Source organism: Nitratireductor luteus, assembly GCF_026162365.1.
Classification (GTDB): domain Bacteria; phylum Pseudomonadota; class Alphaproteobacteria; order Rhizobiales; family Rhizobiaceae; genus Chelativorans; species Chelativorans luteus.
Genome location: NZ_JAOANW010000001.1, coordinates 110644 through 166501, shown reverse-complemented (window position 1 = coordinate 166501; position 55858 = coordinate 110644). Strand labels below are relative to the sequence as shown.

Annotated in this window: 58 protein-coding genes and 3 pseudogenes (1 of these 61 cut by a window edge); 28 read left to right on the top strand and 33 right to left on the bottom strand. The window is 62.6% G+C overall.

Annotation, left to right across the window (positions count from 1 at the left end):
* Positions 1-379, bottom strand: partial view of a mechanosensitive ion channel family protein gene (locus N1058_RS00880; RefSeq protein WP_265515595.1) — the start only. Its footprint begins 509 nt before the window's first position; only the first 379 of its 888 coding nucleotides appear in the window; its start codon is at positions 377-379; its stop codon lies off the left edge, out of view.
* 212 nt (positions 380-591) lie between these two features.
* Here N1058_RS00880 and N1058_RS00875 point away from each other — a divergent pair, with 212 nt between their 5' ends.
* Both N1058_RS00875 and N1058_RS00870 read left to right on the top strand, forming a co-directional pair.
* Positions 592-1698: a GNAT family N-acetyltransferase/peptidase C39 family protein gene (locus N1058_RS00875; protein WP_265515594.1), complete on the top strand. Its 1107-nt coding sequence runs from the start codon at positions 592-594 to the stop codon at positions 1696-1698.
* On the top strand, positions 1695-3158 hold the full coding sequence (locus tag N1058_RS00870) for a RimK family protein (protein WP_265515593.1): 1464 nt from the start codon (positions 1695-1697) through the stop codon (positions 3156-3158). The genes N1058_RS00875 and N1058_RS00870 overlap by 4 nt, the downstream gene beginning before the upstream one ends.
* Here N1058_RS00870 and N1058_RS00865 read toward each other — a convergent pair.
* The 6 genes from N1058_RS00865 to N1058_RS00840 form a co-directional block, all read right to left on the bottom strand.
* Positions 3152-3790 carry an HD family hydrolase gene (locus tag N1058_RS00865; protein WP_265515592.1) on the bottom strand — a complete coding sequence of 213 codons (639 nt, stop codon included), beginning with the start codon at positions 3788-3790 and terminating at the stop codon, positions 3152-3154. The two genes, N1058_RS00870 and N1058_RS00865, sit on opposite strands and share 7 nt — an antisense overlap.
* A complete protein-coding gene (gene ygfZ / locus N1058_RS00860; protein ID WP_265515591.1) occupies positions 3790-4626 on the bottom strand; it encodes a CAF17-like 4Fe-4S cluster assembly/insertion protein YgfZ in 837 nt (278 codons plus the stop codon). Before ygfZ ends, N1058_RS00865 begins: the two co-directional genes overlap by 1 nt.
* A gap of 9 nt (positions 4627-4635) precedes the next feature.
* Positions 4636-5334, bottom strand: a complete 699-nt coding sequence (locus tag N1058_RS00855) for a cytoplasmic protein (protein WP_265515590.1) — start codon at positions 5332-5334, stop codon at positions 4636-4638.
* A 124-nt stretch (positions 5335-5458) separates the two neighbouring features.
* Positions 5459-5710 (bottom strand): hypothetical protein, encoded by a 252-nt coding sequence (locus N1058_RS00850; protein ID WP_338040602.1) that lies wholly within the window; start codon positions 5708-5710, stop codon positions 5459-5461.
* Between the two features lie 164 nt (positions 5711-5874).
* A complete protein-coding gene (locus N1058_RS00845; RefSeq protein WP_265515588.1) occupies positions 5875-6255 on the bottom strand; it encodes a TIGR02301 family protein in 381 nt (126 codons plus the stop codon).
* 63 nt (positions 6256-6318) lie between these two features.
* Positions 6319-6771, bottom strand: coding sequence for an NUDIX hydrolase (locus N1058_RS00840; RefSeq protein WP_265515587.1), 453 nt, complete (start codon positions 6769-6771; stop codon positions 6319-6321).
* Positions 6772-6803: 32 nt separating this feature from the next.
* Between N1058_RS00840 and N1058_RS00835 the strand changes: the two genes are divergently transcribed.
* Positions 6804-7553 (top strand): SOS response-associated peptidase, encoded by a 750-nt coding sequence (locus N1058_RS00835; RefSeq protein WP_265515586.1) that lies wholly within the window; start codon positions 6804-6806, stop codon positions 7551-7553.
* Between the two features lie 66 nt (positions 7554-7619).
* Positions 7620-8240: a LysE/ArgO family amino acid transporter gene (locus N1058_RS00830; protein ID WP_420847920.1), complete on the top strand. Its 621-nt coding sequence runs from the start codon at positions 7620-7622 to the stop codon at positions 8238-8240.
* Here N1058_RS00830 and N1058_RS00825 read toward each other — a convergent pair.
* Positions 8220-8378, bottom strand: a complete 159-nt coding sequence (locus tag N1058_RS00825; protein WP_265515585.1) for a hypothetical protein — start codon at positions 8376-8378, stop codon at positions 8220-8222. The two genes, N1058_RS00830 and N1058_RS00825, sit on opposite strands and share 21 nt — an antisense overlap.
* Positions 8379-8739: 361 nt before the next feature.
* On the opposite strand from N1058_RS00825, the gene cysS reads away from it, so the two are divergent.
* From cysS to N1058_RS00790, 7 genes are all read left to right on the top strand, one after another.
* Positions 8740-10215 carry a cysteine--tRNA ligase gene (gene cysS / locus N1058_RS00820; protein WP_265515584.1) on the top strand — a complete coding sequence of 492 codons (1476 nt, stop codon included), beginning with the start codon at positions 8740-8742 and terminating at the stop codon, positions 10213-10215.
* A 40-nt stretch (positions 10216-10255) separates the two neighbouring features.
* Entirely contained in the window at positions 10256-10645 is a 390-nt protein-coding gene (locus N1058_RS00815; protein ID WP_265515583.1) for a VOC family protein, read from the top strand.
* Between the two features lie 2 nt (positions 10646-10647).
* Entirely contained in the window at positions 10648-11151 is a 504-nt protein-coding gene (locus N1058_RS00810) for a GFA family protein (protein WP_265515582.1), read from the top strand.
* Complete coding sequence (locus tag N1058_RS00805) at positions 11148-11621, top strand: GFA family protein (RefSeq protein WP_265515581.1); 474 nt, start codon at positions 11148-11150, stop codon at positions 11619-11621. The genes N1058_RS00810 and N1058_RS00805 overlap by 4 nt, the downstream gene beginning before the upstream one ends.
* Complete coding sequence (gene cimA / locus N1058_RS00800; protein ID WP_265515580.1) at positions 11618-13231, top strand: citramalate synthase; 1614 nt, start codon at positions 11618-11620, stop codon at positions 13229-13231. Before N1058_RS00805 ends, cimA begins: the two co-directional genes overlap by 4 nt.
* Positions 13232-13234: 3 nt before the next feature.
* Positions 13235-14176 (top strand): EamA family transporter RarD, encoded by a 942-nt coding sequence (gene rarD / locus N1058_RS00795; protein ID WP_265515579.1) that lies wholly within the window; start codon positions 13235-13237, stop codon positions 14174-14176.
* A gap of 71 nt (positions 14177-14247) precedes the next feature.
* Positions 14248-14640, top strand: coding sequence for a DUF4354 family protein (locus tag N1058_RS00790; protein WP_265515578.1), 393 nt, complete (start codon positions 14248-14250; stop codon positions 14638-14640).
* 71 nt (positions 14641-14711) lie between these two features.
* Here the strand turns inward: N1058_RS00790 and N1058_RS00785 are convergent, their stop codons facing one another.
* Complete coding sequence (locus N1058_RS00785) at positions 14712-15938, bottom strand: glycerophosphodiester phosphodiesterase family protein (protein ID WP_420847919.1); 1227 nt, start codon at positions 15936-15938, stop codon at positions 14712-14714.
* Between the two features lie 133 nt (positions 15939-16071).
* A complete protein-coding gene (locus N1058_RS00780; protein WP_265515577.1) occupies positions 16072-16680 on the bottom strand; it encodes an LOG family protein in 609 nt (202 codons plus the stop codon).
* Between the two features lie 245 nt (positions 16681-16925).
* Between N1058_RS00780 and N1058_RS00775 the strand changes: the two genes are divergently transcribed.
* The 5 genes from N1058_RS00775 (at position 16926) to pssA (ending at position 22658) form a co-directional block, all read left to right on the top strand.
* A complete protein-coding gene (locus N1058_RS00775; RefSeq protein ID WP_265515576.1) occupies positions 16926-18683 on the top strand; it encodes a LysM peptidoglycan-binding domain-containing protein in 1758 nt (585 codons plus the stop codon).
* Positions 18684-18803: 120 nt separating this feature from the next.
* Complete coding sequence (locus tag N1058_RS00770; protein ID WP_265515575.1) at positions 18804-19151, top strand: ArsR/SmtB family transcription factor; 348 nt, start codon at positions 18804-18806, stop codon at positions 19149-19151.
* 16 nt (positions 19152-19167) lie between these two features.
* The gene (locus N1058_RS00765; RefSeq protein WP_265515574.1) at positions 19168-21048 is read left to right on the top strand and encodes an ABCB family ABC transporter ATP-binding protein/permease; all 1881 of its coding nucleotides are present in this window, start codon (positions 19168-19170) and stop codon (positions 21046-21048) included.
* Between the two features lie 80 nt (positions 21049-21128).
* Entirely contained in the window at positions 21129-21827 is a 699-nt protein-coding gene (locus N1058_RS00760) for a phosphatidylserine decarboxylase (RefSeq protein WP_265515573.1), read from the top strand.
* Positions 21828-21830: 3 nt separating this feature from the next.
* Positions 21831-22658, top strand: a complete 828-nt coding sequence (gene pssA / locus N1058_RS00755; protein ID WP_265515572.1) for a CDP-diacylglycerol--serine O-phosphatidyltransferase — start codon at positions 21831-21833, stop codon at positions 22656-22658.
* A 66-nt stretch (positions 22659-22724) separates the two neighbouring features.
* On the opposite strand, the gene bla is transcribed toward pssA, so the two are convergent.
* The gene (gene bla, locus N1058_RS00750; protein WP_265515571.1) at positions 22725-23588 is read right to left on the bottom strand and encodes a subclass B3 metallo-beta-lactamase; all 864 of its coding nucleotides are present in this window, start codon (positions 23586-23588) and stop codon (positions 22725-22727) included.
* A 127-nt stretch (positions 23589-23715) separates the two neighbouring features.
* Between bla and N1058_RS00745 the strand changes: the two are divergent.
* Positions 23716-24582 (top strand): annotated as a pseudogene (locus tag N1058_RS00745) (LysR family transcriptional regulator); the annotation flags it as partial.
* Between the two features lie 16 nt (positions 24583-24598).
* Here N1058_RS00745 and N1058_RS00740 read toward each other — a convergent pair.
* From N1058_RS00740 to N1058_RS00675, 14 genes are all read right to left on the bottom strand, one after another.
* Positions 24599-25321: a 2-acyl-glycerophospho-ethanolamine acyltransferase gene (locus tag N1058_RS00740; protein WP_265515570.1), complete on the bottom strand. Its 723-nt coding sequence runs from the start codon at positions 25319-25321 to the stop codon at positions 24599-24601.
* Positions 25322-25481: 160 nt separating this feature from the next.
* Positions 25482-26228 carry an SDR family NAD(P)-dependent oxidoreductase gene (locus tag N1058_RS00735; protein WP_265515569.1) on the bottom strand — a complete coding sequence of 249 codons (747 nt, stop codon included), beginning with the start codon at positions 26226-26228 and terminating at the stop codon, positions 25482-25484.
* A 41-nt stretch (positions 26229-26269) separates the two neighbouring features.
* The gene (purF, locus tag N1058_RS00730) at positions 26270-27742 is read right to left on the bottom strand and encodes an amidophosphoribosyltransferase (protein ID WP_265515568.1); all 1473 of its coding nucleotides are present in this window, start codon (positions 27740-27742) and stop codon (positions 26270-26272) included.
* Between the two features lie 147 nt (positions 27743-27889).
* Positions 27890-28429, bottom strand: a complete 540-nt coding sequence (locus N1058_RS00725; RefSeq protein WP_265515567.1) for a CvpA family protein — start codon at positions 28427-28429, stop codon at positions 27890-27892.
* Between the two features lie 42 nt (positions 28430-28471).
* Positions 28472-29878, bottom strand: a complete 1407-nt coding sequence (radA, locus tag N1058_RS00720; RefSeq protein WP_265515566.1) for a DNA repair protein RadA — start codon at positions 29876-29878, stop codon at positions 28472-28474.
* 43 nt (positions 29879-29921) lie between these two features.
* Positions 29922-31088, bottom strand: a complete 1167-nt coding sequence (gene alr / locus N1058_RS00715) for an alanine racemase (RefSeq protein ID WP_265515565.1) — start codon at positions 31086-31088, stop codon at positions 29922-29924.
* Positions 31089-31090: 2 nt separating this feature from the next.
* Entirely contained in the window at positions 31091-32581 is a 1491-nt protein-coding gene (locus tag N1058_RS00710; RefSeq protein WP_265515564.1) for a replicative DNA helicase, read from the bottom strand.
* A gap of 213 nt (positions 32582-32794) precedes the next feature.
* On the bottom strand, positions 32795-34048 hold the full coding sequence (locus N1058_RS00705; protein WP_265515563.1) for an SAM-dependent methyltransferase: 1254 nt from the start codon (positions 34046-34048) through the stop codon (positions 32795-32797).
* A 295-nt stretch (positions 34049-34343) separates the two neighbouring features.
* Positions 34344-34970: a 50S ribosomal protein L9 gene (gene rplI / locus N1058_RS00700; RefSeq protein WP_265515562.1), complete on the bottom strand. Its 627-nt coding sequence runs from the start codon at positions 34968-34970 to the stop codon at positions 34344-34346.
* 272 nt (positions 34971-35242) lie between these two features.
* Entirely contained in the window at positions 35243-35491 is a 249-nt protein-coding gene (rpsR, locus tag N1058_RS00695) for a 30S ribosomal protein S18 (protein WP_002963610.1), read from the bottom strand.
* Positions 35491-35964, bottom strand: coding sequence for a 30S ribosomal protein S6 (rpsF, locus tag N1058_RS00690; protein ID WP_265515561.1), 474 nt, complete (start codon positions 35962-35964; stop codon positions 35491-35493). The genes rpsR and rpsF overlap by 1 nt, the downstream gene beginning before the upstream one ends.
* 296 nt (positions 35965-36260) lie before the next feature.
* The gene (locus N1058_RS00685) at positions 36261-37022 is read right to left on the bottom strand and encodes an ABC transporter permease (protein ID WP_265515560.1); all 762 of its coding nucleotides are present in this window, start codon (positions 37020-37022) and stop codon (positions 36261-36263) included.
* Positions 37019-37945, bottom strand: coding sequence for an ABC transporter ATP-binding protein (locus tag N1058_RS00680; protein WP_265515559.1), 927 nt, complete (start codon positions 37943-37945; stop codon positions 37019-37021). Before N1058_RS00680 ends, N1058_RS00685 begins: the two co-directional genes overlap by 4 nt.
* A gap of 161 nt (positions 37946-38106) precedes the next feature.
* The gene (locus N1058_RS00675) at positions 38107-38388 is read right to left on the bottom strand and encodes a hypothetical protein (protein ID WP_265515558.1); all 282 of its coding nucleotides are present in this window, start codon (positions 38386-38388) and stop codon (positions 38107-38109) included.
* Positions 38389-38572: 184 nt separating this feature from the next.
* On the opposite strand from N1058_RS00675, the gene fabD reads away from it, so the two are divergent.
* The 7 genes from fabD to gmk all read left to right on the top strand — a co-directional run bounded on the left by fabD (position 38573) and on the right by gmk (position 44994).
* Positions 38573-39514 (top strand): ACP S-malonyltransferase, encoded by a 942-nt coding sequence (gene fabD, locus N1058_RS00670; RefSeq protein ID WP_265515557.1) that lies wholly within the window; start codon positions 38573-38575, stop codon positions 39512-39514.
* A gap of 36 nt (positions 39515-39550) precedes the next feature.
* Entirely contained in the window at positions 39551-40288 is a 738-nt protein-coding gene (fabG, locus tag N1058_RS00665) for a 3-oxoacyl-[acyl-carrier-protein] reductase (RefSeq protein WP_265515556.1), read from the top strand.
* Between the two features lie 235 nt (positions 40289-40523).
* A complete protein-coding gene (locus N1058_RS00660) occupies positions 40524-40760 on the top strand; it encodes an acyl carrier protein (RefSeq protein ID WP_265515555.1) in 237 nt (78 codons plus the stop codon).
* Positions 40761-40808: 48 nt separating this feature from the next.
* Positions 40809-42065, top strand: coding sequence for a beta-ketoacyl-ACP synthase II (gene fabF, locus N1058_RS00655; RefSeq protein ID WP_265515554.1), 1257 nt, complete (start codon positions 40809-40811; stop codon positions 42063-42065).
* A 152-nt stretch (positions 42066-42217) separates the two neighbouring features.
* Positions 42218-43408 carry an endolytic transglycosylase MltG gene (gene mltG, locus N1058_RS00650; RefSeq protein ID WP_265515553.1) on the top strand — a complete coding sequence of 397 codons (1191 nt, stop codon included), beginning with the start codon at positions 42218-42220 and terminating at the stop codon, positions 43406-43408.
* A 38-nt stretch (positions 43409-43446) separates the two neighbouring features.
* Positions 43447-44334 carry a YicC/YloC family endoribonuclease gene (locus N1058_RS00645; RefSeq protein WP_265515552.1) on the top strand — a complete coding sequence of 296 codons (888 nt, stop codon included), beginning with the start codon at positions 43447-43449 and terminating at the stop codon, positions 44332-44334.
* A 3-nt stretch (positions 44335-44337) separates the two neighbouring features.
* Positions 44338-44994 carry a guanylate kinase gene (gmk, locus tag N1058_RS00640; RefSeq protein WP_265515551.1) on the top strand — a complete coding sequence of 219 codons (657 nt, stop codon included), beginning with the start codon at positions 44338-44340 and terminating at the stop codon, positions 44992-44994.
* A gap of 1 nt (position 44995) precedes the next feature.
* On the opposite strand, the gene rsmA is transcribed toward gmk, so the two are convergent.
* The 7 genes from rsmA to lptF all read right to left on the bottom strand — a co-directional run bounded on the left by rsmA (position 44996) and on the right by lptF (position 52679).
* Positions 44996-45823: a 16S rRNA (adenine(1518)-N(6)/adenine(1519)-N(6))-dimethyltransferase RsmA gene (rsmA, locus tag N1058_RS00635; RefSeq protein ID WP_265515550.1), complete on the bottom strand. Its 828-nt coding sequence runs from the start codon at positions 45821-45823 to the stop codon at positions 44996-44998.
* Entirely contained in the window at positions 45820-46848 is a 1029-nt protein-coding gene (pdxA, locus tag N1058_RS00630) for a 4-hydroxythreonine-4-phosphate dehydrogenase PdxA (RefSeq protein ID WP_265515549.1), read from the bottom strand. Before pdxA ends, rsmA begins: the two co-directional genes overlap by 4 nt.
* An 11-nt stretch (positions 46849-46859) precedes the next feature.
* Entirely contained in the window at positions 46860-46991 is a 132-nt protein-coding gene (locus N1058_RS00625; RefSeq protein WP_265515548.1) for a hypothetical protein, read from the bottom strand.
* Between the two features lie 12 nt (positions 46992-47003).
* Positions 47004-47954 carry a peptidylprolyl isomerase gene (locus N1058_RS00620; protein ID WP_420847925.1) on the bottom strand — a complete coding sequence of 317 codons (951 nt, stop codon included), beginning with the start codon at positions 47952-47954 and terminating at the stop codon, positions 47004-47006.
* 77 nt (positions 47955-48031) lie between these two features.
* Positions 48032-50395, bottom strand: a complete 2364-nt coding sequence (locus N1058_RS00615; protein WP_420847918.1) for an LPS-assembly protein LptD — start codon at positions 50393-50395, stop codon at positions 48032-48034.
* Positions 50395-51480, bottom strand: a complete 1086-nt coding sequence (gene lptG / locus N1058_RS00610) for an LPS export ABC transporter permease LptG (RefSeq protein ID WP_265515546.1) — start codon at positions 51478-51480, stop codon at positions 50395-50397. Before lptG ends, N1058_RS00615 begins: the two co-directional genes overlap by 1 nt.
* Positions 51477-52679 (bottom strand): LPS export ABC transporter permease LptF, encoded by a 1203-nt coding sequence (gene lptF / locus N1058_RS00605; RefSeq protein ID WP_265515545.1) that lies wholly within the window; start codon positions 52677-52679, stop codon positions 51477-51479. The genes lptG and lptF overlap by 4 nt, the downstream gene beginning before the upstream one ends.
* A 282-nt stretch (positions 52680-52961) precedes the next feature.
* Here lptF and N1058_RS00600 point away from each other — a divergent pair, with 282 nt between their 5' ends.
* The 4 genes and pseudogenes from N1058_RS00600 (at position 52962) to N1058_RS00585 (ending at position 55424) form a co-directional block, all read left to right on the top strand.
* Positions 52962-54452: a leucyl aminopeptidase gene (locus tag N1058_RS00600; protein ID WP_265515544.1), complete on the top strand. Its 1491-nt coding sequence runs from the start codon at positions 52962-52964 to the stop codon at positions 54450-54452.
* Position 54453: 1 nt separating this feature from the next.
* The gene (locus N1058_RS00595) at positions 54454-54900 is read left to right on the top strand and encodes a DNA polymerase III subunit chi (RefSeq protein ID WP_265515543.1); all 447 of its coding nucleotides are present in this window, start codon (positions 54454-54456) and stop codon (positions 54898-54900) included.
* Positions 54899-54985, top strand: a pseudogene (locus N1058_RS00590) (recombinase family protein); the annotation flags it as partial. The gene N1058_RS00595 and the pseudogene N1058_RS00590, both read left to right, overlap by 2 nt.
* 4 nt (positions 54986-54989) lie before the next feature.
* Positions 54990-55424: a hypothetical protein gene (locus tag N1058_RS00585; protein ID WP_265515542.1), complete on the top strand. Its 435-nt coding sequence runs from the start codon at positions 54990-54992 to the stop codon at positions 55422-55424.
* A gap of 86 nt (positions 55425-55510) precedes the next feature.
* Here the strand turns inward: N1058_RS00585 and N1058_RS00580 are convergent.
* A pseudogene (locus N1058_RS00580) lies at positions 55511-55758 on the bottom strand (integrase core domain-containing protein); the annotation flags it as partial.
* Positions 55759-55858 lie beyond the last annotated feature (100 nt).

Below are 55858 nucleotides of genomic sequence, written 5' to 3'. Positions count from 1 at the left end.
GGACGAGCAGCATGATGCCGGCGGCAACGTTCTGCAACGTGCCCTGGAGGGCAAGTCCGATAGCCAGACCGGCCGCGCCCAGCGCGGCGAGTATGCTGGCGGTCTGGACGCCGAACTGGGCCAGCACCGTGACGCCGACCATAATGAGGACGGCATATCGAACAACTTTCGAGAGAAAGCGGCAAAGGGTCTGGTCGAAGGCGTGCGTCCGCGAGAGGGCACGGCCTATCGTCCGCTCCAGATAGCCGGCGACGATGAAGCCGGCGATGATGAGAATAATGGCGCCTAAGACCGAGAAGGCATAGTCGACCGCGAAAGCGCTGGCTTGCGCCAGCGCGGCCTCACCTGCGGTCAGCATGGCAGCGGTATCGATTTCCATGGATATAAATCTCCGTTCAACCTTGTGGGTTAGGCCAGTCGTCGTCCGCCCCGCCTGAGGCTGAAATCGTCGATGCAATTCAGCCTCGACGGGGTTTTACGCTAAAGTGGCAAAGAAAACATTGCCACGACCTCCGCCCGCGAAATTCTCTGTTCTCCGCCGGCGGCGGCAATGCTAAGAGAGGGCAAATCTGTGGGGCCAATCGCCAGCAAATGAGTGCCGACATTCGTCCGGCCCGCGCGTCCGACATCGATGCGCTTCTCGCCATCGAAAACACCGTTTTCGATACGGACCGCATTTCGCGGCGTTCCTTCCGTCAGCATGTCGAGAGCGATACGGTGACACTTCTGGTGGGCGAGGAGAATGCGTCGCTGGCCGGCTACTGCCTGGTGCTCTACCGCAAGGGCAGCGGGGTCGCTCGCCTTTATTCCATCGCCGTCTCGCCGCAAAGCGCGGGCTCGGGCGTCGGACGCATGCTGCTGAAGGCTGCCGAAGATGCCGCCTATGCGCATGAGCGTCTGGTCCTGCGGCTGGAGGTGCGCGAAGACAACAGCCGCGCCATCGGCCTCTACGAGAGAACCGGCTACCGCCGGATAGGCAGGGAAGAAGACTATTACGAGGACGGCGCGGCGGCGCTGCGCTACGAAAAGCTGCTGCGCGGCGAGGTTTCGCCACATGCCGGCGTGCCCTATTACGAGCAGACGGCGGATTTCACCTGCGGCCCCGCCTGCCTGATGATGGCCAAGGCGCGGTTCGACCCCGCGTTCAAGCCGAGCCCTATCCTCGAAGTGAGGCTGTGGCGGCAGGCCACGACGGTTTTCATGATGTCGGGTCCGGGCGGCTGCGAACCTTTCGGCCTTGCCGTCGCGGCGGTCGATATCGGCCTTGCTGCCCAGATCATGGTATCGCACAAGGGGCCTTTGTTCCTGGATTCGGTGCGCGACGAAGAAAAGCGCCGGGTGATGCGGCTGGCGCAACTCGACTTCCGCAACCGGGCCCGCGCGCTCGCCATACCGGTTTCGGACCGCGCGTTCACGCTGGACGACATCCGCGACGCGCTGCAGCGCGGGGCGCTCGTGGCGGTGCTGATCAGCGGCTACCTGATGTTCGGCAAGAAAGTGCCGCACTGGGTCCTGGCAATCGGCGATGACGGCGGCCATATTTTCGTGCACGATCCCTGGGTGGAGGACGAGCGCGGCGAGACCGCCGCCGACGCCGCGAACATTCCCATCCCCCACGCTTCTTTCATGCGCATGGCGCAGTTCGGACGGCGCGGCCTGCGCGCGGCCGTCGTATTGGGAGACATGAAGACACGATGACCTGGGTCATACTTACCGGCCGTCCCGGCGACCTCGACCAGGTGGCCACGCCCCACAAGATCATCACGACCAGGGACTATCTGGCCCACCCGTCGCTGTTTCGCGGCCAGCGCCCGAAAGTCATCAATCTTTCCAACAGCTATGCCTATCAGAGCCGCGGCTACTATGCCTCGCTGCTGGCCAGCTCGCGCGGACACAAGATCATTCCGTCCGTGGAAACGCTGATCGACCTGTCGGCGCGCAAACTCTACGAGAATTCGCTGCCTGAGCTGGAACAGGCCCTCAACAGATGCCGGCGCGATGTTGGCGGGACATTTCCTTCATCTGTCTCGATCTTCTTCGGCATCGGCCCCTCGCGCGCCTGGGACCGATTTGCCCGGCTTCTGTTCGACTGGTTTCGGGCCCCGGCGCTGGAAGTTGCCATCGAGGACGGCGAGTGGGCGACCATCCGCAAAATCAGCTTTCTGCCGCTGGCGCGCATGAAAGCGGATGAAAAGGCGCGTTTCCTGGCCAATCTGGAAACCTATACCAGCAGGCAATGGCGCGATACCAGGACGCGGACACCGGCGCGGTACAGCTTTGCCACGCTGATCGACCCTCAGGAGGCCCTGCCGCCTTCCTCGGTCAATTCGCTCAAATACTGGTCGCGCATCGCCGGGAAGATGGGCGTCGAGGTCGAGCCGATTACCCGCAAGGACCTGCCGCGCCTGGCCAATTACGATGCGCTGTTCATCCGCGAGACCACGTCTATCTCCAGCCACACCTATCGCTTTGCCCGCCGTGCCCAGCAGGAAGGCATGCCCGTCATCGACGATCCCATGTCGATGATCCGCTGCACCAACAAGGTCTACCTCAACGAACTGATGATCACGCACCGCGTCCCGGTGCCGCCGACCATGATGATTTCCGGTCCCGCCGACCTGCAGGCGGCAGCCGACACGCTGGGTTTTCCCATTGTGCTGAAGATCCCCGATGGGGCGTTTTCGCGGGGCGTGAAGAAGGCGGCGAACATGGAGGAGCTGAAGCGCCTTGCGACCACCTGGTTAGAGGATTCCGATCTTCTGATCGCCCAGAAATTCCTGCCGACCGAGTTCGATTGGCGCATCGGCGTTCTGGGCGGTGAGCCATTGTTCTCGGTGCAGTACCTGATGGCCAAGAAACATTGGCAGATCGTCAACCACGAAAGGCGCGGCAAGCCGGACGAGGGCGGCTTCCGCAGCTTCACCATCAAGGAAACGCCGCCCGAGGTGATCGACATAGCGGTGCGCGCCGCCCGCTGCATCGGCAACGGCCTTTACGGCGTAGATCTGAAGGAGACGACCGAGGGCGTCTATGTAATCGAGGTCAACGACAATCCGAATCTCGACCATGGCTGTGAGGATGCGGGCGAAAAGGACGCGGTGTGGGTCAAGCTGACCCAGTGGTTCATCGACCGCCTGGACCGGCAGGGGCGTCAATAACGCTTCACCGGCGTCTGCGATCCCTTCTCCCGCAGTTTCTCGATCAGTGTGAACCGCGCCAGAAACGCTTTCTGCGCGCGCCGCGCCGGCTGCGGTTTCAATTCGAAATTGTCGGCGGAAAAGCCGCGCGGGCGGCCGAAGAAGCGCGCTGCCTCCGCTTCGGCAAACTCCGCCAGCCGCGTGGCCTCGAAGAAGGCCGCGATGCGATCGGCACGCTTGATTTCCTTGGCCAGCTTGGCTGGCATGTCGAGCGGCAGCGTAAAGCGGAGATGGATAGCGCACTGAAGCCGCTTCTCGACGGATTTGTAGTCGTCTCCCAGGGTCGCCTTGAACGGCGATATCATGTCGCCGATCACATATTCCGGCGCGTCGTGCAGAAGCGCCGCCAATGCCCAATTGGCCGAGGCTGATGGGTTGTTGATGCGGAAAATCTCTTCCACCAGCAGCGAATGCTGGGCAACGGAAAAGGCGTGGTCTCCTCTCGTCTGCCCGTTCCAGCGGGCCACCCGAGCCAGGCCGTGAGCAATGTCGGCCACCTCGATATCGAGCGGCGAGGGGTCGAGCAGGTCCAGCCGCCGGCCGGAGAGCATACGCTGCCAGGCGCGTGGATTTTCCCCGTCGCGTGCCGCCATCAGGCGGTCTCGCCGTTGAGGGAGAAGCTCGCATAGGCCGGCACGCTGAGCGAGACGGGGATACCGCCGGCGGTGATGGGCGCTCCCCGCGCGTTGGCTTCGGCCACCCGGTCGATGCGTACGATGGCAAGCCCGTCCTGCCCCTCCACGGTCCCTAGTGAACCCAGGGCCCGCCCATCGGCCGAAAGTTCGCAGCCGGGCGGGGGCAGGGGTGCTTCGGCGCGAACGATCACCAGCCGGCGCCTTGCCGTGCCACGGTGCTGCATGCGCGAGACGACCTCCTGGCCGACATAGCAGCCCTTCTTCAGACCGACGCCAGCATTCTGGTCGAACAGGACGTCGTGGGGGAAAGCGTCGCCCAAGGTGTAGTCGGCGCCGCTTTCGGCCACGCCATGAACGATCCGCAATTGCTCCCAAAGGTTTCGCTCGCCGGCCGCGGCGGGCTGTGTTCCGTAGATCCGCTTAACATCGATGCTCTCTGGAAAACGCTCGTCGGCAACCCCTTCACCTCCCGAATCATTTTCCCAGGAAACCGTCACGTGCTCCTGATCCATAACGGAAATCTCCGCCTTGGCTCTCATCCGGTAGAGCATGAGGCGTTTGACCAGGTCGTCCGTCAGGTCCTTGCGGCAATCGATCCGGAAGGCGCCTTCGCCGGCGCGCGCAACGACGAAGTCGAAAAGGATTTTCCCTTGCGGCGTCAGCAGCGCGCCGGGACGCGCCTTGCCCGGCGTCAGCGACGACAGGTCGGTGGTTATGACATTCTGCAGGAAGCTTTCGGCTTCCGGCCCCGTCACGGAAATGACGGCGCGATCTGAAAGATGAATCGTTGGCATTACAGACTCTCAATCTCCGGCAACGAAGAACCGCCACTGCCCGTCCGGCGTGATCGCGGAGCGGTAGAAAATATATGCCCCGAAATTCTTCATGTCTTCGTAGTCGCCGGCCGTCACCAGGGTGAAAAGTTCCACCCGTTGTTTATCTGTCAGTTCCTCGATCGGAATGGCGAAGAAATAGGGCCAGACATAGAGCTCCTCATCGGTGCCGGGGTTGAGGTGCACGAAGCCAGCCTCCATGACCTCCAGCAGGATGGCGAGGATTTCATGGCCGGGCTCGTCTCCTGAAACATCGCGCAGATAGGCGACCGGATCGTCCACCGGGCCGCCGAAGGAAAGCTGGGTGGCTTGGGCTCCCGAGCCGAGCAGGGGGCGCAATCGTTCTACGTCGCCGCTGCGGCAGGCCTCGATGATCAACTGGCGCATGCGCCGCACCGGCTCCGGCAGCCTGTCCAAATCGTAGATGACTTCGGGAAGTTCCTTGCCGAGACTTGTGTCAGGCCGGGTGACGTTGCCGGAAGGTTCCTGCTCGTCGACTGGCTGCGTATCGCCGTCGGGGAGGGTCATGGGATCCGGCAGCGGAATGCGCGGAACGGAAGGCTCTTCTTCCGAACCGGTTTCATATCGCGAAAGCGCATCGCTCAGAGCGAGGGCCGGGGCCGCGCCGCCGAGCAGAAGAACCGCCGCCACGGCGGCGTGGATGCTCAACCGATGCCACGGGGCTTGCCGATGCGTTCCCCCGGTAGCGGATGGAGCACGAAACCCGTTGCGCATTGTCGCCGCCCTTCGAACTGGTGAACCGGCCCCGTGATACCCAAAGCCGGCGGCGATCTCAATGGCAGGTTCGGTCGGTGTAGAAATCGCCCTTGAGCACCCGGTCACGCATGTGCTCCAGCAACAGAACCAGGGAATCCTCGCCGCCATTCCGCGCAAGTTCGCTGAGGGCGGTCTGCATGGCGGCTTCGGCGATAATCTCCGGCTCGATGCCCGCCCACAGGCCCTCGGCCCAGGCAGCGCTGTGGCTGGCGGCGCAGGTCGTGCGTTTTTCTTCCTCGATCTTGGCTTCGATGTCTTGAATCGTCATATGCATAGGCACTCCACCCGTGGCCCTAGCGCGGCAATGTCCCGTTGCCGCCGGGGCGTCCCGAATTGTCCCCCGGCCAAAGAGATAACACGGCTGATGGGCAGACGCGGCGATACGCGCCGGATATGGTAAACACAGGGTAAATTCCCGCGCGTCGGTTCGATTTAATTGCCGTAGCGCAACACGATGTCGTTGGCCAGTTTCTCGCCTTCCGCCATATAGCGCTCGATGGCGGCGACGGCCTGGTCGGTGCACTGCGTATAGATGTTGGCGTAGGAACGATAGCCGTGGTTGAAGCTGGCGACGAATTGGGCGCGCCGCTCGTCGGTCGGCGCTTCCGCCTCAAGCAGCGCCTCCATCTGCTCGCGCCAGGTCCCGCTTTCCTCGCCGCAAAGGCGGCGCAGGAAGTGGACGGAGCCCAGCACCTCGGCCAGGCGCATCAGCTGCTTGTCATACGGCGCTTCCGTCGCGGCCGCAGGCGGTGGCACAAGCAACAGGATCAAGGCAGCGCAAAAGGCGGCAAATGTTCGGGTGAAACAATTCATTGGAAGCATAATTGCCGCGAAGACAGGCCAATGCAACGCTATTGCGGCTCATAGGCGTGCGATTCAGCGCCTTCGCTCCGCAAGCAGCGTCTCGGCAAGCATGAGAGTCGATTGGGTGACGGGCATCCGCCGCATGTCCTCAATGGCGTACCAGCCGGCGTCCGCCGCATCGTCCCCGGCCTTCGGCTCGCCGCTGCAATACTCCGCACTATGGGCATGCAGGATGAAGCGGGGGCCGCTGCCCTCGGGCTCTATGACGAACTTCCGCAGATAGCGGACTTCGCCCGCCTCCAGCCCGGTCTCCTCCAGCAATTCGCGGCGAACGGCGTCTTCCTGCGTCTCGCCTTCTTTCATGCGGCCGCCGGGAAAGGCAAACAGGTCCTTGGCGGGTGCTCGCCCGCGCAGGACCAGGAGGAAGCAGCCTTCCTTGCGCATGACCGCCGAGACGGCGTGAATGTCGTGAATGACCATCCTCAGTGTCTTGCCCGCGCCGCCTTCAGCCGTCAACATCGCCATCGAGATGAGCAGGTGGACGGAGCGTTAGCGACATGTGCGGACGATTTCAGCTTGCCGCTACGCGGGCGCAGGTGGAGGACGCGATCGAGGTGTTCGACCTCGACGATTCCCCGTTCCGCTACAACATCGCGCCGACCCAGCCCGTTCAGATGGTCATCGCCGCCGGGCCGCGCGCGCCGGGATCGAATCTTCCCGACCGGCGAGGAATGCTTGTGCGGTGGGGCTTCATTCCCGGCTGGGCGAAAGACGTCAAGGAATTCCCGCTGCTCATCAACGCCCGGTCGGAAACCGCTGCCGAGAAGAACACCTTCCGCGCCGCCATGCGTCACCGCCGGACCCTGGTGCCTGCTACCGGGTTCTACGAATGGAGGCGGGACGGTGCGAAGCGCTCGCAAGCCTTCTGGTTGCGCCCGCGCGATGGCGGTGTCATCGCCTTCGGCGGCCTGATGGAGACCTATAGCGAGCCCGGCGGCAGCGAAATCGATACCGGCGCCATCCTCACCACCACTGCCAGCCAGGACATTGCGCATATTCACCATCGCATGCCCGTGGTCGTCAGGAAGGAGCATTTCACACGGTGGCTCGACTGCATCAGCAATGAGCCGCGCGATGTGGCCGACCTGTTGCGGCCTGTGGAGCCCGGCTTCTTCGAGGCCGTTCCCATCTCCGACAAGGTCAACAAGGTCGCCAATGTCGGCGCCGATATTCTGGAGCGCGTCGAGGAGAGGCCTTCGGAAGAGGCGACGCTACGGAAACCCGACGACCAGCTCACGCTTTTCTGATCTGTCCCTGCGGCTGAGCTCCACTGTCAGTTGCAAAGCCGCGGGCATTCGGCCAAAGACAATTGCATGACGCCAGCCCTGATTCCTCCCTTCATATCGGGTCTGCTCCTTGGTGGATCCCTCATCATCGCCATCGGCGCGCAGAATGCCTTCATTCTGCGGCAGGGCCTCCTGCGCCGGCACGTCTTCCTGCTCTGCCTGATCTGCGCGCTGTCCGATGCGCTGCTGATCGCCGCCGGGGTGGCGGGGCTGGGCACCCTCGTCGCCCGCTCGCCCGTGCTGATCACGGGAGTAACGATCGGCGGCGCGGCCTTTCTGTTCGGCTACGCGGCGCTGGCGTTTCGCCGCGCGATGCATCCGGATGCGCTGAAGGCCGCGCGCCAAGGGGAGACAAGCCTCAGGGCGGCGGTGGCCACCTGCCTTGCCTTCACCTTCCTCAACCCGCATGTCTATCTCGATACCGTGGTCCTGGTCGGCTCGCTCTCCGGCGCCTATGAAGGCAGCGCGCGGACGAGCTTCGCCGTCGGCGCAATCGCGGCATCGTTCCTGTGGTTCTACGCGCTTGGATATGGCGCCAGGCTGCTTCAGCCACTATTCGCGAAGCCGCAGGCCTGGCGTGTGCTCGACATCCTGATCGGCGTCGTGATGGCGGCGCTGGCGCTCAGCCTACTGGCGCGGCTTATCTGAGCGCGCCTTCTGGGGCTTGAGCTTCGAGCAGCACTGTAGCGCTGCATTGATGGCCGCAGGGCCGACCTTGCGGTACTCATCGATCAAGTGGGCCTGATCGGCGCGCTTGTCTTCGGATTTGGTCGTTTGCTGTGCCATTATGATTGCCTGGCGTTCGCGTTACATTAGATTGCGCAGATGCTGCGCGATTCCGACGAAATCATGTCTACAACGATCAGCGCCGGCTTAGGTTCATAAAATTGCGCCAACAAGCTTAACAGTCTCTTCACGCTGTGTGGCCGGCTGGTAACAGGCGCCGGAAAGAACGAGGCCAATACGCGCTTGACGGCGGGCGGTGTGAAGGCGATAAGTCGGGCTATGAAAACGCGGTTGGCCATTATCGGCATTTGCATTATCGGCTAGCGCCGCTCGCTGGTCCGGTCGTTTTCGCTCAATTTCCCCGCACGAAAAACGCCCCAGCCAGCGGCCGGCGCATGATTTCGACTGGGATTGGGAATTGATGAGCGAAGCATTCAAGGGACTGCGCATCACCAACACGCTGACGCGGGAGAAGGAGGATTTCATTCCTCTCGATCCGCTGAATGTGCGCATGTATGTGTGCGGGCCGACAGTCTACGACTACGCCCATATCGGCAATGCGCGGCCGGCCATCGTCTTCGATGTGCTGTTCCGTCTTCTTCGCCATCTTTATGGCGGGGAGCACGTGACCTATGTGCGCAACATCACCGATGTGGATGACAAGATAAATGCCCGCGCCCTGCGCGACTATCCCGGCCTGCCGCTCAACGAGGCCATTCGCAAGGTGACCGAAAAGACGGCGAACCAGTATCACGAGGATGTCGCCGCGCTTGGCTGCTTGAAACCGACCTACGAGCCTCGCGCCACCGAGTTCGTGCTGCCGCGCCCGGACGGCAAGGCCGACATGGCCAGCCTGATTCAAACTCTCATCGACCGCGGCCATGCCTATGCGGCAAAAGGCGAAATCCTTTTCGACACGCAGTCGATGCCGGGCTATGGCGGGCTTTCCAGACGCAAGCTGGAAGACCAGCAGGCGGGCGCGCGCGTGGCGGTCGAGGATCACAAGAAGAACCCGGCCGATTTCGTCCTGTGGAAGCAGTCCTCGCCCGAGGAGCCCGGCTGGGAGGCGCACTTCACCGTCGACGGCAAGCCGCTCGTCATCCGCGGTCGGCCCGGCTGGCACATCGAATGCTCGGCCATGTCGGCCGCCTTTCTGGGCGAGGTCTTCGATATCCATGGCGGCGGCCTCGACCTCATATTCCCCCACCATGAAAACGAGATCGCCCAGTCGCGGTGCGCCCATGGCACCGAAACCATGGCGCGCTACTGGATGCATAACGGCTTCCTGCAGGTCGAAGGCCGCAAGATGTCGAAGTCGGAGGGCAATTTCGTCACCATCAGCGAGCTCCTGCACACGGAGGCTTTCGGCGGGCGCAAATGGCCGGGCGAGGTGCTGCGGCTGGCGATGCTGATGACGCATTACCGCGAACCCATCGACTTTTCCGTGCGCAAGCTGGAGGAGGCGGAAGCCGTGCTCGACGGCTGGTATCGCGCCGTGGGGGATGTGCAGCCGGCCGGAATAGACTGCGCCGACACGGTTGGCGCCCTGCTCGACGACGTGAACACCACCACCGCCATCGCTGCGCTTCATGAACTGCGCGCGGAGGCCGCGAAGGGCAGCGACGGCGCCAAAAGGTGCCTCAAGACGAGCGCCGCGCTCATGGGCCTGCTCGAGCGAACCGAAAGCGACTGGAACGCCGAGCGCGCCGCCGAAGCGAAAATCGACGAAACCGCCCTGCAAGCTGCCGTCGAACGCCGCCTCGCCCTCCTGCGCGTGAAGAACTTCGCCGAGGCCGACATGATCCGTGACGATCTCTCCGCGCAAGGGGTCCAACTCATGGACTATAAGGATCCTGAAAGCGGCGAGCGGCGGACGAAGTGGGAGGTGAGGCGGTGACGATGCATCCTGTTGACACAGAAACAAGGGAGTTCCTTGCATGATCGATCACATCGGTATCCGCACGGCGGATTTCGAAGCCGCCAAGGCCTTTTACGACAAAGCGTTGGCGCCGCTGGGTGCGTCGCTGCTCATGGTGGTGCCGCCGGAATACACCGATGGTGTCAAGGTTGGCGGCTACGGGCGTGACCGGCCGGTCTATTGGCTGAGCGAAGGCGAGCCCGCGAGCGAGCCGAAGCACGTGGCCTTCACCGCCAACAGCCGTGCCGAGGTCGATGCCTTCCACGCGGCAGCGCTGGCCGCCGGCGGCAAGGACAACGGCGCGCCCGGCCTGCGGCCGCACTACCACCTGGACTATTACGGCGCATTCGTCATCGACCCTGACGGCAACAATGTCGAAGCCGTGTGCCACAGGCCGGAGGAGGCGTAGCTATGACGCTCGACAACCAGCCCGTGTTCACGGGCGGCTGCCAGTGCGGCGCGGTGCGCTTTCGCGTCGAGGGCGCCTTGCGGAACGCGTCCATCTGTCACTGCCGCATGTGCCAGAAGGCCTTCGGAAATTTCTACGCGCCGCTCGTTTCCGTCCGCGACGCCAAGCTCACCTGGACCCGCGGCGAGCCGAAACGCTATCAGTCGTCGAACCACGTCAAGCGCGGCTTTTGCGATGCGTGCGGGACGCCGCTGACGTTCGAGGCTCCGAACGAGAGCCATGACGGCGTGGCCCTGGCCATCGGCGCCTTCGACCATCCCGAAGAACTCGCGCCGCAGATACAGTGGGGTATCGAGGGAAAGTTGCCCTATGTGGACGAGCTTCACACGCTGCCCGGCCAGGAGACGATGGAGGATACGCAACTGGCGAGCTATCTCGACGACCTCGTCTCCTACCAGCACCCCGACCACGACACGGATCAATGGCCGCCCGAGGACGGACGGTGAGCGCGGAGCCGTTCACGGGCGGTTGCCAGTGCGGCGTGGTGCGTTTCAGCACCACACGCCTGGGACGGCCGTCCATCTGCCACTGCCGCATGTGCCAGAAGCAGTTCGGCAGCTTTTTCGGCGCTTTCGTCACCGCCTTCGAAGACGATCTTGCCTGGACGCGCGGCACGCCGGCCTTTTTCCGGTCCTCCCAGACGGTCGAGCGCGGTTTTTGCGCCCGCTGCGGCACTCCGCTCGCCTACAGGTATGATGGGGGTATCGAGCTTTCCATCGGTTCCTTCGATCATCCGGAAGCGCTGGAACCCAAGGTCCAGGTGAATTTCAGCAAGCGCCTGCCGTGGATCGAGCGTCTGTTTGAAACGCCACTGAACGACAGTGCGGCGATGGCGGAGTTCCACGCTTCGGTCGTCTCGTACCAGCATCCCGACCACGACACCGATCAATGGCCTCCGGAGCCGTCCGCATCATGAACCGCGAACGCATCTATCTTTTCGACACCACCTTGCGGGATGGCCAGCAGACGCCGGGCATCGATTTTTCCGTCGAAGACAAGATCGCCATTGCCGGCCTGCTGGACGATTTCGGCATCGACTATGTCGAAGGCGGCTATCCCGGCGCCAACCCCACCGATACGGATTTCTTCGCCAAGAGGCGCACCCGCAATGCCTCGTTCGTCGCTTTCGGCATGACCAGGCGGGCCGGCGTTTCCACGTCCAACGATCCGGGACTGGCCGCGCTTATCCAGTCTTCCGCCGATGCCATCTGCTTCGTGGCCAAGAGCTGGGATTACCATGTGCGCGTGGCCCTCGGCTGCACGAATGAGGAGAATATCGAATCGATCGCGGCTTCGGTGGGGGCCGCGCTCGCGGCCGGCCGGGAGCCGATGGTGGATTGCGAGCACTTCTTCGACGGCTACAAGGCCAATCCCGCCTATGCGCTCGCCTGCGCCAGGGCGGCCTTTGAGGCCGGTGCGCGCTGGGTGGTGCTGTGCGACACCAATGGCGGGACGCAGCCGGCCGAAATCCGTGAGATCGTCGCCGCCGTAGTCGCCGCGGGCATCCCCGGCGAGAGGCTCGGCATCCACGCCCATGACGACACCGGCCAGGCCGTGGCCAATTCGCTCGCCGCCATCGAGGCCGGCGTGCGCCAGGTGCAGGGCACGCTCAATGGCATCGGCGAACGGTGCGGCAATGCCAATCTCATCTCCATCATCCCGACATTGATGCTGAAGCCGGTTTATGCCGGCAGGTTCCGGACAGGCATTTCGGCGGAAAAGCTCGCCGACATCTCCCGCCTTTCCCATGCATTCGACGAGTTGCTGAACCGCGCGCCGGAATTGCAGGCGCCCTATGTGGGAGCCTCGGCTTTCGCGACGAAAGCCGGCATCCATGCGTCCGCCCTCCTGAAGGAGCCGCAGACCTACGAGCATGTCCCGCCCGAAAGCGTGGGCAACAGCCGCCGGGTCATGATTTCGGATCAGGGCGGCAAATCCAACTTCGTCGCAGAGCTTACGCGCCGCGGCATCGCGGTCGACAAGTCCGACCCGCGCCTCGATACGCTGATCGCCATCGTCAAGGAGCGCGAGGCACAGGGCTATGCCTATGAGGGTGCGGATGCGAGCTTCGACCTTTTGGCCCGCCGCACGTTGGGCCGCGTGCCCGATTTTTTCACTGTCGACAGCTTCCGCTGCATGGTAGAGCGCCGTTTCGACGCCAACGGGCAGCTGAAGACGGTGTCGGAGGCGGTGGTTCGGGTGACAGTCGACGGCGAGACGCTGATGTCGGTCGCCGAAGGCCACGGCCCCGTCAACGCGCTCGATATCGCGCTGCGCAAGGATCTGGGCAAGTATCAGGCGGAGATCGCCGATCTGGCGCTGGCCGACTACAAGGTGCGGATCCTCAACGGCGGCACCGAGGCGGTCACCCGCGTGCTGATAGAATCCCAGGACGGCGCGGGAAACAGGTGGTGGACGGTCGGCGTTTCCGACAACATCATAGATGCCTCATTCCAGGCGCTGATGGATTCCATCATCTACAAACTTGTCATCAATCGCGAAAAGGCTGGCCTCGCGGCCAAATAATCCATGGCAGATGTCCTTACGAGCGATCCCGCTGCGCGCAGGAGCGACGCGCTTCGCGGCTTCGGGTTCGCCTTTTCCGCCTATTTCCTGTGGGGGCTGCTGCCCTTTTTCATGAAGGCGGTGGCGCATATCCCGGCGGTGGAGATCGTGGCCCACCGGATCGTCTGGTCGGTGCCGCTGGCCGGGCTGGTGCTGCTGGCGCTGGGGCGCACGGGCGACGTAAAGGCGGCCTTCCGCTCGCCCAGGACCCTGCTGATGGCGGCGCTGACCGCCTCGGTCATCACCATCAATTGGGGCGTTTATGTGTGGGCCATTTCCGTGGACCGCACGGTGGAAACGGCGCTGGGCTACTACATCAACCCGCTGCTGAGCATCGCTCTTGCGGCTGTTTTCCTGGGTGAAAAGCTGACCAGGACGCAACTGGCTGCGGTCGGTCTGGCAGCCGTCGCGGTGACGATCCTCACGGTAGACGCCGGCGGGCTACCCTGGGTCTCGCTGGTCCTTGCCCTGGCCTTCGCCATTTACGGTTTCCTGCGCAAGACATTGCCGATCGGCCCCAGCCAGGGCTTTTTCCTCGAAGTGCTCATGCTCGCGGTGCCGGCGCTGTTTTACATATTGTGGCTGGAATCGACGGGGCAGGGGCATTTCCGCCCGTCCGAGCCGTGGGACATCGCGCTGCTTCTGGCCTGCGGTCCCATCACGGCGGTGCCATTGCTGCTCTACAGCTTCGGCGCCAAGCTGTTGCGCTATTCCACCATCGGCATCATGCAGTACATCGCGCCGACGATGATCTTCATCATTGCCGTCTTCGTTTTCGCCGAGCCGTTTGACACCGTGCGCGCCCTGGCCTTCGTGCTGATCTGGACGGGCCTGGCGCTCTACACATGGTCCATGTTCCGCGAAAGCCGGAGAGAGAAGGCCGAGGCGGCCAGCGCCTTGCGCTGACTCAATGCTGCCCATTTTCTCGCCTACGCCGTGATCGTTCATTTAAGCTATTTCCATTGAAGAGGTCTGTTATGAAGTCGATCATGATCACCGCCGCGCTATCCATTTCCGTTTCAGCCGGGTTGCCCGCATTCGCTCAGGAAGGGCAAAGCCTGCTCGTCGCCACACCGACATCGACAAGCACGATGGTGGCGGGCGCCGATGTCGCGTTCATGCGGCAGTTCGATATCCTCCTGGTGAATGGCGGAGACCAGGCCATCGATCTGTCAAAGAGCTGCCTGCAGCTGGTCGGTGTCGACGACGGGGGGAACTTTGAGCTGGAAATGGTGGATGAGAAGCTCGTAACCGGCGTTCTCGAGGCAGGCGCATCCCGCAAGGGATTTGCACGTTTCGCAAGTGAGGACAGGGCGGTCTACGATGCCGATATCGTCCGCTTGAAGACGGATTGCGCGGCCTCGCAATAAAACGCAGTTCGCCTCGCTATTGACACCGGCCGCTCTTTCGATGGGCGGAGCAGCCGGTGTTTTCGGTGCGGCTACTTCAGGCCGAAGCAGTTGGCGTAGTAGGTCGTCGTAGCTGGCCAGTCGGAGAAAAGGCCGACAATGCCGACATCCTGGTGCAGCACGTTCATGAGCTTGTAGACGTCGCCGTCATTATCGATGACATCGCTGACCGACTGGTAGTACCACCCACCGCCGTCCTGGAGCAGACCGGAGCGCTCGGCCGTCCAGGTAATGATCTCAAGCCCGGCCGCCTTGGCCTCCTTGGCATAGGTCGAAGGGACGATCTCTCCATTTTCCACCGCCACGAGATACCACATGGGCGGCGCGATATAGTTGACGCCCATTTCCTTGAGCTCGGCCATGCCGTTGGCCCAGGTCGAGGCGTCCATCGGGTCGAAACCGTCGACAGTGTCGTTGCTGTCGTCGAGGTAGACGGCCTGCTTGCCGAACTCAGGCTCGTTCTCGATCCAGTAGAGCACGTCTTCCAGGCTGAACGACTGCGGGAACACGTCCGCCGGGTCGACGCCGGCTTCCTTGTAGTCGTCGATCATCTGCTGAGCGTAGGTTTCCTGCGTGTAGTCGCCCTCGAAAGGCATTTCAACCGACGGCGCCTTGAGCTCCGGCGTGAACTTGACGCCGAGTTCCTTGAACAGCTCGATGGACTCCATATGCGTCATAACGGTGCCCTTGGTGGCGTAGAGGTCCGTGCGCCAGCCGGCCGTCGCGTCCATGAATTCCGCGACATTCGCCGCCTTGGGGTTGCTGGCGTCCATCTTGCCGTTGAGCTGCCGGAACTCGGCCAGCGTGATATCGGATGTGCGGCACTCGGCGGCCGCGTCCTCGTCGCCGGAGGCCGGCTTGAAAGGCGTGGTGCATTTCGCTCCGAGCTCTGTCGCCAGGATGTCCGTCGTGGTCGCCAGATCGTTTTGCGCGTGGCGGCAGACCAGTTCACGGTCCTTTGTGAACGTCACGTCGCATTCGATCACGCCCGCGCCCATGCGGGCTGCGGCGGTATAGGATTCCCTGGTGTGTTCCGGAAACTGCATCGGCGCGCCGCGATGGCCGATAGACCAGGTGGACTTGGTGAAGGGCCCATTCTGGCAGGACAGAAGCTTTTCCTTCAACGCGCCGTCATCCATGTCCTGGACGAGGTAGAAGGGGCGGGGGCCGAGCTGGACGCTGGCGGCGTCCGTCATCTCAGCCTGTGACAGGCTTGTCGAGCTGGCAAGCACGAGTGCGGCGGCGGCGAGGCGAAGCATAGTCTTTCTCCATGATGCTGAAACGCGCCCGGAGAAAACCAGCATCGTGTAACAGAACCGCCTCAAACATCTGACGCTTTCATGACACCCGTCTCTATCAACAGATCGTCGAGGCAGGCCGAGGATTCCGGCCCTAGAGCCGCTCGATAACGTCGTGGTCCGTCTCTCCGCCTGCCGTTCTTGCCGCTGCATCAAGGATGGATGGGACGATATCCGCTGCGCTTTCGACGATCAGCGGTTTCAGCATGTGCTGTGAATGCACGAACCCTTCGGCCTTCATATGGTCGATGAGCTGCAGCATGGGATCCCAGAAACCGTCTATATTGGCGAAGACGATGGGCTTCTCGTGCCGGCCGAGCTGCGCCCATGTCATGATCTCGACGATCTCCTCCAGCGTGCCGATGCCGCCGGGCAGCGCGACGAATGCGTCGGAACGATCGAACATGAGATGCTTGCGCTGGTGCATGTCCTCCGTGACGATCAGGTCATCCAGGCTTTGAAGCTCCTGCGCCGTTGCTTCGCGGGTCACGAGAAAGCGTGGAATGACGCCGGTGACGGTGCCGCCGTTCTCGAGACAGCCCGCAGCGACGGCGCCCATGATGCCCTTGGTGCCTCCGCCATAGACAAGGCGAAGCCCGGCCGAGGCGAGTGCTTCGCCGAGCCCGTACCCCGCCTTCATGAAAGCGCCGTTGCTCCCTTCGGAGGAGCCGCAATAAACGCAAACGGATCGAATTTTTGTCATAGTCTGTGGGTTGAGGCCGATTGAGGAGGGGATCGAGTCTGCCTCAACCTACAGCATTTTTGCGGTCAGGTGGAATCCACATTGGCCGCTATGTGGTGCAATAATAGGCCTGCAGCGATGCGGCATGCCCCCAAAGCCCGCCCAAGTGGCTTTCACTGTCGGATTTGACCGGCAAATCCGGGCTATTTCTTGTCCCTCTCGGCAAAAGGGGCTAGACCGCTGTCAGGGGCTTAGGAACTGTGACTATGGCAACAATACCAATCAAAGTGCTGCTCTTCATATTCGGCGCCGCTGTGGCCGGGCTGGGCACGGCATATTTTGCCGGCGCACTCGACCCATGGCTCGGAAAAGAACAGCAGATGGAAGTTGCCAACCAGGCGGAAGTTCCATCTTCGACCACTGAAACGGGCAAATCCGACCGGCCCGAGGCCGGCCCGGCACCGGGCGGTCAGGACGCTGGCGACACCGTGGAGCGGGTCGGCGGCGAGAAAGTCATCGTGCCCTCTTTCGACATTGTCCGCGCCGAACCCGACGGATCCCTCGTGGTGGCCGGAACGGCCGCGCCGGACGCGGAAGTGGAAATCCTGAGCGGATCATCGGTTCTGGCCACCACACAGGCCGGGCCGTCCGGTGATTTTGCCGCCGTCCTTGATCAGGCGCTGGAGCCGGGCGACCACAATATCGTGCTGCGATCGACCGCGGGCGACGATGTTGTCGCCACTTCCGAGCAGACCGCGATCGTATCCGTGCCCAGCGACCCGAGCGGCGATGTCGTGGCGCTAGTCCAGCAGCCCGGCGAGCCGAGCCGGCTCATCTCCGTGCCCGAGGCCCCGGTGTCGGGCGAAACGTCTGCACAGGGGACCACGGAAAAGGCGACACCCGAGGAGAAGCTGGCCGGCACGGCCGCTCCGGCCGCGTCGGATGCCACCGTGCCGGAAACGGACATTGCGGCCGCGCCGCCCCGCGATACTTCGGCTGCCAAGGATGTTAAGCGAGCGCTCCCAAGCGAGGCCGAGAAGCTCGCCGGAAGCGATGGCGCGGCAGTGGCGGACGCAGGCGGTTCGGCAGAGACGACGGAAGTCGATGCCGCCGAGGCTGGAGCGAAAGCCAGCGGCGCTCGGACTGAAGCAAGCGCGGATGCGTCGCAGGCCGGCGCGCCATCCGCCGGGACAGCGGCCGATGGCGCGCCTTTCATCGAGGCGGTCGAGATCGACGGCCGTCAGATTTTCGTCGCCGGACGCGCAGAAGCGGGCCGCACCGTGCGCGTCTACATAAACGACACGCTGCTGGGGCAGGCCGTGGCCTCGCCGACGGGCCGCTTTCTTGTAGAGACCGAGCGGGATCTGCCGGTGGGCGATTACATCGTACGTGCCGATATCCTGGCCGATGACGGCACGGTGATCGCCCGGGCGGCGGTTCCCTTCCAGCGGGAATCCGGGGAGAAGGTCGCCGCCGTTGCGCGCCCGCAGCCACCAACCGGTACGTCGCCCGCTCCAGGCTCGGAAAAATCCGGACAGGCTGCGCAGGAGATGTCGCAAGCACCTGCTGCCGGCACCACAACAGACCGCGGTCCCGCCTATGCAGAAGACGGAGCCGAGGCCATCGCGAAAGCCGGAGAACAGACGTCCGGTGGTGCCGACGCGCCTGCGCAGCGGGATACTCGGATGAGTTCCGCACAGACCGCCGAGAGCATGCAGGGCGGGCAGGGTGACGCTAGCGGCGATGGTGTCGTGGTTGCGCAAAAGCTGGAGCCGGTCGACGGGTCGGTCATCATTCGACGCGGCGACACGCTCTGGCATATTTCCCGGCGCGTCTATGGCCATGGCATACGCTACACGACCATCTACCTTGCCAATCGGGATCAGATACGCGACCCGGACCTGATCTGGCCCGGACAGGTCTTTGCCCTTCCCGAGGAAACGGACGAGGGGGAAAAGGCCGATCTGGGCGCGATTGACGATCAGGTCGTCGAGCCGGCAGAAGGCTACAAGGCGCCCCAGTAGCAAGGCGCACGCTGCCGGGACTTCTCAATCCGAGGGTTGATACCGGGGTACAATGGTTTCCGGAAACCCCAGATATTATTTATTGAACGGCAGCTATTCATCGTATATCGTCGATTTACGATGAATGAAAATAACAGTAGCGATAACCTCTGCTGCGGCGACGATGTGCTTTCGCGCCGGTTCTCGGCGTTGGCCCATCCTGCGCGCATAGCCATTCTGCGCCATCTCTCGGGCGTGGAGGCCTGTTGCTGCAAGGATGTGGTCGGCCGGCTACATCTTGCCCAGTCCACGGTTTCCCAGCACCTCAAGGTCCTGCTTGAAGCCGGCCTGGTCCGTGTCAGCCATGTGCGGCAGAGTTCGCACTATATGGTCGACCGCGAGGCGCTGCGCGAAACGGGCCTTGCCGCCAATGAAATGCTGGATGCCTGTGCCGCCGGCACTGGCGACCGAAAAATGACAACCTCCTGACGCAGGGCGCGAACATTTGGCCGACAAGACAGTCTCCGCCGATACCGGCAGCACATTCCGCACGCTGAAAAACCTGTGGCCCTATATGTGGCCATCGGACCGCCGCGACCTGAAGATGCGCGTTGTCGTGGCGACCTTGTTCCTCGTCATGGCCAAGATCGTGCTGGTGCTGGTGCCCTATTTCTACAAATGGGCCACCGACGTTCTGGCGGGCGAGGGCAGTCTGCCTGCGTATCTTCCAGCATTTCTCGCAGGCCCCATAATGCTTGTGGTCGCCTATAACCTCGTGCGCATCGTTCAGCTGGGTTTCAATCAGCTTCGCGACGCGCTGTTTGCCAGCGTGGGCCAGCACGCCGTGCGCCAGCTTGCCTACAAGACCTTCGTGCACATGCACGAACTGTCCCTGCGCTTTCATCTGGAGCGGCGCACCGGCGGGCTTTCGCGCATCATCGAGCGCGGCACCAAGGGCATCGACACGATCGTGCGCTTCACGATCCTCAACACATTGCCGACCCTGCTGGAATTCGCGCTCGCCGCGGGCATTTTCGCCTACGCCTATGGCTGGGCCTATGTGGCCATCATCGCCGTCACCGTAGGGCTCTACATCGTCTTCACCATAAAGGCGAGCGATTGGCGCATCGGGATTCGCCGCCAGATGAACGATTCCGATACGGACGCCAACACCAAGGCGATCGATTCCCTGCTTAACTTCGAGACCGTGAAATATTTCAACAATGAAGGGATGGAGGCCAGCCGCTTTGACCGTTCAATGGCCCGCTACGAGGACGCAGCCACCAGAATATGGACGTCGCTCGGCTGGCTGAACTTCGGCCAGGGCGTCATTTTTGGGCTGGGCATGATGGCCGCCATGGGGCTTTCGGCGTGGGAGGTCATGCGGGGAACGCAGACCGTGGGCGACTTCGTATTCATCAACGCCATGTTGATGCAGCTTTCCATCCCGCTCAACTTCATCGGTTTTGTTTATCGGGAAATCCGCCAGGGCCTGACGGATATCGAGCAGATGTTCGATCTGCTGGACGTGCCGGCCGAGGTGAACGACAAGCCCGGCGCGCGGTCGCTTGCAGTTGCCGAAGGCAATGTCCGCTTCGACAACGTGGTCTTCGCCTACGATCCGGAGCGTCCCATCCTCAAGGGGGTCAGCTTCGAGATTCCGGCCGGCAGGACAGTTGCCGTCGTCGGACCCTCCGGGGCCGGAAAGTCCACGATCTCGCGCCTGCTTTTCCGCTTCTACGACATCCAGCGGGGCGCGGTCACGATCGACGGCCAGGATGTGCGCGACGTGACGCAGGAAAGCCTGCGCGCGGCGATAGGAATGGTGCCCCAGGATACGGTGCTCTTCAACGACACCATCGCCTACAATATCCGTTACGGCCGGCCCGACGCCAGCGAGCAGGAGGTGCGCCGCGCCGCCGAGCTCGCCCAGATCGGGCCGTTCATCGAGAGTCTGCCCGACGGTTACAAGACCATGGTCGGCGAGCGCGGGCTGAAGCTGTCGGGTGGGGAAAAGCAGCGCGTCGCCATAGCCCGCACCATCCTCAAGGCGCCGCCTATCCTCATCCTGGACGAGGCGACTTCGGCGCTCGACACCCACACCGAGCAAGAGATCCAGGCCGCGCTGGATCTCGTCAGCAAGGGACGGACGACGCTGGTAATCGCCCACCGACTCTCAACGGTGATCGGCGCCGACGAAATCATCGTCCTGAAGGACGGCGCGATCACCGAGCGGGGAACGCATCGCGCGCTGCTGGATATGGGCGGGCTCTACGCGGAGATGTGGAGCCGCCAGCTCGAGGCCAGCGAGGCGGAGGAACGTCTGCGGCAGGCGCGCGAAACCGACGAGATGGGCGTCATCGTGCGTCGTCCTCCGGTTTATTGACCGGCGGCAGCGCCACGCGTTGCGGCAGGAGGTGGATTTCGATAGGAAGGCGGCAACGTTCTCCATGAGGCAGTGCGGCGATGAGCCTGGTCGACACAATCAAGAATACTTTCGTTCCGATCCATCGCGAGGGTTACCCCTTTATCGCGGGCTTCGCCGTCGCGACCCTCGTGCTCGGGCTCATCTGGGGGCCGCTGTTCTGGATAGGCCTGATCCTGACGGCCTGGTGCACCTATTTCTTCCGTGATCCGCCGCGCGTCACTCCCGTCGACGACCGTTTCGTGATCGCGCCGGCCGACGGCATCGTTTCGGCGGTGGGCCCCGCCGTGCCGCCGCCGGAGCTAGACATGGGCGCGAGCGAGATGACGCGCATTTCGGTCTTCATGAACGTGTTCTCCTGCCACATCAACCGCGCACCGGTGCGCGGCCGCATATCGCTCATCGAGCATCGGCCCGGACGCTTTCTCAATGCTGATCTCGACAAGGCGAGCGTGGAGAACGAGCGCAACAGCCTGGTCATAGAGAGTCCGCACGGCCCCGTGCCGGTGGTGCAGATCGCCGGGCTTGTCGCCCGCCGCATCGTCTGCTGGGCCGAGGCGCCGGGCGAGATCGGCATGGGCGAGCGCTTCGGCCTGATTCGCTTCGGCTCGCGCGTGGACGTCTACCTGCCGGCCAAGGCCCGCGCGCGCGTGGCCGTCGGCCAGATTGCCGTCGGTGGCGAAACGGTGATCGCCGAGTTCGGCTCGCAGATGCCGCCGCCGCTCGTGCGCGTGTCCTGAGCGATGAGCGGTCCTTTCCCACCCTTCGAGCCCCATGGTGGCGGCGGTCCGCGCATCCGCGAGATACCGCTGCGGATGATCGTCCCCAACCTGATCACGGTTCTGGCCATCTGCGCGGGCCTTTCCGGCATCCGCCTGGCCTTCGAGGACAGGTTGGAACTGGCCGTCATGATGGTGCTGCTGGCGGCTTTCCTCGATGCCGTCGATGGCCGCGTCGCGCGAATGCTCAAGGCGTCGTCGAAATTCGGCGCGCAGATGGATTCGCTTGCCGATATCGTCAATTTCGGCGTCGCGCCGGCGCTCGTCCTTTATGCTTATCTGCTGGACCAGGCAGGCGCCATCGGCTGGATTTCGGCACTTCTTTTCGCGATTGCCTGCGCCCTGCGGCTCGCCCGCTTCAACGTCATGCTGGAAGACCCCGACCAGCCCGCCTGGCAGGGCGACTATTTCGTCGGTGTACCCGCCCCGGCAGGCGCCGCCCTGGTGATGCTCCCGATCTATCTGGGTTTTCTCGGCCTTGGACCCGACCCGGTGGTGGCGCTGGCCGCCTGCGCCTATACGGTCGCGGTCGGCGTGCTCATGATCAGCCGCCTTCCGGTCTATTCGGGAAAGGCTTCCGGCAGCCGCGTGCGCCGCGAACTGGTCATGCCGCTGATGCTGGCCGTCGTGTTCTACGCACTGCTTCTGGCAAGCTACACCTGGCAGACCATGGCCGTTTCGGCCATCGCCTATCTTGGCTTTCTCGTCTTCTCCCAGCGCGCCTATGCACGCCGCGCGGCGCGAGAGGCGAAGAAGGAGGCCGGCCGGGAAAATATCGATCGGAACGGTTAAAGACGCAGGTCGGCAGGCGGTCGACAGGACCGCCTGCCAGTCCAGCATGTCCCGGGTGGGGGCAGCTTATCGCTTTTTCTCGAGAGCCTTTGTCAACTCAGCCTCGAAGGCCGCTTTGGTGGCTGCAGTCATCTTTCCGAGCTGTTGCCTGTCGACAAGGGCCAACGGTCCGCCTTCCTTGAGCTTGCCCTTCATTGCTTGAAGAGTGCGTTTGGTTGGATGATAGGTAAGCACGACGTCTGCTTCCATCGCCGCAAGCCTGCCGAAGCTTTTGCGGAAATCCTCGATGATCGCCGGATAGCGCTTGTTGCCAACCAGGATATTGCCGGCGACGGTGGTGCTGCATGGGAAGACGACGTCGAGCGCCTGTCCATCGACCATCGCCTGAGTAGACCATGTGGTGCAGCCGGGCGTATGCCCTGGGGTCATAGTGGCCGTCATACGGGTGTCGCCGAGGCTTACAATATCGCCATTCATGAGCACCCGGTCGACCTTGACCGCCGGAAAGCGCCCGCGCGGATAGTCTGTCTGGCCACCATGGAGCCCTTCCTCCAGGGCGCCGCGGTCGCCGGCGCTCGCGTAAAGCTTGGCACCGCTGTCACGCTTGAGCTGTGCCACTGCGCCCACATGGTCGTTGTGGGCGTGGCTGGTGATAATGGTTTTGACGTCGCTCATCTTGAAGCCGAGCTTGGCGATGTTGCGCTTAATCATCGGCGCGTTCTCTTCCAGCGTACCGTCGAGCAGAATCGCCTCCTTGCCCGCCGTGATGAGGTAGGCGGCAAGTCCCTCGGCTCCGACATAATAGATGTTGTCGACGATGCGGAAGGGCTCGGTGGGCCTTGTCCAACTGGAACGGTCAACGGCCTGGGCGGCATTGGTGGTAGCCAGCGCCAACGCCAGGCCGCCCGCGGCGGCAAAATATTTCTTCATGGCAATATCTCCAGTCTCTTTTCAAATCACACTTGAATATGGCTGCACTGCCTGATTACTAGGGCTTCGCGCCCGCCACAAACGACGATATGCCCTGCCTGCCATAAATAATATTGAGGCGTCTCCGATGGTCCGTCCGTATCTTCCGCTCAACGGGCTGCGCGCCTTCGAGGCCGCTGCCCGGCACCAAAGCTTCACCCGCGCTGCTATCGAACTTTGCGTCTCGCAGCCTGCCGTAAGCCATCAGGTGAAGCGGCTCGAAGACAGGCTGGATGTCAGCCTGTTCAAGCGCTTGCCTCGTGGCTTGATGCTCACGGCGGAGGGGGAGGCCCTGCTGCCGATAGTGCGCGAATCGTTCGACCAGATGGCCAACATGCTGGAAAGATTCACGAGCGGCTATGTCCGCGAGGTACTCACTCTGGGGGCGGTCGGCACATTTGCAGTCGGTTGGCTGCTGCCCCGGCTTGCGCAGTTCCGCGAGCGCTATCCCCACATCGAGTTGCGTCTTTCGACCAACAACAATCGGGTCGATCTCGCTGCGGAGGGGCTGGATTGCGCCATTCGCTTCGGCAATGGCGCGTGGCACGGGCTGGAAGCGACGCCGCTCTTCGGAGCGCCGCTGGCGGTATTGTGCGTGCCGGAAATTGCGGAGCAACTGTCATGTCCTCAGGACCTTTTCGGCTACACTCTTCTGCGCTCCTACCGGGCCGACGAGTGGCCGGCATGGTTTGCCGCAGCCGGGGTAAAGTCGCCCTTGCCCGTGTCCCATGGCATGATCTTCGATTCCTCGTTGGCGATGATGGAGGCGGCACTGCAGGGGACGGGCGTAGCCTTAGCCCCGCCCGTCATGTTCGATCGCGGCCTTGCCTGCGGCGCGATTCAGCAGCCCTTCGATGTGTTCGTATCAAAGGGCGGCTATTGGCTGACCCGGCTGAAATCCAGAGATGAAACGCCCGCCATGGCGTCCTTCAAGAAGTGGTTGACCGGAGCCGCCGCTCTGTCGAAAGACTCTAAACCGCTTGCTTGCCACCATCTTCAACGGGTTCAGGAGGCAGATTGCGGACTGCGATCATGCGTTGGAAGAAGGCTTGCGCGGCAAGCGGCGTCTCGTCGCCAGCGAGCGCGATCATTTCGGCAATCGTCTGCGGGGGCAATGTGATGAGCCTGAGCTTCGGCGCAAGGCGCCGCCTGGCTCCGGGCGCCAGCGAGAACAGCGTTTCGCTCGCGCCGTCGATATAGATCGGCACAACGCTCGCATCCGCCCTGGTGGCGATCCGCGAAATGGCGCGAAATAGCCGAAACGCCTTGGCCTCCGGCGCTACGTCGTCCGGCAAGTAGACCGCCAGCCTGCCATTGCCCTTGAGCCGCCGCACTAGGCGCCGGCTGACGAAGACATGATGCGCCCGGAATGCGATGTTGCGGGCAAGCGCACGCCAAGGATCGAGCCAGATCGACTGCGACGACGCCTCATCGAGGATGTGCAGCGTGTCGTCGGGAAGCAGAGACAGCATCAGTGCTGGCTCGAGATGCGATTGATGCCAGACCGCGTAGATTACCGGGGGATCCGCTTTCCGGGCCGTTCTTATGGCGCCGTCGTTGATCCGGAACAGAAGCTTGAGCGGCGCATAGAGCAGCGCCTGGTGGAGGTTCAACTCCAGCCTTGCCACCAGCAACGTGGCGAGGCCGACCAGCACCGCGAGGAATGCCCCGAAAAGCGCGATAGCCGCCACCATATCGTGCCTCCCGATCCAGCGCCGCGCGGACGGTACCCGCGCAATGAGTTAGAGCAAACTGGCAAATGCCAATAGCGCCGGACGCATGCATGGCTGCGCGCTCGACATCGCCCGCAGGGTATCCGATGGGGAAGCAGCGTCAATAGTCCTACATGCAGGGCTATTCCGGCATCCGGTATCGCGTGAAGCGGTTCTTCGGAACGTCGAAGATCAGGCCCGTTTCCGTCAGTTCCGGGCTTGCAAGGGGAAGGATTTTCGCTGCAACTTCAGAGGGATGCGGCAGGGTGTTCGGGTCTTCTCCGGGCATCGCCTGGGCGCGCATGGCGGTGCGGGTTGCGCCGGGATTCACGGAATTGACCCGCAACGGCATGTTCCTGGTCTCGTCTGCCCACGAACGCGCCAGCGCCTCGACTGCGGCCTTGGAGGCTGCGTAGGGCGCCCAGAACGCCTTGGCCGAGTGCGCTGCGCCCGACGACATGATGATGGCGCGTCCCGCGTCGGAAGCGCGCAGCAGCGGATCGAGCGAACGGATCAACCGCCAGGTGGCCGTGATGTTGATCTCCATGACCTTTTCGAAGGTCTTGGCCTCGACATGGCCGATCGGCGAGATGACGCCTAGAACGCCGGCATTGGCGACCATGATATCCAGCCTGCCCCAGCGTTCGTGAATGGCGCCGCCGATGCGGTCGATGCCGGCCATATCCTTGAGGTCGAGCGGTACCAGTGTTGTCTCGCCGCCTGCCGCCTTGATCTCGTCGTCGAGCTCTTCGAGCCCGCCCACCGTCCGCGCGACGGCTATCACATGGGCCCCGGCCGCTGCCAGTTCCTTGGCGATAAAGTAGCCGATGCCGCGCGAAGCGCCGGTGACGAGTGCAATACGGCCGGAAAGGTCGGGCTTCTCCGTCATGTCGAATTTCCTGAGATTGTGGATTTATGCCAACCGCGGCATCACTGGCCACCCGCCGCCAGAAGCGAGAGCTGGCGCACATTGTCCGCCCCGTGATGGTCGGTGAGCCGCGTGGGATAGTCGGTGGTGAAGCAGGCGTCGCAATATTGCGGTTGCTCATTGTCGCGGTTCATCTCGCCGACCGCCCGGTACAGCCCGTCGATGGACAGGAAGCCCAGCGAATCGACGCGGATATACTCTGCCATTTCCTCGATCGACATGCGCGAGGCGAGCAGCTTGTTCGTCGACGGCGTATCGACGCCGTAAAAGCAGGAGGCACGGGTCGGCGGCGAAGCTATACGCATATGCACTTCCTTCGCGCCCGCGTCGCGCACCATCTGCACGATCTTCTGGCTTGTGGTCCCGCGCACGATGGAATCGTCCACCAGCACCACACGCTTGCCTTCGATGGATTTGCGGTTGGCGTTGTGTTTCAGCTTCACGCCCATATGGCGGATGGCGTCGGTGGGCTGAATGAAGGTGCGGCCCACATAGTGGTTGCGGATGATGCCGAGTTCGAAAGGAAGGTTCGCCTCCTGCGCGAAGCCGATGGCCGCCGGCGTGCCGGAATCGGGCACAGGCACCACGATGTCGGCCTCCATCGGGTTCTCGCGCGCCAGCTCCGCGCCGATGCGCTTGCGCACCTCATAGACGTTGCGCCCCTCCACCGAGGAATCCGGACGGGCGAAATAGACATATTCGAAGATGCAGAAACGCTGCTTGGCCGGTTCGAACGGAAAATGGCTTTCAATGCCGCTATCCGTCACCACCACCATCTCGCCGGGCTTGATATCGCGCACATAGGTAGCGCCGATGATGTCCAGCGCGCAGCTTTCCGATGCCAGGATATGGGCGCCGTCGAGGTCGCCCAGCACCAGCGGACGGATGCCGAGCGGATCGCGGCAGCCGATCATCTTCTTGGATGTTAGCGCGACAAGCGAGAACGCGCCTTCGAGTTGGCGTACCGCGTCGATGAAGCGCGCATTGGTGTCACGCCCCTTGCTGGTCGCCACCAGATGCATGATGGTCTCGGTGTCGGAAGTCGACGAGAAGATCGAGCCTTCCTTCTGCAGCCGGCGCTGCACGGTCATGGCGTTGGTAATGTTGCCGTTATGGGCGACGGCGAGGCCGCCATCGGCAAGCTCCGCGAAGAAGGGCTGCACGTTGCGCAGTCCTGAGTCGCCGGTGGTGGCGTAACGCGTGTGGCCGATGGCGCGACTGCCCTGCAGCCTGTCTATGACCGATTGCTTGGTGAAAGTGTCGCCGATCAGGCCGATATGGCGCTCGACGTGGAATTGCGTGCCGTCGAAGGAGACGATGCCGGCCGCTTCCTGGCCGCGATGCTGGAGAGCGTGCAGACCGAGCGTGGTGATCGCAGCGGCGTCTTGCCTGCCGAAAATGCCGAACACGCCGCATTCATCATGGAAATGATCATCGGCCTCGCCCGCGAAGGGCAATTCATAGTCTTGTGCCATTCCTGGCCGCCTCGTTTTTCACTAGAGCGCCCTGCATCCACCCGGATGCACCAAGAACGCTCGATCTCTTTGCCTTTCCGCATTTATGCGGACGTCAGGAAGTTCCACCTGACTGCAAATTGCAATGTGTCCTGGCGGCCTTGACCGTCAGTTACTCGTTTCCGTTTCGCCATCCGTGTTCGGCGACAGGCGGTCGATTATAGACGCATCCGGGTCATCCGGCAGCAAATCTTGCAGCCATGCGCCGACGCTGTCCAGGAGCGGGCGGGACTTTGCCTCGCTGACCCAGGCCGGCGGGTTGGAACCCAGCAGCCAGTTCAGGAACAAAAGCGCCACGGCTACCACCAGCACGCCCCTGGCCGCTCCGTAGAGAAAACCGAGGGTGCGGTCCAGTGCGCCGACCCGCGAATCGACAATGAAGTCGGCAATCTTCATGGTTATGATCGTTACGATGATCAGCGCCACGAAAAACACCGCTGCCGCCGCTATGCCCAGCGCCAGCATGCTGTTGTTTATATAGGGCGTCACATAGGGCAGCACAAAGGGGTAAAGGAAATAGGCCGCGATTGCGGCGGCGGCCCATGAGGCGATGGACAGCACTTCCCGCGAGAAGCCGCGCACCATGGCAAGCATCGCCGATACCAGCGTGAAGCCGACGAGTATGCCGTCAAGCAACGTGATTGGCATTGTCACCCCTACTCCTATTCAAGGCAGGATGCCCCCGCACATTCATTCTTCATCCCCGGCCGTCTGGCCGGCGCGAGAGCCCGCAATCCGGGCGACAAGATCCGCCAGCCCCTCCGGACGGAAACCGCGTGCGGCAATCGCGCCGCCAGGCTCCTCGTTACCAGGAGGCAGGACCGCCTGGGCAAAGCCCAGCTTCTCCGCTTCCTTGAGCCGGCTGGTCGCGTGGGCAACAGGCCGTACGGCGCCCGAAAGGCTGATTTCGCCGAAATAGACGCAATCTGCGGGTAGAGCAAGTCCGGTAAGCGAGGAGACGAGCGCCGCAGCCACCGCAAGGTCGGCCGCCGGTTCGGTGATCCGATAGCCGCCGGCAACGTTGAGATAGACGTCGTTCTGCGCGAACCGCACCCCGCAATGGGCTTCCAGAACGGCGAGCACCATCGAAAGGCGCGAGGAATCCCACCCCACCACGGCTCGCCGGGGCGTGCCGAGCGGCGAGGGGGCGACAAGAGCCTGTATCTCCACCAGCACCGGCCTCGTGCCTTCCATTCCGGCGAAGACGGCGGCGCCAGGCGCCTTGGTGCTGCGTTCTCCCAGAAAGAGCTCCGACGGGTTGGCGACTTCGCGCAGGCCCTTGTCGCCCATCTCGAAGACCCCGATTTCATCGGTCGGGCCAAAACGGTTCTTCACGGTACGCAGGATGCGGTAGTGATGGCCGCCTTCGCCTTCGAAATAGAGCACGGCATCGACCATGTGCTCGACGACACGCGGTCCGGCGATCTGGCCTTCCTTGGTGACATGGCCGACGAGCACGATCGCCGCCCCGGTCGATTTGGCGTAGCGGATCATGGCCTGCGCGGCGGCGCGTACCTGCGTGACTGTGCCGGGGGCCGAATCGGCGAGGTCGGTCCACAGCGTCTGGATGGAATCGAGGATGACGAGGTCCGGACGCCTGCCATCCGCGATGGTGGCCAGGATGTCCTCGACATTGGTTTCGGCGGCAAGCTCGACCGGCGTCCGCGCGACGCCCAGCCGCTGCGCCCTGAGCCTGATCTGCGCCACCGCCTCCTCGCCCGACACATAGACGATGCGGTGGCCCTGGCCGGCAAGGGCCGCGGCCGCCTGGGTGAGCAGCGTCGATTTGCCGATGCCCGGATCGCCGCCGACCAGCAGCGCCGAACCGCGCACGAAGCCGCCGCCCGTGGCGCGGTCCAACTCGCCGATGCCGGTCACGATACGTGGTGCATCCTCAATCTCGCCATCGAGCGTCGTCAGCGCCACGGCCCGGCCGGTGCGCGCCTTGCGCAGGGATTGCGGTCCCGCGCCGATGCCGCCCGCCGTGCCTTCCTCGATTAGCGTGTTCCATTCGCCGCAGCCATCGCACTTGCCCGCCCAGCGCGCATGCACGGTGCCGCAGTTCTGGCAGATGAACTGGGAGCGGGACTTGGCCATCAGGAGATGATCCTGTGACCGACGCCGTGGTCAGGTGAGTGGCTCATGCCTCGCCTCCCACATATTCCCTGTGATAGCGCCGTCCGAGCGTGGTCAGCAGCTCATAGGCGATTGTGCCCGCCGCCTCGGCTACCCGGTCGATGGGCATGTTCGGCCCGAACAGCTCGACATGGTCGCCCACGGCCACCGCGTCCTCGCCGAGCGCCGTCACGTCGAACATGGTGAGATCCATCGTCACCCGGCCGAGCACCGGAACCTCGTATCCGTGGATGAAGCCGCTGGCACCCGCGTGGGTGGCGCGCAGGGGAACGGCGGCGCCGGACGCGGAACGGTGGTAGCCGTCGGCATAGCCCGTGGAGGCGACGGCGATGATGGTGTCGCGGGCAAGCGGCGTCGCTGCGTAGCTGACGCTCTCGCCAGCCCGCGCCCTGCGCACCTGGGCAATGCGGGCTTCGGCCAGAACCACGGGGCGCATGGGATTGGCGATGCCGCCGACCGCGCTGCCGCCATAGAGCGCAATGCCTGGCCGGGTAATATCGCACAGGTAATCGCCGCCAAGGAAGATGCCGGCCGAATTGCACAGACTTGATTCTGTTTCTGGAAAAAGCGCCTTAACCGCTTGAAAAGACTCCAGTTGCCGGCGGTTCACCGGATGACCGGGCTCGTCCGCACAGGCAAGATGGCTCATGACCAGTATCGGCGTGAGGGCCTGCGTCAGCGCATTTTCCGCGGCCAGAGCCCGCGCGCGCTCGAAGGTAAGACCAAGACGGTTCATGCCGGTTTCAATATGCAGGGCGCAGGGGCGGGGGCTTTCTCCGTCCCACCCATAGGCTTCCCACACGGCAAGATCGCTCTGCGAATTGACGACCGGTATCAGGCGGTGGCCGCGATAGGCGGCGGCGGCTTCCTGGCCGAACAGCCCGTTCAGCACGAAGATTTCGGCATCTGGCAAGGCCTGCCTTAGCGCTATGCCTTCATGCGGCAAGGCAACGAAGAAACGCCGGCAGCCCGCGCCTGCCAGAGCCCTGGCGACAGGCGCGATGCCGAGCCCGTACCCATCCGCCTTTACCACGGCGGCAGCCTCGGCAGGGGCTGAGCGCGCGGCTAGATCGCGGTAATTGGCAACCAGCGCGTCGAGGTCGATGGTCAGCCGCCCGCCCGCCAGATATGCATCCGGGCCCGTGCCTTTGATGGTGTAGCCGCCAGCCACTTCTATTCGAACCGCTCCGGCAGGTGGCTTTCCTCCGCCAGATCGGAAAAGCGCGTGAACTCGCCCTGGAAGCCGAGACTGACCATGCCGGTGGGGCCGTGGCGCTGCTTGGCGATGATGACTTCGGCCTTGCCACGCATCTCGTTCATCTCCGCCTCCCACTTGATATACTCGTCCGTTCCCGGCTTGGGTTCCTTGTTCTTAAGATAATATTCCTCGCGGTAGACGAACAGTACCACGTCAGCGTCCTGCTCGATGGAGCCGGATTCGCGCAGGTCGGAGAGCTGCGGACGCTTGTCGTCGCGGCTTTCCACCTGTCGCGAAAGCTGCGACAGCGCGATGATCGGGGTGGAGAGTTCCTTGGCCAGCGCCTTCAGCCCGGTGGTGATCTCGGTGATCTCCTGCACGCGGTTCTGTTGCGATTTGGCCGACGAGCCCTGCATGAGCTGTACGTAGTCGATGACGATGACATCGAGCCCGCGCTGGCGCTTGAGCCGCCGGGCCCTGGCCGCGAGCTGCGCGATGGAGATGCCACCGGTCGGATCGATGAAGAGCGGGATCTTCTGCATCATCTGCGCGCAGCCCACCAGCTTCTCGAAATCCGTCTCGGTGATGTCGCCGCGCCGGATCTTGGACGAAGGGATCTCCGTCTGTTCGGAGATGATGCGCGTGGCAAGCTGTTCCGCCGACATTTCCAGCGAGAAGAAGCCGACCACGCCGCCATTGGCGGCGGTGAAGGAGCCGTCCGCCTGCTGCGCCGGCTCGTAGGCGTTGGCGATGTTGAAGGCGATGTTGGTGGCGAGCGACGTCTTGCCCATGCCGGGACGGCCGGCAAGGATGATGAGATCGGAAGGCTGCAGGCCGCCCATGCGGTGGTCGAGGTCGCGCAGGCCCGTGGCGATGCCCGACAGATGGCCATCGCGCATGAAGGCGGCGTTGGCCATGTCGATGGCGGTCTTGGTGGCGTCGCCGAAGCTCTCGAACCCGCCATCGTAACGGCCCGTCTCCGCGAGCTCGAAAAGGCGCCGCTCGGCATCCTCGATCTGGTTCTGCGGAGCCATGTCGACGGGGGCATCATAGGCGACGTTGACCATGTCCTCGCCGACCGCGATGAGCGCCCGGCGTATCGCCAAGTCATAGATGGCGCGGCCATAGTCCGACGCGTTGATGACCGTGACGGCCTCCGCCGCCAGCCGCGCCAGATACTGCGCGACGGTCATCTCGCCGACCTTGTCGTTGGCCGGCAGGAAGGTCTTGATGGTAACCGGATTGGCCATCTTGCCCATCCGGACCAACTCGCTGGAGACCTCGAATATCTTGCGGTGCAGCGGCTCGTAGAAGTGCTGTGGCTTCAGGAAGTCGGAAACCCGGTAGAAGGCGTCGTTGTTGACGAGGATAGCGCCAAGCAGGGCCTGCTCGGCCTCGATATTGTTCGGTGCTTCACGATAAAGCGTCGATTCGGCCGTTTCCAGCTTGCGGACTGCGTCAGCCATTCCGGATCCTGTTCAATCTCTCGCGCCCGGATCAACTGATGACTTGATATCCCGGCACCCCCAACGGATAGTCCTACCGTTTGTGCGAACCGCTGTCGTGCGAAACACAAACAATCACCGATATCCACACCGGTTATCGAGTGCGCGCACACAAAACCATACCGCCACCGCTTTCGCTTGACAGCGAATCAGTCCGCTTTTCAGATTGTATTCCTATTCGGCCGCGTGTTTGTAGTGCTTGCCCTTGTGCGCCCCTGCCAGCCGCTTCTCCGTCTCGCCGATATAATCACGTGTGAGCGGTAGCGTTTCCCGCTTCTTGGCAAGCTGTATCTGGAACACCACCATATCCTGCCAGCGGAAGGACGCTTCGGAGCCTGCCAGGTAGAACTCCCACATGCGGGCGAAGCGCTCGTCATAGATTTCGACCGCCTTTTCGCGATTGGCCATGAAGCGTTCGCGCCAATGCCGCAGCGTCTCAGCATAATGGAGCCGCAGGATTTCGACATCGGTGACGATGAGACCCGATTTCTCGATTGCCGGCGTGACCTCCGAGAGCGAGGGGATATAGCCGCCGGGGAAAATGTACTTGCGGATGAAAGGGTTTGTGATCGACGGGCCGGAGGTGCGGCCAATCGTGTGCAGCAGCATCACGCCGTCATCGCGCAGCAGCTTGGCGCATTTGTCGAAGAACGTCCGGTAATGGTTGATGCCCACATGCTCGAACATGCCGACCGAGACGATACGGTCGAACGGGCCCGTCAGCGACCGGTAGTCGGCGATCTCGAAACGCGCCTTGCCCGACAGCTTGGCCGCCTTCGTCCGTTGGTCAGCGACCGAGTGCTGTTCGTCCGACAGCGTGACGCCCAGCACCTCGGCATCGAACTTTTCGGCCAGATAAAGACCGAGCCCGCCCCATCCCGAGCCGATGTCCAGCACCTTCTGGCCGGGTTCCAGTGCGAGTTTGGCGGCGATATGGCGCTTCTTCGCCAGCTGCGCCTCATCGATGCTCATGTCGGGATTTTCGAAATAGGCGCAGGAATACTGCATATCCTCATCGAGGAAGAGCCGGTAAAGCGCGCCCGACAAATCGTAGTGGCGCTGGACATTGCGCCTGGAACGGCCGGCCGGATTGAACTGATGGAACCTGCGGACCAGAAACCGCGCCGCCTGGCCAAGCCGCATCATCATCGCCTCGGCGCCGTTGCGGTCCATGTTCTGGTAGGCGATCTGGAGCAGCCCCAGCACATCGCCTTCGACGATGTCCAGTTCGCCCTCCATGTAGCATTCCGGAACTGCCAGCATGGGATCGAGCGCGATTGCCCGTTCGCTGCGGCGTGAATGGATGACGAGGTGCACCGGCGCTCCCGTCCCGTCGCCATATTCGTGCACCGCCCCATCGGCATCCGTGATCTTCATCGACCCGGTTCTGATGAGACGCCCGGCAAAATTCGCAAGCAATCGATTCATCACTGGCCCCCGACAACGTTGGGTGGCTCAATATGTAGCAAATCAATGTCCGTTGAAAAGACTTGGGCGCGAAGTTGCCAGGGCGCGCAGCGCATCTCCTGACACATTGGTGCCGCGAAGTTGCCGGGTTTCCAAGCGTTCCAACTTATAGAACATGAAAATCAATTCGGCTGAACGGGGGGCAAGAATTATTGACACGCCTGTCGCAAGCGGCAGAGAAAAAGAAACAGGCCGGGCGACTTGCCCGGCCTGCAGCATTCTGAACGGCGTTTCGCTGATCGCCCGTATCAGCCGGTCAGGCTTTGTCTTCGTCCTCGCCGCCTTCGCTCTCTTCGCCGGCCTGCTCACCCTCGGCCTCGTCGAACTCGGCCTCCGGATCGAAGAAGGCCTCGGGGCGGGAGCTTTCGTTGATGTCCTCGCCATAGATCGCTTCGGCCGAATCCAGCGTCTCGCCGCGAAGCTGGCGTTCGGCCTCGTCGGAGGAGCGGGCGACGTTCATCGTCACCGTGACCTCGACTTCCGGATGCAGCGCGATCGCCACATTGGTCAGGCCGATGGTCTTGATCGGCTGGTTGAGCTCGACCTGGTTGCGGCCGATCTTGAAGCCGTCCGCATCCAGCGCATCGACGATATCGCGGGTGGAGACAGAACCGTAGAGCTGACCGGTTTCAGCGGCCGAGCGGATGACGGTAAAGGTCTTGCCGTCGAGCTTCTCGGCGACCTGCTCGGCTTCCTTCTTGCGCTCGAGATTGCGCGCCTCAAGGTCGCTGCGCTGGTTCTCGAACTTCTTCCGGTTGGCTTCGTTGGCGCGCAGCGCCTTGCCCTGCGGCAGCAGGAAGTTGCGCGCGAAACCGTCCTTCACCTTCACGACATCGCCCATCTGGCCAAGCCGTGCAACACGTTCCAGGAGAATGATCTGCATCGTTTCCGTCCTTGTAAGCGGCTGTCGCCGCGGTCCATCTACTTGTTTTCGCAGTTGTGCGGACGTCAAGCGTTCCACTTGACTGCAAAATGCTCTGGCAGGGTCAGGAAACGGAAAGCCGCACGGTGTAGCTGGCTTGGGTTCGCTGTCCTGCCGATTGGCAGTTAGGGAAGGGCGGGTCGCCGCGTCCCAACTCGGGTTTTCACACTTCCTCTCCACGCCCGCCGCGGAAAGGAGCCGGGCGCACCACAGAGGCACGCCCGGTCTTGTTCTTACTTCACCACGTAGGGCAGAAGGCCGAGGAAACGAGCGCGCTTGATCGCCTTGGCGAGTTCGCGCTGCTTCTTCTGGCTGACGGCAGTGATGCGCGAGGGCACGATCTTGCCGCGTTCGGAAATGTAGCGCTGAAGCAGCTTCACGTCCTTGTAATCGATCTTCGGCGCGTTGGCACCGGAGAACGGGCAGGTCTTGCGGCGGCGATGGAAAGGACGCCGGGTCGGGATTTGATTGATGTCGACCATTACTGGGCTGCTCCCTCATTGCTGTCGCGGTCGCGGCGCGGGCCGCGGTCGTCACGGTCACGGCGCGGGCCACGATCATCGCGGTCACCGCGCGGGCCACGATCATCGCCACGCGGACCGCCACGGTCGTCACGGCGCGGGCCGCGGTCGTCGCGGCGCTGCATCATTGCCGACGGGCCTTCCTCGTGGGCATCCACGCGCACCGTCATGAAGCGCAGCACGTCCTCGGAAATGCCCATCTGACGTTCCATCTCCTTGACGGCGTCTGCCGGCCCGTCGATGTCCATCAGCGTGAAGTATGCCTTGCGGTTCTTGTTGATCCGGTAGGCGAGGGATTTAACACCCCAGTTTTCCACCCGGCCCACGCTGCCGCCCGCATTTTCGATAACGCCCTTGTACTGGTCAACGAGCGCTTCGACCTGCTGCTGCGAGAGGTCCTGCCGGGCAAGGAACACATGTTCGTAAAGAGCCATTGTCTTGCCTTTCTTCAGTTTCCGTCTGTCCGGGCCCCGGCGGCAAAAGCCTCAGCGACCAATCTTTCCCGTTACGGGCGAAGAAAGGCGCATAGACGGTCGAGAGCGGAGACACGGGAGGCGGAAGAACTGGTCTTCACAACGTGCGCTTTCACGTACGGCCCTCCGTTCAGCCCCCAGCCGGGACCGGCAGACTGGCGGCTTATACAGCGTTTTGGCGCGGATGCAAGCATGCGGGGCGCCGGAAACGGAATGAAAGCACGCCGACCAAGTTCGTCCTGGGCGGGCGGCCGCGATCAAGCCTTCAGCCGATATCCCGTCTTGAATATCCACCACACAAGACCAAGGCACAGCGCAAGGAAGAAAGCGATCATGGCGATGCTGACGCTCACGCTCACATCCGCCGTCTCGTAGAAGCTCCAGCGGAACCCGCTGATGAGATAGAGCACCGGGTTGGCCAGCGTCACCTTCTGCCAGAACTCGGGCAGCATCTCGATCGAATAGAAGGAGCCGCCGAGGAAGACCAGCGGCGTGACCACCAGCAGGGGAATGAGCTGCAGCTTCTCGAAATTGTCGGCCCATATGCCGATAATGAAGCCGAACAGGCTGAAGGTCACGGCGGTCAGAACGAGGAAGAAGACCATCCAGAAGGGGTGCCTGATCTCGATCGGGACGAACAGATGCGCGGTGGCCAGGATGATGAGCCCGAGAATGAGCGATTTGGTCGCCGCGGCTCCCACATAGCCCAGCACGATCTCGAGAAACGACAGCGGCGCCGACAACACCTCGTAGATCGTTCCCGTAAATTTCGGGAAGTAAATGCCGAAGGACGCATTGGAGATGGAATTCTGCAGCAGCGTCAGCATCATCAGGCCGGGAACGATGAAGGCGCCGTACTGGACGCCATCAATCTCCTCGATGCGCGAGCCGATGGCCGCCCCGAACACGATGAAATAGAGCGATGTGGAAAGCACCGGGGAGACGACGCTTTGCAGGATGGTGCGCTTCATGCGCGCCATCTCGAAGAAATAGATGGCTTTGACAGCTTCGAAATTCACCGGGATTCCTCCACCAGCCGCACGAAGATTTCCTCGAGCGAGCTTTGCTCCGTATTGATATCCTTGACCGTGACGCCGGCGCGGTTGAGGTCGGCCAGAAGAGAGCCGATACCCGTACGCTCGGCCTGCGTGTCGTAGCGGTAAACGAGCCGTTGACCGCCATCCTCGATACCGAGCTCATAGCGCGCCAACGTGTCGGGCAATCCGTCGAGCGCCTCGTTGAGGTCGAGCGTCAGCTCCTTCTTGCCAAGCTTGCGCATCAACTCGTTCTTGTCGTCGACCAGGAGGAGTTCACCCTTGTTGATGACGCCGACCCGGTCGGCGATCTCCTCGGCCTCCTCGATATAGTGGGTGGTCAGGATGATCGTGACGCCGTTTTCGCGCAGTCCGCGGACCAACTGCCACATATCCTTGCGCAGTTCGACATCGACGCCGGCGGTCGGCTCGTCGAGGAACAGGATCTTGGGTTCGTGCGCCAGTGCCTTGGCGATCATCACGCGCCTTTTCATCCCGCCCGACAGCGCGAGGATCTGACTGTCCTTCTTGTCGTAGAGCGAAAGGTCCTTCAGCACCTTCTCGACCAGCGCCGGGTCAGGCTTCTTGCCGAACAGGCCCCGGCTGTAGCTGACCGTCGCCCATACCGATTCGAATGCGTCTGTGTGCAGTTCCTGCGGCACGAGACCGATCAACTCGCGCGCGGCACGAAAGTCCTTGATGATGTCGTGGCCTTCGACCGTGACCGTGCCCGAGGTCGGGTTGACGATGCCGCAGATAATGGAAATGAGCGTTGTCTTGCCCGCGCCGTTGGGGCCGAGCAGGGCGAGGATTTCGCCACGGCGGATGTCAAGGTCGATTCCCTTGAGGGCCTTGAACCCTGTGTCATATTCTTTCGAAAGTCTTGAGATGGAAATCGCGTTCTGCATGGAGCCCGTGCGAATGTGAGAAACGATTGGGCGCACGCGGGAAAAATGCAATGACCCGCGAGGCCGGAAGGCGAAGCCGGCCTCATATAGGTCATATGGCCGCACCGTGCCATAGCGGCGCGCGGCGTGGCTGACACCTCCTGACACATCGGTGCCGAAGATCAGTCGTTGGCCGGATCCATCTCCGCCTTGAATGCCAGGCGGGCGCAAATGTAGACGGCATACAGGGCCGGCAGTCCCAGAACGGCACCGACCACGAGCGTACCCACCTCGCCAAGGCCGAGAAGCCCGGTGAGTGCCCACAGACCTGCGCCTGTAGCGGCAACGATTTCGGTAGCGACAAAAAGGGTGACCGATACCAGGCCGACGATGCGCATGAGGGTTAAGGCGGGACGGTCGGGCAGGGCCGGCGTACCGGTAGGCGAAACTGGATTCTCAGTCATGGATGCAGTCCGGAAACGCCACCACAGGCGGGGCGGAGCGCAGAAGCATCACGCCGCGATTGTGGAAAATTCAAGGCGGTTTTCTTCCTGGAGGGCCGCGCATGCGCGGCGGCAAAAGGCTTGACGACCATGGTCAGTTACGCCACGGAATGGCCAAGAAACAGATTGGGGAGTAACCGCCGCGATGAGCATCGCATTCACTTTTCCGGGGCAGGGCAGCCAGTCCGTTGGCATGGGCCGCGAACTGGCCGAAGCTTTTTCGGATGCGCGGGACGTCTTTGCGGAAATCGACGACGCGCTTGAGCAGAAACTGTCGAAGATCATGTGGGAAGGCCCGGAGGACGAACTGACCCTCACCGCCAACGCCCAGCCGGCGTTGATGGCCGTCTCGATGGCTGCCATCCGCGTGATGGAAAAGGGCGGGCTTTCGCTGAAGGACAAGGTGTCCTATCTAGCCGGCCATTCGCTGGGCGAATATTCCGCCCTTTGCGCGGCCGGGGCATTCACGCTTGCCGATACGGCGCGCCTGCTGCGCATTCGCGGCAATGCCATGCAGGCAGCGGTTCCCGTCGGCGAAGGTGCGATGGCGGCGATCATCGGATTGGAAGCAGACGATGTCGAAGAGATTTGCGAGGCCGCCGGCCGTGGCACCGTGTGCCAGATCGCCAATGACAATGGTGGCGGGCAGCTCGTCATTTCCGGTGCGAAACCCGCTGTCGAGCAGGCGGCAAGGCTCGCCACCGACAAGGGTGCCAAGCGGGCGATCATGCTGCCGGTTTCGGCGCCTTTCCATTCCGCGCTCATGCAGCCGGCAGCCGATGCCATGCGCGAGGCGCTGGCCGATGTGGACAAACATGCCGCTTCCGTCGCGGTCGTCGCCAACGTCTCCGTGACCCCATTGACCGACCCCGAAGAAATCGCCGAGCGCCTGGTGGAGCAGGTAACAGGCCGTGTGCGCTGGCGCGAAACGGTCGAATGGTTTAGCGGTAACGGCGTCGAGACGCTCTACGAGATCGGTGCGGGCAAGGTATTATCGGGCTTGGCACGGCGTATCGACCGCAACCTGAACACCGTGGCCGTTAACACGCCGGCCGACATCGAGACCGTAATGAAGGCGCTCGGCTGAGCGGCATTTTTCTTAAGACGCATAAGGGATCCAGCGATGTTTGATCTTACCGGGCGCAAGGCGCTCGTCACCGGCGCATCGGGCGGTATCGGCGAGGCGGTTGCCCGCGCGCTCCATGCCCAGGGCGCCACAGTCGGCCTTCATGGCACTCGTGTGGAAAAGCTGGAAACGCTGGCGTCCGATCTGGGCGACCGCGTGAAAATCTTTCCGGCCAACCTGTCGGACCGCAATGATGTCAAGGAGTTGGCGGCAAAGGCCGAATCGGAACTCGAAGGGGTCGAGATACTCGTCAACAATGCCGGCATCACCAAGGACGGCCTTTTCGTACGCATGAGCGACGAGGATTGGGACGCCGTGCTCGAGGTCAATCTCACGGCCGTATTCCGTCTGACGCGCGAGTTGACCCATCCCATGATGCGCCGCCGCTTCGGCCGCATCATCAACATTTCCTCCGTCGTCGGTTTCACCGGTAACCCCGGACAGGCCAACTATTGCGCCTCCAAGGCCGGCCTTATCGGCTTCTCGAAGTCGCTCGCCCAGGAAATCGCCACCCGCAACATAACCGTCAATGCAGTCGCGCCCGGCTTCATCGAATCGGCAATGACGGACAAGCTGAACGAAAAGCAGCGCGACGCCATCATGAGCGTTATCCCCATGAAGCGGATGGGGGTGGGCGACGAGGTTGCCTCGGCCGTTGCCTATCTGGCTTCTAACGAAGCGGCCTATGTAACGGGCCAGACGATCCATGTGAACGGCGGCATGGCAATGATCTAGAAGGCGCCGGCGCACGGCAAGGCGCGCCGGCTTGGCGAAGTCGCGCCTTTCGTGATATGCGCGCATCCCGAGCTGCGGCGGTTGTGGTGTTTTCGCACCCGACGGAACCGCCCCACAGCAAAAGTTCAACCACCGGCTGGAGCGAAAGCCGTTCACACGGTCATCTTTTCAGCTTGATTAGCGGCAAGCGTGCCGCTAACGAAGACCGGAAATTCATAGAGTCGAGGGTTCTCAAATGAGCGATACTGCAGAACGCGTCAAGAAAATCGTTGTCGAACACCTGGGTGTCGATGCCGAAAAGGTCTCCGAAGGCGCCAGCTTCATCGACGATCTTGGCGCAGACAGCCTCGACACCGTCGAGCTGGTAATGGCGTTCGAGGAAGAGTTTGGCGTTGAAATTCCGGACGACGCGGCCGAGACAATTCTCACCGTGGGCGACGCCGTGAAGTACATCGACAAGGCAACCGCCTGAGTTCGAGCTTCGTGCTGAAAGCCAATCACAGGCGAGATCATCCGTGATATGAGACGTGTCGTCGTCACCGGTATGGGATTGCTTTCACCATTCGGCCTTGGGGTCGAACACGGCTGGGAGCAATTGTTGAGCGGCCGTAGCGCGGCCAGGCGCATCGATCAGTTCGAGGTCGATGACCTGCCGTGCAAGATCGCCAACATCATCCTGCGGGAGGGTGATGGCGCGTTCAACGCGGATGACTTCCTGGAGCCGCGCGAGCAGCGCAAGATTGGCGATTTCATCACCTACGGGATTGCCGCTGCGGACCAGGCTCTTGCCGATTCGGGCTGGGAGCCGAAGACCGAGGACGAGAAATACGCCACCGGCGTATTGATCGGCTCGGGCATCGGCGGCATCGAGGGTATCGCCGAGAACGCGCTTATCCTCCATGAACGCGGCCCGCGCCGTATCAGCCCGTTCTTCATTCCCGGCAATATCATCAACCTGGTTTCGGGCCAGGTGTCGATTCGCCACGGATTGAAGGGGCCGAACCATGCGGTGGTGACCGCCTGTTCGACCGGCGCGCACGCCATTGGTGATGCCGCACGCCTCATAATGCTGGGCGATGCCGATGTCATGCTGGCCGGCGGCGCGGAAGCGCCTGTCACGCGTCTTTCCATTGCCGGTTTCTCGGCCTGCAAGGCGCTCTCCACAAGCTATAACGATACGCCGGAAAGGGCTTCGCGGCCCTACGATCGTGACCGCGACGGTTTCGTCATGGGCGAGGGGGCGGGCGTCGTCGTGCTCGAAGAGCTCGATCACGCCAAGGCGCGCGGCGCCAAGATATATGCCGAGGTTGTCGGCTACGGCCTGACCGGCGATGCCTATCACATCACCGCTCCGGCGGAAGACGGCGACGGCGCCTTTCGCTGCATGAAGGCAGCGATAAAGCGGGCCGGACTGGAACCCGCGGATATCGATTATATCAATGCCCATGGCACCTCCACCATGGCCGACACGATTGAGCTCAAGGCCGTGGAACGGCTTTTGGGTAATGCGGCCAGCAAGACCTCCATGTCGTCGACGAAATCGTCGATTGGTCATCTGCTGGGAGCCGCTGGAGCCGCCGAGGCGATCTTCTCGATCCTCGCCATTCGCGACAATATCGCGCCGCCGACGATCAACCTCGACAATCCGCAGGCCGAAACTCCTATCGATCTCGTGCCCAACGCGCCGCGTAAACGTCAGATCGATGTAGCGCTTTCGAATTCCTTCGGCTTCGGCGGCACCAACGCGTCGCTTGTCTTCCGCCGTTACGACGCTTGAAGCGCAGCCACCGGGGCGCCACTTTTCATCCGGTTTGATAAAGGCCTGTAGAGTGCCGCGCGGATTGGCTTTGCCGCCGGAAAATTGACGCTATTGTGCTGCATCCATTAGGTGATTCCGCGCGAAGATCGGAACGAACGAGCAAGAGCACGATGACGGGTAATTCACAAGAAGGCAGCGGTTTCGGCCGGCAACCGGACAAGCCGCCCAGGGCCGTGGTTGCCAAATCCGCGCGCGAAGCACTGCGTCCCGAAGCCGGTACACCGCCGCCAAAGCGTTCGCGCCAGTCGCGCAACCAGTTCGTGGTCTTCTTGAATTTCGTCTTTTCCTCCATCGTGTTTCTGGTGATCGCGGCGGGCATCGTCTTCTATCTCGGCAAGCGCGAATTCGACGGGCCAGGTCCCTCACAGTCGGCGGAGACCATCCTCGTTCGCCCCAATATGAGCGTGCGCGACATTGCCGATGCGCTGGAGCGCGAAGGGTTGATCAGCGACCAGCGCATCTTCCTGCTCGGCCTGCGGGCCCATGGTGCCGACAGCAAGCTCAAAGCCGGCGAATACGAGATCAAGGCGGGTGCCTCCATGAAGGAAATCATGGAGCTGATGGAAAGCGGCAAGTCCGTTCTCTATTCGCTGACCATTCCGGAAGGGTTGACCGTCAGGCAGGTTTTCGATCGCATTGCCGCAACGGAGGAGCTCTCGGGTGAACTGCCCGAGGAGCTTCCGCCCGAAGGCAGCCTTGCCGCCGACACGCTGCGCTTTACCCGCGGCCTTGAGCGGGCGGCGGTCGTGGAAAAGCTGATGGCCGACCAGCAAGAAATGGTGGATGCGATCTGGGAGCGCCGCGCCGACGGTCTGCCCATCGAGACGAAGGAAGAGTTCGTCACGCTGGCCTCGATAGTCGAGAAGGAAACCGGGCGTGCCGACGAGCGTTCGCGCGTGGCCGCAGTGTTCCTCAACCGGCTGGAAAGGGGCATGCGCCTGCAGTCGGACCCAACCATCATCTACGGGCTCTTCGGCGGTGCCGGCAAGCCCTCCGACCGGCCGATCTACCGCTCCGACATCGACAAGGTAACGCCCTACAATACCTATCAGATCGACGGCCTGCCGCCCACGCCTATCGCAAATCCGGGACGTGCTGCCCTTGAGGCCGTCGCCAATCCATCGCGCACGGACGATCTTTACTTCGTGGCGGACGGCACAGGCGGCCATGTCTTCGCCACGACCTTGCAGGAGCACAACGAGAATGTAGCCCGCTGGCGCAAGATCGAGCGCGAGCGGAGGAGCCAGGCGGGCGAGGCGCCAGAGGACGCAACCGAGACGGAAGCGCCGGGTGGTAACTGAATAGCCACGGAAATCAAAAAGAAGGGCCGGGGGAGACGATGACGCTGCAAAGTATGACGGGCTTTGCCCGCGCGGCGCGCGAGGACGAGCAGGCCTCGGTGTCCTGGGAGTTGCGCTCGGTCAACGGCCGGGGGCTGGAGGCGCGTCTGCGTCTTCCCCCGGGGTTCGAACGGCTCGAACAGCCGGCGAAGGCCCTGATCCAGAAGCGCTTCACGCGCGGCAATATCCAGGCGAACCTGACGATCACGCGCGGTGCGGTGCTCCGGCGTCCTGTCATCGACGAGGATTTCCTGATCGAGCTTGCCGGGCTGGCCAAGCGCCTGGAGGAGCAGTACGGCGCCGCGCCGGCCAGAGCGGACGGCCTGCTTGCCCTACGTGGCGTGATGGATGTGCCGGACACGAGCGCCGATGAGGCGGTGCGGGACCATATGGACGCGCTCGCTCTGGCCGCGCTCGACGACGCGCTGGGCGAACTGGAGCTGGCGCGCATAGACGAGGGCGCGTCATTGGGCGCCCTGCTGGCCGGCCAACTCATGACCATCGAGTCGCTGACCTATAGCGCCGAGGCCGATGCCTCGCGTGAGCCCGCCAATATCCGCGCCCGGCTCCAGGATCAGGTGCGGATTCTGCTGGACGCCGCACCGCCGCTTGATGAAGGTCGCCTGCTGCAGGAGGCTGCCTATCTGGCGACCAAGGCTGACATCCGCGAGGAGATCGACCGGCTGAAGACCCACGTCGCCACTGCCCGCGCGCTGATGAAGAAGGGCGGTCCGATCGGCCGCAAGCTCGACTTCCTGGCGCAGGAATTCAATCGCGAATCGAATACGTTATGCTCCAAGTCCAATGCCGCCACGGTCACCGCGATCGGCCTGGAGCTCAAGGCCGTCGTGGACCAGTTCCGCGAGCAGGTTCAGAACCTGGAGTAGCTCATGGACGGGACCCCTTCATCCGCCGACATTCGCCGCCGTGGCGTCATGCTGGTGCTGTCGTCGCCCTCCGGCGCCGGCAAGTCCACCATTGCCCGCAGCCTGCTGGAAAACGATCATGGTTTCGAAATCTCCGTCAGCGTCACGACACGGCCGCGCCGGGCGAGTGAAATCCAGGGCGTGCACTACCATTTCAAGACCCAGCGGGAATTCGAGCTGCTACGCGATAATGACGATCTCCTCGAATGGGCCGAGGTCCACGGCAACCATTACGGGACGCCGCGCCGGCCGGTCGAGGAAGCGATTGCCGAGGGGCGGGACATGCTGTTCGACATCGATTGGCAGGGCGCCGAGCAGTTGCGCGAGAAGATGCGCGGCGACATCGTCTCGATCTTCATCCTGCCGCCCAGCATGAAGGAACTCTTGTCGCGGCTGACGCGGCGGGCGGAAGATACGGCCGAGACCATCCAGACCCGGCTGCAAAACGCTCGCTTCGAGATCGAGAAGTGGCGCGACTACGATTATGTGGTCGTCAACGAGGATCTCGATCGCGCCTATGAATCGGTGCGCGCCATCGTCCAGGCAGAACGCCTTCGCCGCGACCGCAGGCCGGGCCTTTTCGATTTCGTTGCCGAACTCCTGGAAGAAAAACCGGCCTGACTCAGATTGCGTTGGCCAGCGCGGCGAATTCTTCCACGGACAGCGTTTCAGCCCGCCGTGTCGGGTCGATGCCCACGCTTTCCAGCAATACCTCTCCGCCGAGGCTCTTGAGGCTCTGGCGCAACATCTTGCGGCGCTGGCCGAAAGCGGCCTCGGTGACGCGCGCAAGCTTTTTCACCTCGACCGCAACCGGCTCCCGGCGCGGCTCGATGTGAACGACGGACGAGACGATCTTGGGCGGCGGCGTGAAAGCCTGTGGCGGCACGTCGAAGGCAATCCGCGCTTCCGTGCGCCAACCGGCCAGCACGCCCAATCGGCCATAGTGCCCTTCGCCGGGCCGCGCCACGATCCTCTCGGCCACCTCGCGCTGGAACATCAGCGTCATCGACTGGTAGTAGGGCGGCCAGTCCTTCACGGTCAGCCAGCGGACGAGCAGTTCCGTACCGATATTGTAAGGCAGGTTGGCGACGATCTTGACGGCGGCGCTTTTCCCCGCCAGCTGTGCGAAATCTGCTTCCATGGCGTCGCCGGCGACGATCTCCAGCCGTCCTGGATAGTAATCCGCTATCTCCGCCAGCGCCGCCAGGCAGCGTTCATCCCGCTCGACGGCGACGACCTTCGCGGCGCCCTCGGCAAGGAGAGCCCGGGTCAGGCCGCCGGGTCCCGGTCCGACCTCGATGACCGTCACGCCGTCGAGCCGGCCCGCCGTGCGCGCCACCTTGCCGGTAAGATTGAGGTCGAGCAGGAAGTTCTGCCCCAGCGATTTTTTGGCTGAAAGACCATAGCGCTGGATCACGTCGCGCAGGGGCGGGAGCCCGTCCAGGCTCATGATGTGCCGGCCCTCAGCGCCAGCGCATGGGCGAGCCTGATGGCCGCAACCAGGCTGTCGGGGCGGGCGATGCCCTTGCCGGCAATGTCGAAGGCGGTACCATGGTCGGGTGATGTGCGGATGAAGGGCAGGCCCAGCGTTACATTGACCGTATCGTCGAAGCTAAGCGTCTTCACCGGGATCAGCGCCTGGTCGTGATACATGCACAGAGCCGCATCGTAATTGGCGCGTGCGGCCTTGTGGAACATGGTGTCGGCGGGCAGGGGGCCGAAGGCATCGATGCCCTGGTTGCGCAGGGCGGCGATCGCCGGGGCGATGACGACGATGTCCTCGCGGCCCATTGCGCCGCTCTCGCCGGCATGCGGGTTGAACCCGGCGACAGCGATGCGCGGTCTGGCGATGCCGAAACGAATTTCGAGGTCGCGCGCGAGGATCGCGCCGACCTTTACGATCAGCTCCGTGTTCAGCGCCGCCGGAACGTCGGCCAGCGCCTGGTGCACAGTCACCGGAACCGTCCGTAGATCCGGGCCGGCCAGCATCATCACGGGATAGGCTTCGCGCCCGGTTGCTTCTTCCGCCAGTGCGCCGAGATACTCCGTATGGCCGGGGAAGGAGAATCCCGCATCATAAAGCGGCTTCTTGGCGATAGGGCAGGTGACCAGCCCGGCTGCAAGACCGGCTATGGCGTCTTCCACACCCCGCCGGATCGCCTCGATCGTGCCGGCGGCATTGGCAGCCGACGGCAGGCCGGGCGTGTCTTCAAGGCAGTTTTCCAGCGGGACGACGGGAAGTGCATCCGGAAAATGCCGCGCCGCTTCCTGTTGGGAAATCTCGGCAATCGGCAACCTGATACCCAGTCTTTCGGCCCGGGCCGCCAGCAGCACGGGGTCGCCGAGGACGTAAAAGGGTGGCAGCGAAAGGTGCGTGCGCGACTGCCATGCGGCGATCAGGATTTCGGGGCCGATGCCGGCCGGTTCGCCGATGCTGACGGCAAGCGAGGGAAGGGTTTCTTCGGTGGATGTCAACGTCGTAGCGCTCAGAGACCTTTTGGAGATTGGATGATGCCCGGCTGCAAATGGCGTTTTCCTGCGCTCCGGTGCTCGCGCATCTTGACGTACGCTCCACTCCAGTGCTCGAAAAACGCCATTTTCGCCTCGGCCTGATCCATTTCCAAAGTCTCTTAGCGCTTGACGATACGCGCTTTCTCGCGCAGCTCCGCTGTCAGCTCCTCGGAAACCTTTTCCATCGGCTTGTCTTCCGCCTGCTCGCTCTGGAAGAGCAGCTTGGCGACGTGATCGTCGGAGACTTCGCGCGCGCTGCACACGCCGATAAACTCCACGCCTCGGGCGGTCTCGCGCACCGGTGTCGCCTGGCCTGGTTGCAGCTTCACGATATGGTCTTTCCAGTCGGCGGGAAGCTCCGGCGCCAGTGTGCGGCCGAGGTCGCGCACCGTCACGTCGATAAGGCCCTTGGCGAATTCGATCGTATTGTCACAACCGTTGAAGCGATCCCGCATCGCTTGCGCCTCGCGCTTGCGCTTGCCAAGCAGTTTCGAACGCTCGCTGTCAGGCACGACGAAGATGACCTGCTGCAGCGTGTATTCGGTCGCGCTCGGCTTCTGACCGCCTTGCTCCAGCATTTTCTGCACCACGTCCTGCTGGCTGAGTTCAACGGTGGAGCGGCCTTGGGCCTGCAGCACGCGGCCCCAGCCCATCTGGGTACGGATGAATTCCTTGAAGTGATCTTTTGTGACACCGGACTGGGCGAGAATCTGGTCCAACTGGGCCGTGCTCATACCGTTGCTCGATGCAAAGGTAGCGTAGGACTCATTGACCATTTCATTGGTGATCGTCACCCTGTTACGCGCCATTTCCTGCTGACGCAGGACCTGGTTGATCATCTCCTCGGTGGCAACCTCCTGCAGATTGCCGCTGCGGCGCATCAGCTTCAGGAGCGCGGCCCGCCGGGCGATGTCGTAGCTGGTCACCGGCGTGTCGTTCACGATGTATCGAATTTCGGCGGCTGAAGCCTCGTGCACCGGGGCCATCACCATGAAAGGCAGGGCAGCGGCCATGGCGATGGCCGTCAGGAACAGACGGCCCTTGCGGCCGGTTTTCGTCAAGCTCGTCATCATCATACGACCATCAATACTCGGTTTAAGCGTGGCATGCACGCATCATGGGGCAAAACCGTGACGCAGCAACCGGTCTACTCGTCAAAGGTGCTGCCGAGCTCGCCCGAACTGGAGCCGAAATCGCCGAGTGTGCGCAGCGATATGTTGAAACCGAACGACTCCTTGGTCTCGTTGGTGCTGGCGGTGCGCGTCTGCGAGAACGTCATCGAGTAGATAAAGCATTCGTCGTCATAGGCAAACCCGAAGGAGTTCTTGACGAGCGTCTTGCTCTCCAAATCGTAGGTTGCCGAAGCAAAACCACTCCAGTTCTCGGCAAAGCGGACGCGCGTGCGGCCGGTAACTTCACGTCTGTCGTTGTTGAAGCCGTAGAGCGGCTGCGCCTGGATGAAGGCGTATTCCACACCTGCCGTAACCGGACCGCTGGTCGCTCCCGCCTTGAGGTCGACGCGCCGTGTCTCGAATGTCTCTTCGTCGAAGCGGCCGGCTGCCGAGAAGGCGATACCGCTCGGCCCGGCAAACCCGATCATGCCCACGAAGTCGGAAGCATCGGTCTCGAGCCCGGAAGAGGCCCCGACATTCACAAGGTCGGGCGATGCATAGGAATTTGCGCCTGCCAGATGGTAGGACTGGCCGAACAGCCCCTGCGCGGTCCAGCCGTTCACGAAGGTGCCCGAATAGCGGATGCCGAGATTGGCGCGGGTGCCGCCCTCGATGCGGTCGTAACCCGAGAACTTGTCCCGCTCGAAAAGCGTGCTGGCGTCGAACACCAGCGACTGCGCGTCCTCGTTGGGGATGCCCAGCCGATCATGATAGGGCTCATCTGGCCGTGCGAATATCTGGCCGATGGGTTCGACGACATGCGTTGAGTTGGCACTGGCGAACAGGATCGGCCAGCGCGCCTCGAGGCCGGCGGTGGCCATCGTGCGGTAATAGGAGGAACGCACGTCGCTTGGGCCGAACGCATTGATCGCCTCGATGGAACTTGCCGCATAATCCGTGCCGATTGCGTCGGCGCGGCCGTGCAGCATCGGCGTCAGCATCAGGCCGCCTGGTGCGATGAAGCTGCGCTTCCACTCCGCTTCGGCCGTAAGCCGCGCGGAACCACCCTCCAGCCCTTGCAGCTTGGTCGAGCCGAGACCACCCATGGCCTCTTCACGGATGAGCCCTTGGGCGTTGATATCAAAGTTGAGTTCACCACCCGCGATGGACCGATCGGGCGTGTAGGAATAGTCGAAGCTCGGCAGTACCCAGGGCTGCTTGTCGTTGCGGGCGCTGGCGCTGCCATTGAGTGCGCTTTCCTGCACGTTGAATTTCATCGCCCGCACGTCGAAATAGTTCCGGCCGTTGAGCCCGGTCAGATAGACCTCCGATCTGTGCACGGATTCCTCGAAGCCGTCGATGCCGTAGGTGCGGGAGAAATTCTTGTCCGTCTGTGCGAGGACGTCCCAGCCGAAGGTCCAGCGGGGGTTGATCTGAAATGTGCCCTTGGAGCCGACCATGCCGCGGTCGGTAACCGTAGAATCGACCCCGCCGGGGCCCCATGCTTCCGGTTCGTTCTGATGGATTCCGGCAATCCTGAGATTGTAGAAGCCGTTGTCGAACTGCTGGCGCCATTCGGCCTCGCCGAGGAAGCCCTGCCTCGTATATCCCGTTGCCGACACCGTCAGGTCATAGGTTGGCGACAGGGCGAAATAATAGGGGACCTTGGCTCCGTAGCCCAGGTCGCTTCCCGTCTTTATGCTTGGGATGAGGAAGCCCGATTTGCGCTTCACGGTCGGATCGGCCACCTCGAAAAAGGGCAGGTAGGCGATCGGCATGCCGAAGAATTCGAAGCGCGCACGCTCGAAGCGAACCGTCTTGGCTTCACCGTTCCAGATGATCTTCTGCGCCTTGATCTGCCAGATCGGCGGTTTGCCCGGCTTTTCCTCGCAGGGTTCGCAGGCCGTGTAGACACCCTTGTTGAAGGTCGTCAGATTGCCGCCCGTACGCTGCGCGCTTTCGGCTGCGAAATAGGTCTTGTCCACCGTTTCGACCCGCAACGCCTGCACGAAGCCGTCGCTGAAATCGTCGGTGACGTCGATTTCCTGTGCGTAGATCCTGTTGCCGTCTTCCTCGACGATCTCGACATTGCCGCTGGCGACGACGCGCGACGTCTCCCTGTTGTAGGTGACACGCTGGGCGACGAGGCGGTTGCCGGCATATTCGATCTGGACGCCGCCGACCGCGCTGATCGTATTGCGGTCATTGTCGTAGACGAGCGTATCGGCGGTCAGAAGCATCTGCGCGCCCTGCGGCAGGTCGCGACTGTCGAAACCGTCGACCTGGGCAAGGAGGACACCTGTGGAGGCCGCAAGGGCAATAAGGGCCACGCTCGCTTTCACACGCAACCGGTGCGTCAAGCGGGTGGTTCGACGGCCCTTTTTCACCGCAACCCCCACTACCCATCCTCCTTATACAACAGAAACGTCACCCCAAAGAACATTGCGACCATGACCGGTGTCCACGCCGCAACGAAAGGCGGCACGAATCCGGCGGTGCCGAACGCCTTTACCAAAACCGACACGACATAAAGCAGAAAGCCGGCGAGGATGCCACCCAGAATCACGGTGGCGGACTGCCCCATTCTCGCAAAACGCATTGAAACCGTTGCAGCAATCAGCGTCATGGCGACCAGCAGTGGCGGCAGCGTCAGCAGTGAATGAAATTGCATGGCGAAAGCATTGGCCCGGAGGCCGAAAGAGCGTGCGACTTCGATCTTTCCAGGCAGGCTGAAAACCGAAACCGATTCGGGCTGGGTGAGTTGCTCTCCGACGAACTCCGGCTGGAGATTGGTTGGCACATCGGCGGCCTTCAAGCGCTCCGGCGCACTGGTTCCCCGCCGCCGCACCACTTCGGTGAGTACCCAGCGCCCTTCCTGCAATTCGGCCCGCGCTGCGTCGAGCCGCTCGACGATGCGGTCATTCTCGTTCAGGCGCAGGAACACCGGGCGAACCAGTACGGTTCCGCCCTCCAGCGCCGCATCCGCGCCGATGATCGTCTCACCCTCGTCCGTGCGCTGCTTGATCCAGCGCTCGCTCTCGGGATTGGCGCTGGTGTTGGCGCCGCGCACTTCCGCTTCCACCGCTTGCGCGGCTGAAAACCCCGTCGCCGCTATCGGATTGAGAATGGTGACCGATGCCAGCCCGAAGACGAAGGCTCCCACCGCGATGGGGGTCAGGAACTGCCAGGCCGAAATACCGGCCGCGCGGGCGATTACCAATTCATACTTGCGGTTCAGGCTGAGAAGTGTCGCAATGGCCGAGATGAGCCCGACAAAGGGAACGGCCTGCTGCATGATCATGGGAAGCTGAAGAGCGGCGAGCCCCAGCGCCCAGCGCGCTGAGTAGCCTGGAAGCCCACCCGACCGGCCGGAAATCTCGGTGAATGTGACGATGAAAACCAGCGCCGCGATGCCGACGAAGTTCCATAGCGTGATGACGGCATATCTGCGGAAAAAATAGCCGCCGAGCGTCGGGCCGATCATGCGCTGCCCCCCTTCAGTCGCACTATTCGCTGAAGGCGAAGCCCCAGTCTTGCCAGCACCTCGCGGTCGCGCCGCATGCGGGCGAACCACTTCTCCGTCCAGCTCGTCGGTAGCTCCATCACCCTATTGGTGGCGATGAACCCTACGCTGACGAGACCCATGCCGATTGGGACGGCGTAAAGCATGAAGGAAAAGAACGGTATCGTTTCAGCCTCGTTGCCCGAGTAGAAGCCGCCCCATCGCACCAGCAGGCCGATGGCCATCGTTGTGATCATCGGATGCAGCCGCGCCTCCCGGAAGGAACGGGCATCGCCGGCCACGGCGATGCCGATCAGGGCAAAGACGATCGGATAAAGCCACTCCGAAAGCCGCATGTGCAGTTCGGCCCGGAACGATTGGGGATTGTCGACATAAAATACGTCTTCCGGACTTGGGTCGAACAGATAGGGCAGGTACCGATCCTTCGGATACAGTGTCGGCCGCCCGCCGGCCGATGTGAACTGGGACAGGTCGAAGGCGTAGGAATCGAAGCGTATAATCGAAACGTCGCCGTTTTTCGATTGCCGCTGCACCTCGCCGTCCTGCATCACGAGCACGCTGCCCGTTTCGCGCTCCACCGTGGCTCCGCGTCGCGCGTGATAGACGAGCTTCATGTCCTTGTCGCGCGAGTCGGCCACGAAGATGCCGCTCAGCTCCCCATTGGGAAGGCGTTCGGAAATCTGGACGAACAGCCCGTCATCGACCTTCTGGAACGCCCCTTCCTGCAGGACGGTGGTGATGAGGTCTGCGTTGGCGCCGGCGAGAATCTGTCGCAGCTTCTGGCGGGCATAGGGCTCGAGCGAGTTATTGATGGCGAAGGCGGCGATGCTGGCGGTGATGGCGAGGATGAGGATCGGACGAACGACGGTTATGCGCGGGCTGCCGGCCGCGCTGACCACTACGAGCTCGGAATCCGCATTCATGGTGGCCAGTGTCTGCGCAACGGCGATGCCGATGGCGAACGGCATGATGATCGGGATGACGGCGGGCAGGGCCAGGGCCGCCACCGCGAAGAAGGTGGACGCCGTCTGGCCGCTGCTGGTCACCAGGTCGAGCCTGTTGAGCACCTGCGTCGTCCACACGATGATGAGCACCCACGCAAGCGCCGCGGCGAAGATCGCCACGGTGCGCCGCAATATATAGAGCTCGATCACTTTCATCGTCGGCAGCTATTCCGCTATTCATGGCAGGCGCATGGCGAGGCCGGCGAAACGGATGCTTCGCACGAACCGTGGTACACCACTGCCTGCCGGCTTAGAAGGCGTCTCCATAAATGTCCCCGCGCCAGTCTGTCGCGGGGAGGGCTAATGAAGCGGAAACGAACACGGTTAATAAATTGATGCAGTCAAAGCCAAACGGCTTTGGCCAAGCCACCCCTTGTCAATTTTCCGAAAAACGCCAAGATCGCCACCAGTTCGTTACCTCAACCTACAGGAAGTTCCATGACCGAGAGACCGACCGTTGCCTTTGCGAAGTTCTCCACTCCCAAGAAGGGCACTGTGGTCGTGCTGGTGCCCGAGGGTGGCAAGCTCGGTTCCCATGCATCGGATGCCGATCCGGTGAGCGTGCTCGGACGTGCATTTTCGGCCGTCGACTTCACGGGCAAACTCGTCTCCACCGTTGAAGTGCTCGCCCCACAAGGCAGCGAGTATGACCGGCTGACCGCCATCGGCGTCGGAAAGCTGGAGGACTTGAACGAGGAGGCATGGCTGAAGATTGGCGGGGCGGTGGCCGCCGCTGCCAAGAAGGCTTCGGATGTCACCGTTATCGTCGACATTGCCGGTCATGAGGCCTCGCCGAAGGAGGCAGCCTCGATCGGCCTGGGCGTGATGCTGCGCTCCTATATCTTCGACAAATACAAGACGCGAAAGGATGAGGACAACGGCAAGACGTCCAAGTCCGCCCGTTTCACCATCCAGTGCGCCGATCCATCTGCCGCACGCAAAGCCTGGGCGTCGGCCGAGGCCATAGGCGAGGGCGTATTGACGGCCCGCGATCTGGTCAACGAGCCGGCCAATATACTGGGGCCGGTCGAATTCGCCGAAAAGGCCAAGGAATTGGAGAAGCTCGGCGTCAAGGTCGAAATCCTTGGCGAGAAGGAGATGAAGAAGCTCGGCATGGGTGCGCTTCTAGGCGTAGCCCAGGGCTCCGTCCGCCCGCCGCGCATGGCCGTCATGCAGTGGAACGGCGGTAAATCCAAGGAAAAGCCCGTGGCCTTTATCGGCAAGGGAGTCGTGTTCGACACGGGCGGCATCTCGATCAAGCCGGCGGGCGGCATGGAGGACATGAAGGGTGACATGGGCGGCGCGGCGGCGGTGGTCGGCGTCATGCACGCACTGGCTGCCCGTAAGGCCAAGGCGAACGCCCTGGGCATCATTGGGCTGGTGGAGAACATGCCGGATGGCAATGCCCAGCGTCCCGGCGATATCGTCACGTCGATGTCCGGCCAGACCATCGAGGTCATCAACACCGATGCCGAAGGCCGGCTGGTGCTGGCGGATCTGCTCTGGTACTGCAACGACAAGTACAAGCCGCAGTTCATGATTAATCTCGCCACGCTCACCGGCGCCGTCATCGTCGCGCTCGGCCATCACCACGCCGGCCTGTTTTCCAACAGTGATGAATTGGCCGAAAGGCTGTCAGCATCGGGCAAGGTGACAGGCGAAAAGGTCTGGCGCCTGCCGCTCGGCAAGGAATACGACAAGCTGATCGACACCAAGAACGCCGACATGAAGAATACCGGCGGGCGGGCCGCCGGCTCCATTACCGCCGCCCAGTTCCTGCAACGTTTCGTCAAGGATACGCCCTGGGCGCATCTCGATGTCGCGGGAACGGCGATGGCGTCGCCCGCAACCGAGATCAGCCAGGGCTGGGCCTCCGGCTACGGCGTGCGCCTGCTCGATCGGCTGGTGGCCGATCACTACGAGGGATGAGGTGGACGTTCTTTTTTACCACCTGACCGAATCGACACTGGAAGAAGCGCTCCCCCCGCTCCTGGAAAAGAGCCTAGAGCGGGGGTGGAAGGTGGCGGTGCAGACGGCGAGCCCGGAGCGCCGCGATGCGCTGGACGCACATCTATGGACCTTCCGCGACGACAGTTTCCTGGCTCACGGCACAGACCTGGAGCCGGAACCGGCGGCACAGCCCATTTTGCTGACCACCAGGGCGGACAACCCCAACGAGGCGTCGATCCGCTTTCTGGTCGAGGGCGCTGAACCTGGCGCTCTCGACGGATATGAGCGCGCCGTGTTTCTGTTCGACGGACACGACACGATGCAACTGGAGGCCGCGCGCGGCCAGTGGAAGGCGATGAAGGCCGCCGGCCACGCCGTGACCTATTGGCAGCAGGGCCCGGACAGGCGCTGGCAGAAGAAGGCCTAAGGCGCTGCGGAGTGGTGATACGCTCATTGTTTGGAAACTCGACCGGCTCGGTAGGGATCTTCGGCACCTCGTGAACCGTCATAAAATGTATGCTGCCGATTTCAGCAAAGCATGTTATTTCAATGAAGCAGTTTTCTCGCCTCCTCGTCTTAACTCCCGCATTGGCCGGAGTTCTGCTGCAGGGATATATCGCCTTCGTGATGCCGGACGGGCACCTTGACGCATGGCTGGCCGGGCTATTTCTCTATTCCTGTCTTCCTTACGCGATCTGCTGGGTTATCGCCACCCGGTCCAGTCCGCTGGCCGGATTTTTCGGTGCGCTTGCCGCGCTGATCGCTGACATGATGACGTTTTACGATGTCTTCGTGGCGCCCACCTCTTCCACCGCAGCACTCGGACTGGTCATTGCTCCGGCGGTGAACCTCGTCCTTTTTATGCCAATCGGGCTCATCATCGGATGGTGCATTCATCGCGGAATCCGTGCCTGTCTCTTGCGCGGCCAGATGCCTCCGGCGGATTCATGAGGCGGACAGCAGCGAGGGGGCTGGAATGGCTCGCGGATCATCCCGAACGAGTACCTGAATGCCGAGCACCGGCCCTGAGGGAACCGCTAGGTGTTCAGTCCCGGCATTTGATGATTGGGTCGAGAATGAATCGATCCGGCTCTGAAGTCCATCGTTTGCAGATGAACTCGTAAGGTGTGAGGCCTTTGAGCGTCTTTAGCCTTCGCCCGAAGTTGTATGCGTCGATGAAGTCCTGAAGATGCCGGCGCAGTTGGTCATGATTGTCGTAATGGAAGCGCTTGACGGTCGCCTCCTTGATGGTTCGGTTCATCCGTTCCACCTGTCCGTTCGTGAACTTGTCCCATAGTGCCTCCTTCCATTCATGGGAAAAGATTGCACCATCAAAATGCGGGATTAAACACCCCTAGAAGACCCGCGTGCAGATTCCGCGGCCT

Coding starts and splice junctions, on each gene's coding strand:
- N1058_RS00675 (WP_265515558.1), bottom strand. CDS start 38,388: ATGACTGAGAATCCAGTTTCGCCTACCGGTACGCCGGCCCTGCCCGAC.
- fabF (WP_265515554.1), top strand. CDS start 40,809: ATGAGACGTGTCGTCGTCACCGGTATGGGATTGCTTTCACCATTCGGC.
- N1058_RS00775 (WP_265515576.1), top strand. CDS start 16,926: ATGGCAACAATACCAATCAAAGTGCTGCTCTTCATATTCGGCGCCGCT.
- N1058_RS00625 (WP_265515548.1), bottom strand. CDS start 46,991: ATGGATCAGGCCGAGGCGAAAATGGCGTTTTTCGAGCACTGGAGTGGA.
- lptF (WP_265515545.1), bottom strand. CDS start 52,679: ATGAAAGTGATCGAGCTCTATATATTGCGGCGCACCGTGGCGATCTTC.
- rpsF (WP_265515561.1), bottom strand. CDS start 35,964: ATGGCTCTTTACGAACATGTGTTCCTTGCCCGGCAGGACCTCTCGCAG.
- N1058_RS00770 (WP_265515575.1), top strand. CDS start 18,804: ATGAATGAAAATAACAGTAGCGATAACCTCTGCTGCGGCGACGATGTG.
- N1058_RS00835 (WP_265515586.1), top strand. CDS start 6,804: ATGTGCGGACGATTTCAGCTTGCCGCTACGCGGGCGCAGGTGGAGGAC.
- N1058_RS00780 (WP_265515577.1), bottom strand. CDS start 16,680: ATGACAAAAATTCGATCCGTTTGCGTTTATTGCGGCTCCTCCGAAGGG.
- N1058_RS00710 (WP_265515564.1), bottom strand. CDS start 32,581: ATGGCTGACGCAGTCCGCAAGCTGGAAACGGCCGAATCGACGCTTTAT.
- N1058_RS00870 (WP_265515593.1), top strand. CDS start 1,695: ATGACCTGGGTCATACTTACCGGCCGTCCCGGCGACCTCGACCAGGTG.
- rpsR (WP_002963610.1), bottom strand. CDS start 35,491: ATGGTCGACATCAATCAAATCCCGACCCGGCGTCCTTTCCATCGCCGC.
- N1058_RS00875 (WP_265515594.1), top strand. CDS start 592: ATGAGTGCCGACATTCGTCCGGCCCGCGCGTCCGACATCGATGCGCTT.
- bla (WP_265515571.1), bottom strand. CDS start 23,588: ATGAAGAAATATTTTGCCGCCGCGGGCGGCCTGGCGTTGGCGCTGGCT.
- mltG (WP_265515553.1), top strand. CDS start 42,218: ATGACGGGTAATTCACAAGAAGGCAGCGGTTTCGGCCGGCAACCGGAC.
- N1058_RS00865 (WP_265515592.1), bottom strand. CDS start 3,790: ATGGCGGCACGCGACGGGGAAAATCCACGCGCCTGGCAGCGTATGCTC.
- N1058_RS00735 (WP_265515569.1), bottom strand. CDS start 26,228: ATGACGGAGAAGCCCGACCTTTCCGGCCGTATTGCACTCGTCACCGGC.
- pssA (WP_265515572.1), top strand. CDS start 21,831: ATGAGCGGTCCTTTCCCACCCTTCGAGCCCCATGGTGGCGGCGGTCCG.
- rarD (WP_265515579.1), top strand. CDS start 13,235: ATGGCAGATGTCCTTACGAGCGATCCCGCTGCGCGCAGGAGCGACGCG.
- fabG (WP_265515556.1), top strand. CDS start 39,551: ATGTTTGATCTTACCGGGCGCAAGGCGCTCGTCACCGGCGCATCGGGC.
- N1058_RS00645 (WP_265515552.1), top strand. CDS start 43,447: ATGACGCTGCAAAGTATGACGGGCTTTGCCCGCGCGGCGCGCGAGGAC.
- N1058_RS00830 (WP_420847920.1), top strand. CDS start 7,620: ATGACGCCAGCCCTGATTCCTCCCTTCATATCGGGTCTGCTCCTTGGT.
- N1058_RS00585 (WP_265515542.1), top strand. CDS start 54,990: ATGCTGCCGATTTCAGCAAAGCATGTTATTTCAATGAAGCAGTTTTCT.
- N1058_RS00810 (WP_265515582.1), top strand. CDS start 10,648: ATGACGCTCGACAACCAGCCCGTGTTCACGGGCGGCTGCCAGTGCGGC.
- purF (WP_265515568.1), bottom strand. CDS start 27,742: ATGGCACAAGACTATGAATTGCCCTTCGCGGGCGAGGCCGATGATCAT.
- cimA (WP_265515580.1), top strand. CDS start 11,618: ATGAACCGCGAACGCATCTATCTTTTCGACACCACCTTGCGGGATGGC.
- N1058_RS00620 (WP_420847925.1), bottom strand. CDS start 47,954: ATGACGAGCTTGACGAAAACCGGCCGCAAGGGCCGTCTGTTCCTGACG.
- N1058_RS00760 (WP_265515573.1), top strand. CDS start 21,129: ATGAGCCTGGTCGACACAATCAAGAATACTTTCGTTCCGATCCATCGC.
- N1058_RS00680 (WP_265515559.1), bottom strand. CDS start 37,945: ATGCAGAACGCGATTTCCATCTCAAGACTTTCGAAAGAATATGACACA.
- lptG (WP_265515546.1), bottom strand. CDS start 51,480: ATGATCGGCCCGACGCTCGGCGGCTATTTTTTCCGCAGATATGCCGTC.
- N1058_RS00815 (WP_265515583.1), top strand. CDS start 10,256: ATGATCGATCACATCGGTATCCGCACGGCGGATTTCGAAGCCGCCAAG.
- N1058_RS00790 (WP_265515578.1), top strand. CDS start 14,248: ATGAAGTCGATCATGATCACCGCCGCGCTATCCATTTCCGTTTCAGCC.
- N1058_RS00785 (WP_420847919.1), bottom strand. CDS start 15,938: ATGCTTCGCCTCGCCGCCGCCGCACTCGTGCTTGCCAGCTCGACAAGC.
- ygfZ (WP_265515591.1), bottom strand. CDS start 4,626: ATGCCAACGATTCATCTTTCAGATCGCGCCGTCATTTCCGTGACGGGG.
- N1058_RS00850 (WP_338040602.1), bottom strand. CDS start 5,710: ATGACGATTCAAGACATCGAAGCCAAGATCGAGGAAGAAAAACGCACG.
- N1058_RS00840 (WP_265515587.1), bottom strand. CDS start 6,771: ATGGCGATGTTGACGGCTGAAGGCGGCGCGGGCAAGACACTGAGGATG.
- N1058_RS00705 (WP_265515563.1), bottom strand. CDS start 34,048: ATGAATCGATTGCTTGCGAATTTTGCCGGGCGTCTCATCAGAACCGGG.
- rsmA (WP_265515550.1), bottom strand. CDS start 45,823: ATGAGCCTGGACGGGCTCCCGCCCCTGCGCGACGTGATCCAGCGCTAT.
- cysS (WP_265515584.1), top strand. CDS start 8,740: ATGAGCGAAGCATTCAAGGGACTGCGCATCACCAACACGCTGACGCGG.
- radA (WP_265515566.1), bottom strand. CDS start 29,878: ATGGCCAAGTCCCGCTCCCAGTTCATCTGCCAGAACTGCGGCACCGTG.
- N1058_RS00845 (WP_265515588.1), bottom strand. CDS start 6,255: ATGAATTGTTTCACCCGAACATTTGCCGCCTTTTGCGCTGCCTTGATC.
- N1058_RS00660 (WP_265515555.1), top strand. CDS start 40,524: ATGAGCGATACTGCAGAACGCGTCAAGAAAATCGTTGTCGAACACCTG.
- N1058_RS00825 (WP_265515585.1), bottom strand. CDS start 8,378: ATGGCACAGCAAACGACCAAATCCGAAGACAAGCGCGCCGATCAGGCC.
- N1058_RS00600 (WP_265515544.1), top strand. CDS start 52,962: ATGACCGAGAGACCGACCGTTGCCTTTGCGAAGTTCTCCACTCCCAAG.
- fabD (WP_265515557.1), top strand. CDS start 38,573: ATGAGCATCGCATTCACTTTTCCGGGGCAGGGCAGCCAGTCCGTTGGC.
- N1058_RS00725 (WP_265515567.1), bottom strand. CDS start 28,429: ATGCCAATCACGTTGCTTGACGGCATACTCGTCGGCTTCACGCTGGTA.
- rplI (WP_265515562.1), bottom strand. CDS start 34,970: ATGCAGATCATTCTCCTGGAACGTGTTGCACGGCTTGGCCAGATGGGC.
- gmk (WP_265515551.1), top strand. CDS start 44,338: ATGGACGGGACCCCTTCATCCGCCGACATTCGCCGCCGTGGCGTCATG.
- N1058_RS00740 (WP_265515570.1), bottom strand. CDS start 25,321: ATGGTGGCGGCTATCGCGCTTTTCGGGGCATTCCTCGCGGTGCTGGTC.